This window comes from Aliiglaciecola sp. SL4 (genome assembly GCF_041538045.1).
Lineage (GTDB): Bacteria > Pseudomonadota > Gammaproteobacteria > Enterobacterales > Alteromonadaceae > Aliiglaciecola.
In genome coordinates, this window is the sequence record NZ_JBGOSE010000003.1 from 1 (window position 1) to 57,671 (window position 57,671).

Annotated in this window: 54 protein-coding genes and 2 tRNA genes (1 of these 56 running past the window's edge); 16 read left to right on the plus strand and 40 right to left on the minus strand. The window is 40.1% G+C overall.

Going from position 1 to position 57,671, the window contains the following annotated elements; translation table 11 throughout:
• Nucleotides 1–290 precede the first annotated feature (290 nt).
• From AB6T38_RS05355 to AB6T38_RS05460, 22 genes are all read right to left on the minus strand, one after another.
• Nucleotides 291–366 (minus strand) — tRNA-Lys (locus tag AB6T38_RS05355).
• 96 nt (nucleotides 367–462) lie between these two features.
• A tRNA-Lys gene (locus AB6T38_RS05360) sits at nucleotides 463–538 on the minus strand.
• A 236-nt stretch (nucleotides 539–774) separates the two neighbouring features.
• Nucleotides 775–1,551, minus strand: a complete 777-nt coding sequence (gene ybgF / locus AB6T38_RS05365) for a tol-pal system protein YbgF (protein WP_348493097.1) — start codon at nucleotides 1,549–1,551, stop codon at nucleotides 775–777.
• A 12-nt stretch (nucleotides 1,552–1,563) separates the two neighbouring features.
• Nucleotides 1,564–2,130, minus strand: coding sequence for a peptidoglycan-associated lipoprotein Pal (gene pal / locus AB6T38_RS05370; protein ID WP_372546336.1), 567 nt, complete (start codon nucleotides 2,128–2,130; stop codon nucleotides 1,564–1,566).
• Between the two features lie 49 nt (nucleotides 2,131–2,179).
• On the minus strand, nucleotides 2,180–3,535 hold the full coding sequence (gene tolB / locus AB6T38_RS05375; protein ID WP_348493095.1) for a Tol-Pal system beta propeller repeat protein TolB: 1,356 nt from the start codon (nucleotides 3,533–3,535) through the stop codon (nucleotides 2,180–2,182).
• 3 nt (nucleotides 3,536–3,538) lie between these two features.
• A complete protein-coding gene (gene tolA, locus AB6T38_RS05380; protein ID WP_372546337.1) occupies nucleotides 3,539–4,405 on the minus strand; it encodes a cell envelope integrity protein TolA in 867 nt (288 codons plus the stop codon).
• 7 nt (nucleotides 4,406–4,412) lie between these two features.
• Nucleotides 4,413–4,835 (minus strand): protein TolR, encoded by a 423-nt coding sequence (gene tolR, locus AB6T38_RS05385; protein ID WP_348493107.1) that lies wholly within the window; start codon nucleotides 4,833–4,835, stop codon nucleotides 4,413–4,415.
• A gap of 8 nt (nucleotides 4,836–4,843) precedes the next feature.
• Nucleotides 4,844–5,533 (minus strand): protein TolQ, encoded by a 690-nt coding sequence (gene tolQ, locus AB6T38_RS05390; RefSeq protein WP_348493093.1) that lies wholly within the window; start codon nucleotides 5,531–5,533, stop codon nucleotides 4,844–4,846.
• Nucleotides 5,523–5,933: a tol-pal system-associated acyl-CoA thioesterase gene (gene ybgC, locus AB6T38_RS05395; RefSeq protein WP_372546338.1), complete on the minus strand. Its 411-nt coding sequence runs from the start codon at nucleotides 5,931–5,933 to the stop codon at nucleotides 5,523–5,525. Before ybgC ends, tolQ begins: the two co-directional genes overlap by 11 nt.
• 544 nt (nucleotides 5,934–6,477) lie before the next feature.
• A complete protein-coding gene (gene ruvB, locus AB6T38_RS05400; RefSeq protein WP_348493091.1) occupies nucleotides 6,478–7,488 on the minus strand; it encodes a Holliday junction branch migration DNA helicase RuvB in 1,011 nt (336 codons plus the stop codon).
• 155 nt (nucleotides 7,489–7,643) lie between these two features.
• A complete protein-coding gene (gene ruvA, locus AB6T38_RS05405; RefSeq protein ID WP_348493090.1) occupies nucleotides 7,644–8,267 on the minus strand; it encodes a Holliday junction branch migration protein RuvA in 624 nt (207 codons plus the stop codon).
• Nucleotides 8,268–8,315: 48 nt separating this feature from the next.
• A complete protein-coding gene (gene ruvC, locus AB6T38_RS05410; RefSeq protein ID WP_348493089.1) occupies nucleotides 8,316–8,840 on the minus strand; it encodes a crossover junction endodeoxyribonuclease RuvC in 525 nt (174 codons plus the stop codon).
• Nucleotides 8,831–9,301, minus strand: a complete 471-nt coding sequence (gene nudB / locus AB6T38_RS05415; RefSeq protein ID WP_372546339.1) for a dihydroneopterin triphosphate diphosphatase — start codon at nucleotides 9,299–9,301, stop codon at nucleotides 8,831–8,833. Before nudB ends, ruvC begins: the two co-directional genes overlap by 10 nt.
• A 1-nt stretch (nucleotide 9,302) precedes the next feature.
• Entirely contained in the window at nucleotides 9,303–11,069 is a 1,767-nt protein-coding gene (gene aspS / locus AB6T38_RS05420) for an aspartate--tRNA ligase (RefSeq protein ID WP_372546340.1), read from the minus strand.
• Nucleotides 11,070–11,357: 288 nt separating this feature from the next.
• Nucleotides 11,358–12,713, minus strand: a complete 1,356-nt coding sequence (locus AB6T38_RS05425) for a sigma 54-interacting transcriptional regulator (RefSeq protein ID WP_372546341.1) — start codon at nucleotides 12,711–12,713, stop codon at nucleotides 11,358–11,360.
• Nucleotides 12,710–13,282: a hypothetical protein gene (locus tag AB6T38_RS05430; protein WP_372546342.1), complete on the minus strand. Its 573-nt coding sequence runs from the start codon at nucleotides 13,280–13,282 to the stop codon at nucleotides 12,710–12,712. Before AB6T38_RS05430 ends, AB6T38_RS05425 begins: the two co-directional genes overlap by 4 nt.
• Nucleotides 13,279–14,685 carry a sensor histidine kinase gene (locus tag AB6T38_RS05435; protein WP_372546622.1) on the minus strand — a complete coding sequence of 469 codons (1,407 nt, stop codon included), beginning with the start codon at nucleotides 14,683–14,685 and terminating at the stop codon, nucleotides 13,279–13,281. Before AB6T38_RS05435 ends, AB6T38_RS05430 begins: the two co-directional genes overlap by 4 nt.
• Before the next feature lie 194 nt (nucleotides 14,686–14,879).
• Nucleotides 14,880–15,143 (minus strand): hypothetical protein, encoded by a 264-nt coding sequence (locus AB6T38_RS05440; RefSeq protein ID WP_372546343.1) that lies wholly within the window; start codon nucleotides 15,141–15,143, stop codon nucleotides 14,880–14,882.
• A 400-nt stretch (nucleotides 15,144–15,543) separates the two neighbouring features.
• Nucleotides 15,544–15,996 (minus strand): TerB family tellurite resistance protein, encoded by a 453-nt coding sequence (locus tag AB6T38_RS05445; RefSeq protein ID WP_372546344.1) that lies wholly within the window; start codon nucleotides 15,994–15,996, stop codon nucleotides 15,544–15,546.
• Nucleotides 15,997–16,135: 139 nt separating this feature from the next.
• Nucleotides 16,136–16,588 carry an N-acetyltransferase family protein gene (locus tag AB6T38_RS05450; RefSeq protein ID WP_372546345.1) on the minus strand — a complete coding sequence of 151 codons (453 nt, stop codon included), beginning with the start codon at nucleotides 16,586–16,588 and terminating at the stop codon, nucleotides 16,136–16,138.
• A 3-nt stretch (nucleotides 16,589–16,591) separates the two neighbouring features.
• Nucleotides 16,592–18,235, minus strand: a complete 1,644-nt coding sequence (locus tag AB6T38_RS05455) for a SpoIIE family protein phosphatase (RefSeq protein WP_372546346.1) — start codon at nucleotides 18,233–18,235, stop codon at nucleotides 16,592–16,594.
• A 13-nt stretch (nucleotides 18,236–18,248) separates the two neighbouring features.
• Nucleotides 18,249–18,554, minus strand: a complete 306-nt coding sequence (locus AB6T38_RS05460) for an STAS domain-containing protein (RefSeq protein ID WP_372546347.1) — start codon at nucleotides 18,552–18,554, stop codon at nucleotides 18,249–18,251.
• A 203-nt stretch (nucleotides 18,555–18,757) separates the two neighbouring features.
• Here AB6T38_RS05460 and yciH point away from each other — a divergent pair, with 203 nt between their 5' ends.
• The 3 genes from yciH (at nucleotide 18,758) to pheA (ending at nucleotide 21,399) form a co-directional block, all read left to right on the plus strand.
• Complete coding sequence (gene yciH / locus AB6T38_RS05465; protein WP_372546348.1) at nucleotides 18,758–19,081, plus strand: stress response translation initiation inhibitor YciH; 324 nt, start codon at nucleotides 18,758–18,760, stop codon at nucleotides 19,079–19,081.
• 26 nt (nucleotides 19,082–19,107) lie between these two features.
• Nucleotides 19,108–19,908, plus strand: a complete 801-nt coding sequence (locus AB6T38_RS05470; RefSeq protein WP_372546349.1) for a response regulator — start codon at nucleotides 19,108–19,110, stop codon at nucleotides 19,906–19,908.
• Nucleotides 19,909–20,217: 309 nt separating this feature from the next.
• A complete protein-coding gene (gene pheA / locus AB6T38_RS05475) occupies nucleotides 20,218–21,399 on the plus strand; it encodes a prephenate dehydratase (RefSeq protein WP_372546350.1) in 1,182 nt (393 codons plus the stop codon).
• Nucleotides 21,400–21,482: 83 nt separating this feature from the next.
• Here the strand turns inward: pheA and tyrA are convergent, their stop codons facing one another.
• Nucleotides 21,483–22,628 carry a bifunctional chorismate mutase/prephenate dehydrogenase gene (tyrA, locus tag AB6T38_RS05480; RefSeq protein ID WP_372546351.1) on the minus strand — a complete coding sequence of 382 codons (1,146 nt, stop codon included), beginning with the start codon at nucleotides 22,626–22,628 and terminating at the stop codon, nucleotides 21,483–21,485.
• A 12-nt stretch (nucleotides 22,629–22,640) separates the two neighbouring features.
• Nucleotides 22,641–23,732 (minus strand): 3-deoxy-7-phosphoheptulonate synthase, encoded by a 1,092-nt coding sequence (locus AB6T38_RS05485; protein ID WP_372546352.1) that lies wholly within the window; start codon nucleotides 23,730–23,732, stop codon nucleotides 22,641–22,643.
• Nucleotides 23,733–24,228: 496 nt separating this feature from the next.
• On the opposite strand from AB6T38_RS05485, the gene AB6T38_RS05490 reads away from it, so the two are divergent.
• The 3 genes from AB6T38_RS05490 to AB6T38_RS05500 all read left to right on the plus strand — a co-directional run bounded on the left by AB6T38_RS05490 (nucleotide 24,229) and on the right by AB6T38_RS05500 (nucleotide 27,730).
• Nucleotides 24,229–25,941: a putative bifunctional diguanylate cyclase/phosphodiesterase gene (locus AB6T38_RS05490; protein ID WP_372546353.1), complete on the plus strand. Its 1,713-nt coding sequence runs from the start codon at nucleotides 24,229–24,231 to the stop codon at nucleotides 25,939–25,941.
• Between the two features lie 287 nt (nucleotides 25,942–26,228).
• The gene (locus AB6T38_RS05495) at nucleotides 26,229–27,314 is read left to right on the plus strand and encodes a hypothetical protein (RefSeq protein WP_372546354.1); all 1,086 of its coding nucleotides are present in this window, start codon (nucleotides 26,229–26,231) and stop codon (nucleotides 27,312–27,314) included.
• Nucleotides 27,314–27,730 carry a hypothetical protein gene (locus AB6T38_RS05500; protein ID WP_372546355.1) on the plus strand — a complete coding sequence of 139 codons (417 nt, stop codon included), beginning with the start codon at nucleotides 27,314–27,316 and terminating at the stop codon, nucleotides 27,728–27,730. The genes AB6T38_RS05495 and AB6T38_RS05500 overlap by 1 nt, the downstream gene beginning before the upstream one ends.
• 230 nt (nucleotides 27,731–27,960) lie before the next feature.
• On the opposite strand, the gene AB6T38_RS05505 is transcribed toward AB6T38_RS05500, so the two are convergent.
• The 11 genes from AB6T38_RS05505 to ffh all read right to left on the minus strand — a co-directional run bounded on the left by AB6T38_RS05505 (nucleotide 27,961) and on the right by ffh (nucleotide 38,169).
• Nucleotides 27,961–28,698 carry an enoyl-CoA hydratase-related protein gene (locus tag AB6T38_RS05505; protein ID WP_372546356.1) on the minus strand — a complete coding sequence of 246 codons (738 nt, stop codon included), beginning with the start codon at nucleotides 28,696–28,698 and terminating at the stop codon, nucleotides 27,961–27,963.
• Nucleotides 28,699–28,730: 32 nt separating this feature from the next.
• Nucleotides 28,731–29,306 carry a sugar O-acetyltransferase gene (locus AB6T38_RS05510; RefSeq protein ID WP_372546357.1) on the minus strand — a complete coding sequence of 192 codons (576 nt, stop codon included), beginning with the start codon at nucleotides 29,304–29,306 and terminating at the stop codon, nucleotides 28,731–28,733.
• Nucleotides 29,307–29,409: 103 nt separating this feature from the next.
• Nucleotides 29,410–30,231 carry a Rossmann-like fold-containing protein gene (locus AB6T38_RS05515; protein ID WP_372546358.1) on the minus strand — a complete coding sequence of 274 codons (822 nt, stop codon included), beginning with the start codon at nucleotides 30,229–30,231 and terminating at the stop codon, nucleotides 29,410–29,412.
• A 79-nt stretch (nucleotides 30,232–30,310) separates the two neighbouring features.
• Nucleotides 30,311–30,937 carry an OmpA family protein gene (locus tag AB6T38_RS05520; protein ID WP_348493069.1) on the minus strand — a complete coding sequence of 209 codons (627 nt, stop codon included), beginning with the start codon at nucleotides 30,935–30,937 and terminating at the stop codon, nucleotides 30,311–30,313.
• A gap of 351 nt (nucleotides 30,938–31,288) precedes the next feature.
• Entirely contained in the window at nucleotides 31,289–31,960 is a 672-nt protein-coding gene (locus AB6T38_RS05525; RefSeq protein WP_372546359.1) for a PEP-CTERM sorting domain-containing protein, read from the minus strand.
• Between the two features lie 265 nt (nucleotides 31,961–32,225).
• Complete coding sequence (rplS, locus tag AB6T38_RS05530; RefSeq protein WP_303470829.1) at nucleotides 32,226–32,585, minus strand: 50S ribosomal protein L19; 360 nt, start codon at nucleotides 32,583–32,585, stop codon at nucleotides 32,226–32,228.
• Between the two features lie 19 nt (nucleotides 32,586–32,604).
• The gene (gene trmD / locus AB6T38_RS05535) at nucleotides 32,605–33,402 is read right to left on the minus strand and encodes a tRNA (guanosine(37)-N1)-methyltransferase TrmD (RefSeq protein ID WP_372546360.1); all 798 of its coding nucleotides are present in this window, start codon (nucleotides 33,400–33,402) and stop codon (nucleotides 32,605–32,607) included.
• Complete coding sequence (rimM, locus tag AB6T38_RS05540) at nucleotides 33,403–33,927, minus strand: ribosome maturation factor RimM (RefSeq protein WP_372546361.1); 525 nt, start codon at nucleotides 33,925–33,927, stop codon at nucleotides 33,403–33,405.
• 23 nt (nucleotides 33,928–33,950) lie between these two features.
• Entirely contained in the window at nucleotides 33,951–34,202 is a 252-nt protein-coding gene (gene rpsP, locus AB6T38_RS05545; RefSeq protein WP_303470109.1) for a 30S ribosomal protein S16, read from the minus strand.
• Nucleotides 34,203–34,429: 227 nt separating this feature from the next.
• Nucleotides 34,430–36,523 carry a hypothetical protein gene (locus AB6T38_RS05550; RefSeq protein ID WP_372546362.1) on the minus strand — a complete coding sequence of 698 codons (2,094 nt, stop codon included), beginning with the start codon at nucleotides 36,521–36,523 and terminating at the stop codon, nucleotides 34,430–34,432.
• Nucleotides 36,524–36,762: 239 nt separating this feature from the next.
• Nucleotides 36,763–38,169, minus strand: coding sequence for a signal recognition particle protein (gene ffh, locus AB6T38_RS05555; RefSeq protein WP_372546363.1), 1,407 nt, complete (start codon nucleotides 38,167–38,169; stop codon nucleotides 36,763–36,765).
• 172 nt (nucleotides 38,170–38,341) lie between these two features.
• On the opposite strand from ffh, the gene AB6T38_RS05560 reads away from it, so the two are divergent.
• Nucleotides 38,342–39,133 (plus strand): inner membrane protein YpjD, encoded by a 792-nt coding sequence (locus tag AB6T38_RS05560; RefSeq protein WP_372546364.1) that lies wholly within the window; start codon nucleotides 38,342–38,344, stop codon nucleotides 39,131–39,133.
• A gap of 79 nt (nucleotides 39,134–39,212) precedes the next feature.
• Nucleotides 39,213–40,505, plus strand: coding sequence for an HlyC/CorC family transporter (locus AB6T38_RS05565; RefSeq protein ID WP_372546365.1), 1,293 nt, complete (start codon nucleotides 39,213–39,215; stop codon nucleotides 40,503–40,505).
• Nucleotides 40,506–40,579: 74 nt separating this feature from the next.
• Here AB6T38_RS05565 and AB6T38_RS05570 read toward each other — a convergent pair whose 3' ends face one another.
• Both AB6T38_RS05570 and sixA read right to left on the minus strand, forming a co-directional pair.
• Nucleotides 40,580–40,759 (minus strand): hypothetical protein, encoded by a 180-nt coding sequence (locus tag AB6T38_RS05570; RefSeq protein ID WP_372546366.1) that lies wholly within the window; start codon nucleotides 40,757–40,759, stop codon nucleotides 40,580–40,582.
• Between the two features lie 73 nt (nucleotides 40,760–40,832).
• Nucleotides 40,833–41,312 carry a phosphohistidine phosphatase SixA gene (gene sixA / locus AB6T38_RS05575; protein ID WP_372546367.1) on the minus strand — a complete coding sequence of 160 codons (480 nt, stop codon included), beginning with the start codon at nucleotides 41,310–41,312 and terminating at the stop codon, nucleotides 40,833–40,835.
• A gap of 351 nt (nucleotides 41,313–41,663) precedes the next feature.
• Between sixA and AB6T38_RS05580 the strand changes: the two genes are divergently transcribed.
• The 3 genes from AB6T38_RS05580 to AB6T38_RS05590 all read left to right on the plus strand — a co-directional run bounded on the left by AB6T38_RS05580 (nucleotide 41,664) and on the right by AB6T38_RS05590 (nucleotide 49,825).
• Nucleotides 41,664–44,429, plus strand: a complete 2,766-nt coding sequence (locus tag AB6T38_RS05580; protein ID WP_372546368.1) for an insulinase family protein — start codon at nucleotides 41,664–41,666, stop codon at nucleotides 44,427–44,429.
• A gap of 278 nt (nucleotides 44,430–44,707) precedes the next feature.
• Entirely contained in the window at nucleotides 44,708–49,234 is a 4,527-nt protein-coding gene (locus AB6T38_RS05585; protein ID WP_372546369.1) for an EAL domain-containing protein, read from the plus strand.
• A 360-nt stretch (nucleotides 49,235–49,594) separates the two neighbouring features.
• Entirely contained in the window at nucleotides 49,595–49,825 is a 231-nt protein-coding gene (locus AB6T38_RS05590) for a hypothetical protein (RefSeq protein ID WP_372546370.1), read from the plus strand.
• Between the two features lie 86 nt (nucleotides 49,826–49,911).
• Here AB6T38_RS05590 and AB6T38_RS05595 read toward each other — a convergent pair whose 3' ends face one another.
• The 3 genes from AB6T38_RS05595 to fadI all read right to left on the minus strand — a co-directional run bounded on the left by AB6T38_RS05595 (nucleotide 49,912) and on the right by fadI (nucleotide 53,809).
• Nucleotides 49,912–50,109, minus strand: coding sequence for a hypothetical protein (locus AB6T38_RS05595; RefSeq protein ID WP_372546371.1), 198 nt, complete (start codon nucleotides 50,107–50,109; stop codon nucleotides 49,912–49,914).
• 189 nt (nucleotides 50,110–50,298) lie between these two features.
• The gene (gene fadJ / locus AB6T38_RS05600) at nucleotides 50,299–52,434 is read right to left on the minus strand and encodes a fatty acid oxidation complex subunit alpha FadJ (RefSeq protein ID WP_372546623.1); all 2,136 of its coding nucleotides are present in this window, start codon (nucleotides 52,432–52,434) and stop codon (nucleotides 50,299–50,301) included.
• Between the two features lie 64 nt (nucleotides 52,435–52,498).
• A complete protein-coding gene (fadI, locus tag AB6T38_RS05605; RefSeq protein ID WP_372546372.1) occupies nucleotides 52,499–53,809 on the minus strand; it encodes an acetyl-CoA C-acyltransferase FadI in 1,311 nt (436 codons plus the stop codon).
• Between the two features lie 254 nt (nucleotides 53,810–54,063).
• Here fadI and AB6T38_RS05610 point away from each other — a divergent pair, with 254 nt between their 5' ends.
• The 5 genes in view from AB6T38_RS05610 to AB6T38_RS05630 are tightly spaced (at most 10 nt apart) and all read left to right on the plus strand, a layout consistent with a single transcriptional unit that may run on beyond the window.
• Nucleotides 54,064–55,020, plus strand: a complete 957-nt coding sequence (locus tag AB6T38_RS05610) for an AAA family ATPase (protein WP_372546373.1) — start codon at nucleotides 54,064–54,066, stop codon at nucleotides 55,018–55,020.
• A gap of 10 nt (nucleotides 55,021–55,030) precedes the next feature.
• Nucleotides 55,031–55,978 (plus strand): DUF58 domain-containing protein, encoded by a 948-nt coding sequence (locus AB6T38_RS05615; RefSeq protein ID WP_372546374.1) that lies wholly within the window; start codon nucleotides 55,031–55,033, stop codon nucleotides 55,976–55,978.
• Nucleotides 55,975–56,481, plus strand: coding sequence for a DUF4381 domain-containing protein (locus AB6T38_RS05620; RefSeq protein WP_372546375.1), 507 nt, complete (start codon nucleotides 55,975–55,977; stop codon nucleotides 56,479–56,481). Before AB6T38_RS05615 ends, AB6T38_RS05620 begins: the two co-directional genes overlap by 4 nt.
• Nucleotides 56,474–57,478, plus strand: a complete 1,005-nt coding sequence (locus AB6T38_RS05625; RefSeq protein ID WP_372546376.1) for a VWA domain-containing protein — start codon at nucleotides 56,474–56,476, stop codon at nucleotides 57,476–57,478. Before AB6T38_RS05620 ends, AB6T38_RS05625 begins: the two co-directional genes overlap by 8 nt.
• Nucleotides 57,475–57,671: the 5' end (the start) of a VWA domain-containing protein gene (locus AB6T38_RS05630; protein ID WP_372546377.1), read on the plus strand. It continues 1,702 nt past the right edge of the window; the window shows 197 of its 1,899 coding nt (coding positions 1–197); the start codon lies at nucleotides 57,475–57,477; the stop codon falls past the right edge of the window. The genes AB6T38_RS05625 and AB6T38_RS05630 overlap by 4 nt, the downstream gene beginning before the upstream one ends.

The following is a 57,671-nucleotide window of genomic DNA, read 5'->3' on the forward strand; positions in this document are numbered from 1 at the left end:
AAACAATAAAAATTGTTCCCGACAATTTGTCGAACGGGCTGGTTCTCATCCTGCACGATTTGCATGATGTTTGGAATTTTGGGTTTTGAAATTTGATTACTAGGATTTGGATAAGATGGTGGGTCGTGCTGGATTTATTCCAGGCATCCTGCCTTCCACCCTTCGGGCAGCCTGCGGCTGTACAAATTGTTCCCTACAATTTGTCGAACGGGCTGGTTCTCATCCTGCACGAATTGCATGATGTTTGGAATTTTGGTTTTTGAAATTTGATTACTAGGATTTGGATAAGATGGTGGGTCGTGCTGGATTCGAACCAGCGACCAATTGATTAAAAGTCAACTGCTCTACCAACTGAGCTAACGACCCATCTATTGAAGCTTCTTACTAATTCAGTAAATGTTGTACCGAATTATTTTGGACATCCTGTCCTCCCCGAGGGGATAGTTTAATCTAAACTGAAATTGGTGGGTCGTGCTGGATTCGAACCAGCGACCAATTGATTAAAAGTCAACTGCTCTACCAGCTGAGCTAACGACCCTCTTTCAGTCTTGTTGCATACCTCCTGCAACGGCGGCATATAATACTCAAATATCTGGTGGGTGCAACCTAAATATGAAGTTATTTTTAAACTATTTATCTTTTCGATGAAAAACTAAGCAAGGCAGGCAAAAACGGTATAAATTATGTGCACATATTACTGATTCATACCGTTTTCGACCCTAAAATTATTTCAAAATATTTTTCAAATTAGACTCTAAATTTTATTTTAGAGAATTAATTCATCGCACTTAAACGAGAATTTGCCAGACGACTAGATGCAGAATCTGGATATTCAGACAAAACTTGTTCGAACAATTGTTTTGCTCTAGCCAAATTATCTCTGCGCTGTTCAACCACTCCTAACTTAAATAATGCATCAGCACGTTTCGATGAATCCGGATAGCCGCTCACCAAAATTTGAAATTGTTCTGCTGCACTTTCCCATTGCTGTTTGTTAAACAGTAATTGTCCCAACCAATAATGGGCATTTGCTGAATAGCTGGAATTTGGGTAAGTTTTTATAAATGACTGAAACTCAGGAATCGCTAAATCATATTGCTTATCACGCAATATTAAGTTAACTGCACGGTCATAGGCATCACTTTCACTCACATTAGTAGTGACTGGCATGTCTACTTGAGGTTGTTGTACAGAACTATTGATATTTGAGTTTGAATTCGACTGCGTTTGTTGCTGAGAAGTTTGAGAACTGACAGCGGCAATGCGCTTATCAATTTCTAAATACAGCTCACGTTGTCTTTCTAAAATCTTTTCAAGCTGATGATTATGCAATTCCAAAGTGCCACGCATTTCGCTTACTTCGTTTTGCATTTCATCTAGTTGTTGCTGTATTCGATGCTGCATCTCTGTGCGTGAATCTAAAATACGTTCTAACACTTCGACACGTTTAGCTAGGGATCCATCGTTTAAGTCTGTTACAGGCGCAGGAGCCGCATTAACTGCGGCTCCATATACGAGTAAAAGACTAATCGCTTTCATGCGTTTAATCATAATGACTCTATTCTATTGATATACCAAAACACCACGACGATTTTGTGCAAAAGCAGATTGAGAAGTGCCATTTGCTACAGGTTTTTCTTCGCCGTATGAAACCACAGACATCTGTGATGAACTAACGTTAGCATTTAACAGGTAAGTTTGTATTGATTTAGCACGTCTTTCACCAAGAGCGATATTATACTCTGGTGTACCGCGACGGTCACAGTGACCTTCAATGACAATTGATTGGTCTGGGTTTGATGCCAAAAACTCAGCATGCTTAGACAAAATAGTCCGTGCAGAAGAGGTTAAATTTGAGGTGTCAAAATCGAAGTAGACTACTTGATCTTGCTCAAGTGTAGCGATGTCTTTAGCGCGCTGTTCAGCGGCCATTTTCTCGCGTTGTTGCATAGCCATGATTTCGGCTTTTTCAGCTTCGGCTTCTCTTGCTGCTTGGTCAGCTGCTGCTTGCGCTGCCGCTGCTTCTTTAGCTGCTGCTTCATCTACACCATTATCTGTTGTAGTACACGCCATAACGGTCACCAATGGCAGTGCAATCACAAAACCTTTAAATACTTTCTTAAGTTGCATTTCGTTATTCCTTCTCGTTTTCGAAATTTCTAACAGTTTTTAGTTTATGTTACAAAAATGGTGACCAGCTAGGTGACTTAACCTGCCCTTCTGACACCGGCAGCCTTGCCTTAAATCGTCCATCAAGTGACACTAATGATAATACTTGTCTTCCTTCGTGCAAAGTACTGTAGATTATCATACTGCCATTCGGTGCAAGACTTGGTGATTCATCTAAAAATGTCTTAGTTAACACCAACATATCGCCTGAGTCTACGCCTTGCTTAGCTATATGGTAGTTTCCGCGGGTACGATTCACCATGACCATTTGTGTGCCATCTGGTGTGTAGGTTCCCCCAAGGTTCATATCTCCCTCAAAAGTCACCCTTCGCGTCTTACCTGTAGCTAAATTTACTCGATAAATCTGAGGTTTACCACCCCGTTCTGAACTAAAAATCAAATGTTTACCATCTGGAGACCAACTTGGCTCAGTATCAATTGCACGATTACGGGTAATCTGACGTAGTCGCTTAGAGGCAAGATTCATCACGTAAATTTCTGGATTGCCATCTTTAGACAATACCATCGCTAACTGATTTCCATCTGGTGAAAATGTCGGTGCACCATTTATGCCAGGAAAGTCAGTAATCATTGTTCGACTGCCCGTGTAGATATCTTGAATGAAGATTTGCGGCTTCTTGTTCTCAAAAGAAACATAGGCTAGTTTTCTGCCATCTGGAGACCAAGAGGGTGACATTAGCGGCTCATTGGAGCGCAACAAAATATTTTCATTTTTGCCGTCATAATCGGCCACGATTAACTGAAAGGGTTTAGCTTCTGTTTCTGAATCTCTGACAATTATGTATGCAATTTGCGTCAGAAATGCGCCCTTTTCGCCAGTGAGCTTCTCATACACGATGTCACTAATACGATGAGCATACTGACGAAATTCGTCACCACTGATCACCCAACTCCATTCATCCAATACATGATCACGGTTAGTAACCATTTGACCATTGCTCATCATTTGCGTTTGGCCACCGGTTATTTGCCCGCGTATCACGTCTAATAATTGCAAACTCACTTTAAATTCATCAGCCGCTTGTTGTTGAACGTGGCCGATAAGTACCGCTTCCGCGCCAGCTGCAGCCCATTCACTGTAATCCACTTCGCTATCGGATTTGGGCAACTGTGGCATTTGCTGACGACTTAACGCTAAAAATTTACCACTACGAGTTAAATCTGCGGCAACCACTTCATCAATGCTACTAGGTAGCACAGTTCCGGGGGAAACATGAAAGGGCACAATCCCAACCGGACGGGCATTATTAACCCCTTCGGTAATATATATTTCTAAAGTTGCATGTGACTCCAATGAGAAACAGATAAAAAAGAGCGATAGTAAAATAGTGTTTATTTTATTCATTCATTAAAAACCAAAGTTAATAGTTATATCTTTTAGATTATTGTAAACCTGTGGATCTGAAGACATAGGTAGCTCTCCAGCCCTTCGAATTGCTTGTTCACCTGCCACACAGACAACTTTGTCGCCACCTAAAGTACGGATCTGAATCACAAATCCAGATGAAGACAAGCGAATATTAATTCTGCATGACTTACCTTTCATCGAATCATCTTTGTAGGTGTTTTGATCAATTTTGGCATTAATCAAGGCTGTATATTTCTCAGTTTCTGATAACACCTGACGTTGTCTCTGCTGATTTCGCGAAGCTTGCTCCAACTCTAGCTGCTCTTGCATTAATCGTTCCTGTTCACGCAATTCAGCTTGTTCACGTTTTTTCCGCTCGGCCTCTTGTTTCGCACGCTCTTCTTTTTCGCGTTTTTCTCTGGCCTTTCGTTCTCTTTGTTCTGCGGCTTTACGTTCCAATTCCCGTTGTTTTTTCTGCTCGGCATCTTTACGGGCTTTTTCTTCGGCTAAACGTTTCTTTTTCTTGGCTTCCGCCGCAGCTTGTTTTTGACGCTTCGCATCTTCCTTGCGTTTTTTCTCTTTTGCCGCGAGATCTCGCTTACGTTGTTCAGCTTCTGCTTTGCGTCTTTGCGCATCGCGTATTTTTTGCAATTCTTTTTGTTTTTCAGCTTCTTTTTTCTGCTCAATTCGTTTGAGCTGGTCATTCACCGCTTTTTGATCAATCACAGTGGCTTCAATTGGGGTGAAGTTAGCTGTACTTAAATCAATTTGTTTAGGCGGCGAATGGAAGTCGACACTTATGGCCAGCAATCCGCCTAACAGAATATGTAAAACAATAGAGGTAGCAATAGGACTTAACTTAAACATGCAAAGCCTATGGTTCTGGAGACTCGGTCATTAAACCAACAGATGGCACACCTGCACGCTGCAACAGCACCATTAGCTGTACAACATTGGCATAAGGCACTGCACCGTCACCTTTAACTACAACAGGAGTGGTCGGCTCTTTTTTAATTTGCTGGGCAACAATCACCGCCAAATCTGTGGCAGACATAGGATCTTCTTGGTTGTCTCCAACATTTATGAAGTATTCACCATCAGCATTTACCGATGCAATAATCGGCGGTTTAGAGTCATCTTGTAACGACTCAGCCTCAGCTTTTGGTAAATCAACTTTTACCCCTTGTGTCACCAGCGGTGCGGTCACCATAAAGATTATCAACAGTACCAACATAACGTCGATGTAAGGAACAACGTTTATTTCGGAGACTGGACGTCGTCGTTTACGTTCGTACACAACCATGGTTAAACACTCTCAACGCGTTGCGACAGTGTCTGACGATGGAGGATACTGGAAAACTCTTCCATAAAATTACCATAACTGTTTTCTAATTTTTCTACTTGATTGCTAAAGCGGTTATAGGCAATAACCGAGGGTATCGCGGCAAATAAGCCCATTGCAGTTGCAATTAGTGCTTCTGCAATTCCCGGTGCAACCATCGCTAAAGTAGCTTGTTGAACTTCACCTAGTGCAATAAACGAGTTCATAATTCCCCATACAGTGCCGAATAAACCAATGTAAGGACTGATAGAACCTGCTGTTGCAAGAAATGATAGGTTAGCTTCTAGATGATCAACCTCACGAGATAACGAAACACGCATGGCACGATAAGTTCCTTCCATGGTTGCTTCGGTAGAGCTTCCGCTTGCTTTACGTAAACGCACAAACTCTTTGAAACCGGCACAAAACAAGCTCCCCATACCTTGCACTGATTGGCGAGCAGAAAGCTCTTGGTAAAGTTTATTTAAATCCACACCAGACCAAAACTTATCTTCAAACTTTTTGGTTTCTGTTTTTGCCTGTTTAAGCACTTTAATCCGTTGGAAAATGAATGCCCAAGACACAACAGATGTTGCCAATAATAATAACATGACCAGCTGAACTAAAAGACTTGCCTGTAAAAACAGGTCAAAGAATGACAAATTAGATGACACTTGAGATTTCCCCTACAATGAACGCAGGTATTGCTATGGGTTTCATTTTCTGAAGATCCACACAAGCAACCCTGATTTTCGCACTAACCAAACTTAAGTTGTTTGAATTTGTTATTTGTTGTTGGAACAACATGCTAGCACGTTTCAATTCAATTATTTGCGTATTAACTTGCAATAAATCATCGAATCTTGCAGCTGCAATATTGTCCATTTCCACCCGTTTGACGACAAAACCCACGGATTGTTCCAAAAGACTATGTTGTTCTATACCAAAACTTCTCAACCACTCCGTTCTGGCACGCTCTAAAAACTTTAAATAATTAGCATAATATACGATACCACCTGCGTCTGTATCTTCGTAGTAAACGCGAACCTTAAATTTATGAACGGGAAATGGCATCAAATTTTCTACCTCTGTAAATAGCGCTTATGCTTAGTCCAATCGTCTTGGAAATAATTCCATTTAAACACAACAAATCGCATAATTATGTATTAGTTAAAACCATTTTTATAATGATAAATAGCGAATTTAAGGCTTCAGCCCATTAAAAACAGGTTTGATCTTTTAATAAGCATGCATAAGTTCGGCATAAAACTCAATTTTTACACTAGTTTTGTTAATCCAATTAATTATAATTTATCCAATTATAAATTTAGATAGACCCAACCCCTCACTTATTTAAAGGGCTTAAAAGCTCAGCGTAAAAATAACATAAATTTTATTCATTAGTTTAACTAATCTGAAACTTCAATTTTTTTCAATTGTGGATTATTTTTCGATGTATAGAATACGCGTCGTTCTCTTGACTAACGCAACGAACTTTCGAAGCGGTAGTCAGAAAATGTATCAATTGCTTATTGATAGATGTGTTCCCTGGAATTTTCCTTTCCAAATACTTGTTGCTTTGCCCGCGAATTTCGCGGGCTTTTTTTTTGCCTGTTGTTTAGTTTTGAGGCTGGTAGTCTTTACCAAAATGCAAGAACGCCCGTTGCGACACAATTCTGCCTCTTGGTGTTCTTTGTAAAAAGCCTTGTTGAATTAGAAAAGGTTCAATTACATCTTCAATGGTTTCTTTTTCTTCACCAATTGCAGCGGCTAAATTGTCTAAGCCCACTGGCCCACCCATAAATTTATCAATAATGGTCATCAGCAACTTGCGATCCATGTAATCAAAACCTTCTTTATCCACATCAAGCATATCTAACGCTTCTGCAGCAACAGTTTCAGATATATCACCGTCGGCTTTAACTTCAGCAAAATCTCGAACCCTGCGCAGTAAACGGTTGGAGATACGCGGCGTGCCTCTTGAACGTCTGGCAATTTCCACTGCCCCTTGTTCATTGATGTTCAGGTTTAAATATTTTGCTGAACGGGTAACAATTTGGGTGAGATCTTTTAGGCTATAAAACTCCAGACGTTGGACGATGCCAAATCGGTCACGTAAAGGAGAGGTTAACGAGCCCGCTCGGGTAGTCGCACCAACTAAAGTAAAGGGCGGAAGATCTAACTTAATTGAGCGAGCAGCTGGACCCTCACCAATCATAATATCTAACTGATAATCCTCCATGGCGGGATACAAGACCTCTTCCACCACTGGACTTAAACGATGAATTTCATCGATAAACAGTACATCATTTTCTTCTAAGTTGGTTAGCAAAGCGGCTAGATCACCTGCCTTTTCCAATACCGGCCCTGACGTGGTTTTTATATTTACGCCCATTTCGTTGGCAACAATATTAGCCAGCGTGGTTTTACCTAAACCTGGGGGGCCAAAAATAAGTAAATGATCTAACGCATCACTACGATTTCTGGCCGCCTGAATAAAAATATCCATTTGTTTACAGACATGATCTTGGCCGGTGTAGTCAGCCAGTAATTTGGGGCGTATTGCACGATCCACGGCTTCATCTTCAATATCTGCCGTGGGGTGAATGAGTCGATCAGCTTCAATCATGAATGTGTCTTCTGGTTAATGTCTAACTTAGAGTAAAAAGAGTAATGAGCGCGCAAATAAAACATTTTTTGCAAGCACCTAAACCTCACTATCCAACAGTGTTTTTTTATACAGTAAAACCGTATATCTGTACAGTCTAGTTTGTGACGCTTAGGTTAAACCATTGAACGCAAAGCTTCACGGATAAGCTCTTCACTGCTGATATCCTGGTGATAGACTGAATTGATGGTTTTTGCCGCTTGTGCTGGTTTATACCCTAAAGCCACCATTGCACTTAACGCATCTTCTTTTACATCAGTGGGTTTGACTAATGTGTCCTGCAGGGTTTCTACTTGCATGGGCGGTAAATGATGTTTGCCATCGCCCTGCTCTTCGAGCTTTTTAAGGCGGTCACGCATTTCAACCACAAGCCTTTCCGCAGTCTTTTTACCCACACCTGGTAATTTCACCAAACCGGAATAATCATCATGACTAACACACTGAATAAACTGTGAAGCCGACATTCCAGACAGAATAGTCAGGGCTAATTTAGGACCAACGCCATTAACTTTTATTAATTCTCGAAATAAAGCGCGTTCCGATTTGTCCGCGAAACCAAACAGCAATTGGGCATCTTCACGCACCACAAAATGAATATACACTGTTGCTTCATGACCAATTTCTGGCAACTGATAAAAGCTGGTCATGGGCAATTGCACCTCGTAACCGATGCCACCCGCTTCAATAAGAATCTCAGGGGGTTGCTTTTCTAATAGCTGGCCTCGAATTAAGCCGATCATAAATACATCCTATAATGCTGAAGGTTAAAATTGGGTATACCGGAAAGCTTATTTCCGCAATCTACCACGCACGGTTTTACTCGCCTTACCAGCAAGTTTAATTAACGTTTGGTAACTATGTCCATGACACAATGCCACGGCTAGAGCATCAGCGGCATCAGCCTGCGGAGTTTTACTAAGTTTAAGTAAATAAGTGACCATATGCTGAACTTGCGTTTTTTCAGCGCTACCCTTGCCCACAACACTTTGCTTGATTTGTCTTGCTGAATACTCAGACACAGGTAACTCGGCGTTGGTCGCTGCCACTATGGCCGCGCCACGAGCCTGCCCAAGTTTTAAGGCTGAATCTGGGTTTTTCGCCATGAAAACTTGCTCTATAGCGAAAAACTGCGGTTGAAACTGACAAATAATTTCAGTAACACCTTTGTATATTTGATTCAGTCTTGGGGCGAGTTCGTCACCTTGGACTCGGATACAACCGCTGCCAAGGTAACTAAAAGTATTGCCGGTTTGTTTAATTACCCCATAACCTGTTATCCGCGAACCGGGATCGATTCCAAGGATTATGGACATCTTTGTTCCTCATCGTCAGATAACAGAGTATTAGGTACGAATTTTTCAATGGCAACTTTATTCGTTGGTGACCAGACTTTTTCCATTGCCAACTTTTTCGGCAGCCATTGATATGCTAGGTGTTCGGTGAGAGTAATGGTTTCATTACCTTGTACTTTCAAGGCAAACACATGTTCCGTATTGAAGGGGCAATTAGGTGGATAACGATGCTGCCAAATATCGCGAATAGGATATTGATTGACACTTCGACAATCCACCAGCTCTAGCTTGTTCAGAGCGATGTTAATGCCGGTTTCTTCTTCCACTTCTCGAATAGCGGTTTGTAACGGCAATTCACCGGGTTCAAGGGTACCTGTCACGCTCTGCCAGAAGTTAGGGTCATCTTGACGCTGCATTACAAGTACATTTGCGGCCGCGTCAAAGATGACAACTAACGCTGATTCTGGACGTTTAAACGCCATATTAATCGGCTTTTTTGTCGATAACCGTTGCGATAGATAATTCTTTCAATTGCACAGGGTTAGCTTCAGATGGTGCATCCGTTAGTGGACAAGCAGCTGTGGTTGTTTTCGGGAACGCCATCACGTCTCGAATTGACGTAGCACCTGTCATTAGCATCACTAAGCGGTCTAAACCAAAAGCAAGGCCTGCGTGAGGTGGTGCACCAAATTTAAGGGCTTCCAACAAGAAACCGAATTTTAGCTCCGCTTCTTCTGCTGTGATCCCCAACAAACGGAATACTTCAGACTGCATAGCTTGGTCATGGATACGTACCGAACCACCACCTAGCTCAACACCGTTTAGAACCATATCGTAGGCATTTGAAATGGCATTGGCAGGGTTAGCTGCTAGTTCAGCAGGTGTCATGTCACGGGGAGCTGTGAATGGGTGATGTAACGCATGGAAATCGCCATCAACCTCTTCAAACATGGGGAAGTCAACAACCCACAATGGTTTCCATTCACCTTCTAGAAGGTCAAGGTCTTCACCCAACTTCAAGCGCAACGCGCCTAGGGCTTCAGTGACAACATTGGCACTGTCCGCACCAAACAAAATAATATCACCATCAACAGCACCGCAACGTTTTACGATACCCATAGCTACGTTTTCGCTTAGGAATTTTAAGATAGGTGACTGTAAGCCTTCCATACCTGCAGACAGATCATTGACCTTCATCCAGGCTAAACCTTTAGCACCGTAAATGCCGACAAAACTACCGTAGTTATCGATGTTTTTGCGGGATAACGCTGCGCCACCTGGTACTCGAATTACCGCGACTCTACCTTTGGGATCATTGGCAGGTCCAGCGAAAACTTTAAACTCAACGTCTTTGACTAAATCAGCAACGTCAACCAACTCAAGGGGGTTACGTAAATCTGGCTTATCGCTACCAAAACGACGCATTGCATCAGCAAAGGTCATATGTGGAAACTCACCCAGATCAACATTTAACATTTTTTGGAACAAATCTTTGATCAAGCCTTCAGTAATCGACATTACCCCTGAGGCATCAAGGAAAGTGGTTTCAATATCAATTTGGGTAAATTCGGGCTGACGATCCGCGCGTAAGTCTTCATCTCGGAAACACTTAACGATTTGATAATAACGATCCATACCGGACATCATTAACAATTGTTTAAACAATTGTGGAGATTGCGGCAACGCGAAAAACTCACCTTTGTGAGTCCGACTTGGCACTAGGTAATCACGTGCCCCTTCCGGTGTTGCTTTGGTAAGAATTGGTGTTTCAATATCGAGGAAACCATCGTTTTCTAAGTAGCTTCTTACTGCGCTGGTGACTTTAGCTCGAAACTTCAAACGGTCGCTCATAACCGGACGACGCAAATCTAAGTAACGGTATTTTAAACGTTGCTCTTCAGAGTTTTCTTGATTCCAATCTAACGGCAGAGCAGCAGATTTATTAAGTATGGTGAGTCCCTTACCTAATATTTCAATCTCACCAGTAGACATGTCTTTATTGATTTGACCTTCTGGACGACTGCGAACCAAACCTTTAATTTGGACACAAAATTCATTACGCAGACTATTTGCAGTAGCAAATACATCTTCCAAATCAGGATCATATACAACTTGCACTATGCCTTCGCGATCTCGTAAATCGAGGAAGATAACACCGCCCAAATCACGACGTTTATTTACCCAGCCACATAAAGTAACTTCTTGACCTATAAAACTTGCGTTGATGTTTCCGCAATAATCTGTGCGCATGTAAAGCCTCTGTTGCCAGTACATGACTTATTATTAAATAAAGCCATGTCACTAAAAAATTATCGATAAAATCCGAAAGGATTGAAAAGCCGCCTAGTATAAACAAATCCGCGCCAAAGCACAGTGCTCAGAACAAGATTTATGGGGGATTTTAAGCTAATGGGTGAAAAATAAGTAGCAGTAACCACTATTTTCAGCAATTTGTACTTTTGAGGGGAAAAGAATAGATTAACCAATGGATTCGCTTCCCCAACTCAAGGCTGAGGAAGCAAACTCTTTGCTAAACCATCAGGCTACTTCTGGTTTGAAATCACTTGAATGTAAATCGTGTTTTTTCATTAATTTATGCATATCGGTTCGATTACGACCGGCTAATTCTGCTGCCCGAGTGACATTTCCATCAGTCATTTTTAACAATTTTAGCAAGTAGTTTTGCTCAAAGGCATCCCTTGCTTCGGTTAGGGTTGGCCACTTTTGTTCTGAGGCTGAAAGGGCTTGTTCCACTAGATGGGAAGCAATAACCGAAGTTTGCGTTAAGGCAACACATTGTTCTACCACGTTGACAAGTTGTCTAACATTGCCCGGCCAAGGTGCTGTTGCTAATAACTGCATGGCGTCATCTGAAAAACGACTGACATTCACACCGTGACGTTCGGCACTTTTAGCTAACAGATAGCGTGCCAGTAGTGGAATATCTTCCGAACGCTCGCGTAATGATGGCAAGGTTAAATTCACCACGTTAAGACGGTAGTACAAATCTTCACGGAAGTTTTGCTCTTGCATCTCTTTGGCTAGATTTTTATGAGTGGCGGATATTACTCTAACGTTGATAGGAATTTGTTTGCTGCTGCCCACTGGACGAATTTGCTGTTCTTGCAACGCCCTTAACAACTTGACTTGCAACGGTACAGGCATGTCCCCTATTTCATCTAAGAAAAGTGTTCCGCCATCCGCTTCACGGAAAAGACCTTGGTGTTCATTCACGGCTCCCGTAAAGGCACCTTTTGCATGACCAAATAATTCTGACTCGAGTAAGTTTTCTGGTAACGCGCCGCAGTTGATAGCCACAAAGGGTTTATTTCCTCGGGTACTGGCTTTGTGCAGTGCTTTGGCAAGCAATTCTTTACCTGTACCGCTGGCTCCACTAATCAAAACACTAACGTCACGTTTAGCAACTCTGAAAGCTTGATCTAGCAATTGCTCCATTTGCATGGAACGGGTAATAATTTCTTCACTCCAAGTGCCATTTTGCGCACCTTGGCTTTGACTCACTGCTTTAATTAACAACTCTCGCAAGGCTTCATGATCAATTGGCTTAGTCAAAAAGCCAAAAACGCCGCGCTGGGTAGCTTCAACAGCATCTTGAATAGTACCGTGAGCGGTCATTAAAATAACGGGAATATCACGGCGAAGGGATACAATTTCTTCAAATAAGCTAAGGCCGTCTAAGCCAGGCATACGTAGGTCACTGAGCACCACATCAAAACTTTGAGTATTGAGTAGTTTTAGCGCTTCTTTGCCACCTTCAGCGGTTGCAACTTGATAGCCTTCTCCTTGCAATCTGATCGTCATCAAACGCAACAGATTTTCATCGTCATCCACTAACAAAATACGTGGTAGTGCGTTTGTTTCAGATTTGCTCATTGGTTTATTCCCTCTTTTTTCTCCATCATAGATGCCTCAATTTTTAATAACTGGTCGATTTGTTGTTGTTGCTCAGACAATCTTTGTTGTTGTACATGGAGCTCTTTCGATTGATTGGTATTCATTCGCGTTAAAATAGTTAACGCGGATTCAAATTCCAATAATTCTTGACTAGGTCGATATACCAACACCAAAAACAACTGCTTCATTTGTTCTGTAAGGTTGGGAGTTAACTCATCTGCCCAGCCTTGTGCTCTTAGTCTATTTTGATAAGGGGTTCCCTTACCTTGACTCAATAGCACTTTTTTCATTAACTCTGCCTGTGTCTCGCCAAGCTGATTTATCCGCTCTTTTCGTTCTGTCCAAGACAGTCCGTCATGCTTCACCCAAAAATCCAACCAATAGGTCAAATCACAATTGTGCTCAACAGCTGTATCCATTTTGAATAGGCAAAATTCATTTTCCACGGGAACAAAAACAGGTTCTACCGGTGCAGCTTTCTCGGAAATAACCTCACATCCGGTTAAGCTAACTAAACAGCCTATAATAACAAGTTTTAATTTATTCATGCCGCTACCTCGTTTTGCGGCAGACTTACGCGCATGCAGACATCTGCATAATCGACATCAACTATTTCAACAGTGCCATGCATCATTCGTGCACAATCCGCAACAATGGACAAACCCAAACCCGAACCAACGACCCTATCATTACGTCTATGTTCTCCCCGCTTGAAAGGTTCGAACAAAGGTTTACGTTGTTCTAGAGGGATTTTCCGGCCTCGATTAGCTACATCTAAAACCACTGTATCTTGTTGTTTATAAAGCTTAATATCTATAGGTCGACCTGCCGTTCCATGGGCTAAAGCATTCGATAATAGGTTATCAATAATCCGTCGATACAAATTGGGATCTACATTTATATTTATCATTTTATTTTCAACATTCACTTCATTTTTATGTTGTTGTATTGCCAAAGCGTTATCAATTAATGCTGCTTCTAGCAAACTTTTAGTGTCTGTTTTTTCATACACAGGCTTAGCCTGTTGTAATAGCAAATTGTAGTCAAGTAATTGTTCAATAAGCAAATTCAAACGTTCCGTACTACTGGTTAATAAACTAACCACTTCTTTTTGCTGTTCGTTTAATGGCCCAACCACACTTTCCGAGAGCAAAGAACAGCCTTCTTTGATACTGGCTAACGGGGTTTTTAGTTCATGTGAGGCATGACGCAACAGTGCATGGCGCAAATGCTCTAATTGATTTAGTCTTTCCGCCAACCAGTGCAACTTATGCTCTACCTCAATCAACTCTTTAGGACCTGAGGTTGACACCTTAGGTAAGGATTCTGATTGTTTGGCAATTTCCCCAATAATTCGTTCAATTTTAGTAACCGGAGAGAGTATTAGCTGACTGGCAAAAATGATAAGTAATAATGAAACAGTCACTAAAACAGCAGTTGACCATGCTTGAGTCTGTTGTACCGAATCGACGTAGTCTTGTTGCTGTTTTATTCTTTCATCAAGTAATGAGTCTACTTGCTCATGGAGTTCTTTTAAAGAGCGGCGGAATTCGGCTAATTGCGCATCCAATAAAAGTTTGTCTTCAATCTCTACATTATTTTCAAACCAAGCAATGCGTTTTTGTAAAGCTGAACAAACATATTCACTGGGTAGTTCAGCACAGACGTTAACCAGTTTGCTTTCAAGTCGATTGATGGAGTTGTCCGTAAGGAGTTTTAGTTCAGGCTTTTTTAACACATGGTATTGTCGAATTAACCGTTCAACATCGATGGCAATATTTTCCATATCACCAATTTGTCGCGCCATGGTAACTGAAAACTGCGCTTCGCTGGCTGCTATCTGAGCCATTTTAGTAAGTGTACTTTGGCTGTGCCAAAGCAACACAGCAAGGGGGATCAGCGCAATTAGAAAGCTGATTAACGTGAGTTGTCGTAATGAACCAATTTGCATTTTCATACCTCAAACTACTTCGTACAAATTGGTGTATCCTATCTCAATAGCGTGTAATGAACCAAAGAAATAATGGTTTATTAAAAGAACCTCAACATAAGATTCCGTTAGGGAGTAATAACGTTTCAGAGCCGCAGAAATCAAATGTTGAGGTCATTACTTGAAACCTAATTGTCGTTATACTTGACTGTTAATCAGGCTTTTTTATCAATTTGTTTAATCAGACTTGATTCACTTAATTCTTCAGCACTGATTTTACCGTCACCATTACTGTCAATTTTACCGAAAGCTGCCAATAAATTAGGGTCAGCTACCGCTTCTCGAATACTAATCATGCCATCTTCATCTAAGTCCATCTCGGCGATGAGATCGGATTGAGCATAGGCTTCACTGCTTGCTATGGATTGCAACAATACGATACCTGCAAACATTAGACCCATGAAAACGAATTTTTTCATACTACAATCTCCATTTGAACTGTTTAGCGAAAAGGAAGTGGCATCCATGCCATGCAATGCGGTAAACGCATTCAGAATGACTTAAATTAAGTTGCAAACGCCATCGCAGCCAATAACAAAACCGTTATTTATAAGTCACCTTCGCTGTGTTCTTCCATGAAATAGTCGTAGGAACCAGTACGACTAACACAGTTACACCCAAGTGCTTTAACATGTTTTATGCCACTCTTTATTTTATTAACAAATTTAAATAGTTAGGGGGTTTAATAGGCATTTTAATAGAGAGATAAGGAGCTTATAGTTACCTTTTTGCAACACCAACCATCAAGGTTTAAAAATAACTATAATATTCAGTCAGTTAGTATGTATTCAATTGATGACATCGACGATTTTCAGGGGGTTAATCGGCATTATCAGTGACTTTGAGCTTACTTTGAATGAACTCACTATGAGGTATGTGCAATAGATCTGATATTCGTCTGATTAAGTTTATTTCATGCACATCGAGGTGTTTATCCGCGTACGCAACGCGCCACAATGACTCTAAAATTTGACGTTTTTCCTGCATATTACAGTGTTGATTGATGATACGAGTGAATTGGTGGTAATCGACGGCTTGTTTAGCGCGATCTGAAGACAGCTTCATCAAGCTTTCTAGTTCTGAATCGCTCAGGTTAAAATGGGTACGTAAAATTTGCTGATATGTGCGCTGCTCCGACTCAGCAAATTTGCCATCTGCCCGCATAATTTCAAACAACAAAACAGCTGTGGCAAGCTCAATGGTTTGCTGTTCTGATACCTGACCAGGTTGTTGCAAGTTTTGCTGAAACCAATCACTTAGTGCTTTAAACATAAATACTCCTAATTTTTAAAGCCTACGATCAAAAAGTAATACTTTCTGCCAATGCAAAACAAGTCTATTGGGCTGAATGAACTTAGATTTAAGCCTGCTGACTGGAGGTAAAACCACTGACTTGGTTTTTTATTTAATTTTAATTATCAGTTTCATACATGTAATAGTGACTAGGGTGCATGCCGAGCTTTTTGTATGTTTGCTGTGCAATCACATTATCGTGTTCAACATATAGTCTAAACCCGCAAACACCCTGAGTTTGCTCTGCTAATTCTTTTACTTTTTCGTATAACATTGAGTATATCCCTGTGCGTCTGTTATCTGGACGTACATACACACTTTGAATCCACCAAAATTGACTATTGCGCCAATCACTCCACTCAAAGGTCACCATTAAACTGCCAGCAATAGCGCCATCAGCCTGTTCAGCGACTAAATAAAAGCCTTTTGAGTTATCTTCAACAAGTGCCCTCACTCCAGCACCTATAACCTCATCTTCCAACTTCTTTTGCTCTGTCTCCCAAGCCATTGCTTGATTAAAGTCCACAATAGCTTGGATGTCAGTTTCTACAGCTTGTCTAATTTTTATCACTCTTCAGACCTTAATTTTTGCTAAGACCGAACGTCCATTATCGAAATACTGAACGCTCTGGCACAATGTTTTAATTAGAGAGATCCCTCTGCCATATGTATCCGATTCTTGTTTTGACTGAAGACTTTGATAATCAAAACCATCTCCAGAGTCAGTCAGTGTTATTGATAGTAAATTATCTTTAGGTTGGTAGTTTATGGAGATTTTAATCTCTCCCTGTTTTAATTCTTTCAATCGCTGATTACGAATTTTAAAATACTCAAAGAAGCCTTCGGTAGATTTTTTTATATCTGAGTTTAATTTTAAAATACCGTGGTCTAAGGAATTCATAAACAACTCACTTATTACCGTTGACAGATCAGAACGCACTCGTTGCATCCCTAACTGACTACAGACCATAACGACAATGTCGTAAATTGGCGTAAATTTCACGAGTTGCTCGACTTGCATCTCAACACTAATCTGAAAAGGCAATTGACTGATTTCTATTTTCGATGTGAGACCGGTTAAATTTTGGCAGGTATAACTGATGAGCGTAATGTCATCTAACTGTTCTGCGTTGCCTCTAAATTTTTCAGCACGTTGACTAATTTCTGCAATGGTCATTGCTGGGTTAAGTGCTAACCAACTAAGTATCGCCTCATCACCTAACATGTGTTCTTCAGCATTAGTCAGTTCAATTACCCCATCGGAGTAGCCTATTAATCGGTCACCAATTTGTGCATTGAAGTATTCAATATTGTCTTCAAAATCAGCAACCTCCAGTATACCTAAGGCCATATGCAGGGAAATAAAGCGTTTAGAGATTTGTCCTTCGGGAGTAATAATCGTTAAATCAGGCATTCCGCCATTCCAAACACTGAACTGTTGACCTGAAGCGGATATTTCTACGACTACTGCCGCAAAAAACATATCTTCTGGCAATAAGGACAAGAGGATTTCATTTAGGGTTTGTGATATTTCAGATACTGATAGTCCTTTTCTGGACATGGCTTGAAACGCCCTTGCAATTGGTAGCGCCCCCACTGCCGAGGCCAAACCGTGCCCAGTAAAATCGCCCATTAAAAAATACATACCGCCAGAGGGACTTGGTTCACTTAAAAATACATCACCATTAAAAGTACTAGCAGGTGCCAATCGATACTCAAAAAACTTTTTAGTGGCAGGATTAATAGTCAGAGCGTTGGCAAAAATATGTTCGACAATGGCATGTTCACGCTCAACCCCTCGGCGAAAATAGTTTAACTCCATGTTTTGCTTGTTGGTGCGAATACTGAGTAAACGAGTGCGTGCGTGAGCTCTTATTTTCGCCGTTAAAATATTTCTGTCGAATGGTTTGGTGGCAAAATCATCACCACCAACTTCAAGACATCGCGTAAGGGCTGCCTGATCATCCATTGCAGTGATAAAAATAACCGGTAAATATATGTCACCGGCCATTTTCTTTAATAGTGGCGCTACTTCATAACCGTCCATGTCTGGCATAACCACATCTAGAAGCACGATGTCGGGACGAATCCGTTGTGCTAATTGTAGGGCTTCTCTGCCGGTTTCTGCTTCAAAGCAATCTGCATATCCAGCTTCCTCAAGCATATGCAGAAGCATAAATCGATTCAGAGGCTCATCATCAACGATTAGTATTCGCAAAGTCGTATCTCACTTAGCTCATTTCGAATTTTTTATCAAAACGAGAAATTTTTAAAATTTTGGCGACTTGGGGACGACAATTAGTGATCTTAAAAGTACTGACTTTATCGACCATGGTCTTTTGCATATTCAGCAACATACCGAGTGCAGAACTATCCATATATTCTGTACTTGATAGGTCTACGACTATTGTTTTAACGTCGTTAGAAGCAGATAAGTAGGCGTCTCGAAATTTTTGAACTTTGTCAAAATCGAATCGTTCTGCCATGTATATTATCAGTTCTTTATTACCGTTGACCAAACTGGTATCCAAGCTCATTGTCACTCCATAATCTTTCTAGCGTTGAATTAAATACACTTTCGCACACGCATTGTATTTGGCAACTGTTTTTAATAAAGCCAACTAAAATAGCAAAGCGAATTGCTTTTTGCTTGATTAATACGAAGAACTTTCAGATTTGGTTTTAATGGCTTCATTTTTTGTCTAAACTGACGATATCTTTAGATTAAAGCAACGTAAATATGTCACAAAATAACCTGGTATATAGCACGGGCATCGGCAAATTGAAGCCGCAAGCAGAAAAACCACAAAAACCGAAAAGTTCAGATGGGATAGTCAGAATACGTCGAGAGACCAAAGGTCGAAAAGGCAAAGGTATGACAACCATTGATGGAATAGACCTTCCCGCAGAAGAATTAAAGACCTTATGTTCTGAACTAAAAAAAACCTGTGGGACAGGTGGTGCGGTTAAAAATGGAGTGATTGAAATTCAAGGCGATAACCGTGATAAAATTAAATTGTTATTAGAGAAAAAAGGATTAACTGTCAAGCTTGCCGGCGGTTAACGTTACAACACCACTTCAGGAATTTTATGGACCATCTATCGTTGAGCGATGTCAATATTCTTTTAATAGAGCCCTCAGATACCCAAAGAAAAATTATTTCATCTTTGCTTATTAAAGAGAATGTAGGCTCTATTGATTCAGTTTCTACCCTAGCAGAAGCGAAAAGCGCCCTGCGTTCTCATTGCAGTGATGTTGTTGTAAGTACAATGTATTTTGAGGATGGAACTGGTCTGGATTTGATTAAATACATTAAAAGCAACACAGAAACAGCTTCAATTCCATTCATGTTAGTTAGCAGTGAAAACCATGTCGCTAAATTAGAGGAGTTTAAGCAAGCTGGCGTGGCCGCTATTTTACCTAAACCCTTTACACCAATACATTTAACCAGGGCTTTAAACGCAACCTTAGACTTAATTAACTCCGAAGAACTTGAGCTAGATCTATACGATATTAACGATGTGAGAGTACTGCTAGTTGATGATAGTCGATTGGCAAGAAACCATATTCGCAGAGTATTGGAAGGATCTGGGTTAGTAAAAATTAAAGAAGCGGAAAACGGTGCTTCAGCCCTAACCCTTTTAAAAGACAATGTTTTTGACTTGGTTGTTACCGATTATAATATGCCCGAAATGGACGGCCGTGAGTTGTCGGAATACATTCGTTTTAATCCTGAGACCTCACACATACCTATTATTATGGTGACGTCAGAAGCAATTAATAGTGCTCACATGGCAAATATTCAGCAAACAGGTGTGAATGCACTTTGTGACAAGCCTTTTGAAGCTCAAGAAGTACGCAAAATCTTAGCAACCTTATTAAGCAGCTAGTCTGTATATCAGCAACTTAACAACGCAATTGGCAATATCTAATATCAACTTGCGATTGACAAAATTACGGTGAATTAATAGATTCATATCACCATTATCAAATCTGCTGTATTCACTGGATTTGATAATGATTTTCTTACCCATTTGAGTAGCAAACAATTAAATTCCGAATTTAAAAACAAAGCACTCAAAACATGACTACATTACGTGTGCTCAATTAAGATTGAGTGACTATGGTAGTCCAGTAGTCTTCGACAAAGCCTCCTTAGTTGGAGGTTTTGTATTTATAGTTAAAACTAAGTGAATTATATGTCGACCTCAGAGCTAGTAAAATTACGAGAACAAATTACCGCCCTTGACTCCGAGCTATTGGAAATGCTGGCAAAACGCCAACAGTATACAAATAGTGTTGCGGAAACAAAAATTCGCAATCAAATTCCCGTTCGAGATCATGTCAGAGAAGAAGAACTGTTAATTCGCTTGATTAAAAAAGGCCAAGAGTATGGTCTTGATCCTCACTACGTCACGCAAATATTTCATGTAGTGATTGAAGATTCGGTGCTTAACCAACAAGCTCTTCTCGCTGAGCGCGCCAACCCCGGCAGTCGTTTACCTCTAAGCCGTGTGGCATTTCTAGGTGACAAAGGCTCTTATAGCTATTTAGCGACCCAAAAGTACTTCTCCAGAAGAGCAAACGAATTATTAGAGATTGGTTGCTCTAGTTTTGCTGAAATTATTGAAAAAGTGGAGTCTAACCAAGCGGACTATGCTGTTCTACCCATTGAAAATACCACTTCAGGCAGTATCAACGAAGTATATGACTTGCTACAACACACTAGTTTATCCATTATTGGTGAGCTTACGCATCCTATTAATCATGCTATGTTGGCTGCTAAAAACACCGATATTAGTAAAATTAAAACGCTGTATGCGCACCCTCAAGTGTTTGCACAATGTAGTTATTTCCTTGCAGATTTAGGCAATGTCGAAGTAAAACCCTGTGAAAGTACGTCTGCGGCCATGTTGACGGTAAATCAAATTAACAGTGAATCTGTAGCTGCCATTGGCAGTGAAACAGGTGGCAGTCTATACGGCCTAACAGCAATCAAATCAAATCTCGCTAATCAGCAAGAAAACCATAGTCGGTTTATTGTGGTAGCCAGAAATGCAGCAAAAGTTCCCTTACAAGTCCCTGCTAAAACAACCTTAGTCATGTCTACAGTGCAAAAATCAGGCGCGTTGGTAGATGCACTGCTGATTATTAAAAATAACCAAATTAATATGACCAAACTAGAGTCTCGCCCAATTAATGGCAATCCATGGGAAGAGATGTTTTATATCGATGTAGAAGGAAACGTACAAGACGGTCCTATGCAAAAAGCCTTGGAAGAGTTGGCGGCGACTACTCGATACTTTAAAGTACTTGGTTGTTACCCCAACGAAGAAATCAATGCCACTAAGGTGGCTGCAGTAAATGCTTTAACAGCTTAAACCTCTTCTGCCTTTAAAAATACAAAAAGCCCCTTCTTTAGGGGCTTATTAATATGTTCGTTTTTGCGATAACTCAAAAGTGTTTAAGAATTTACATCCATAACCCTGTCGTCGTCAGCTTTTAACAATAATTTTTTACTGCTAACTAAACACTGTTTAGCATAGGGACCAAACCAATGTCCGATCGTGAAAAACTGTTTTACAAACTCACCTTTATCGCCTTTTTCCAAAAGCGCGAGTGCATCATCAAACCGGTCTCGAAAGCGTTTAAGTAAACCGATACTTTCAGCATTAGTAAAAATTATGTCTGCGTATAACTCGGGGTCTTGTGCAAACAATCGACCCACCATACCTAGCTCAAGTCGATAAATTGGCGAACTAAATGCGACTAACTGATTAAGATCGGGATCTTCACCCGCCAAGTGCGCACCATACACAAAGCTACTAAAGTGGCGCATTACCTGAATAAATGCCATTGCATCATCATGCTCTTTAGCGGTGCTCTCATGAACGATAGCTCCCCAGGTTTTGATTTGTTCAACCAGCCATTGATAAGTTTCAGGCTGTCTGCCGTCACAAACCACCACTACCTGTTTAACTAAACTTTGTACGTCTGGGCCAAACATAGGGTGCAAGCCAACCACTGGCCCTTGATGACACGCCATCATGGTTTTTAAAGGATTGAGCTTAGTACTTGTCACATCTGCCAAAATTGCATTTTGCGGCAATAATGGACCCAGCTTAGTTATGATGGACTCAGTTAACTTAATCGGTACGGCCACTAAGACCAAATCACTGTTGGCTAAAATAGTGGCAGCATTTGGCCAGTCGTTTTGTTCTAAAACAGTGACTTCGTATCCACTGCGAGTAAACATATCAACAAAAATTCTGCCTAATGCCCCTGCACCACCAACAACCACAATCTTTTTAATATCAGGACCTTTGCACAAATATTGATTATTCTGGGTCTGGTATGACTCACGCATAATCCGGCGCAACAAATCTTCAATTAAATTGGGAGGTACCCCTTTTTCCTGCGCTTCATCTCTACGTTTAGCAATGAGCTCAGCTTCTCGGCTAGGAACATAAATAGGCATACCAGTACGACTCTTAAATTCGCCAACTTGAGTTGTTAACTTGGCTCTTTGAGCCAAAATATCGACCAATTGGCTATCCAACTTGTCAATTTTTTCGCGTAATTCATCAAGGGAAATCGGGGTATCTGGCATGCTAGTTTTACCTTAAGCAGAATCTTTAAATTTATTTAATCTCATTGGCAATACCGTAATGAGCTTTTCTCTGGATTGGTTTATCAAATTTTCGGTATCTTCCCAACCAATACAACCATCGGTAATGGAGATGCCATAGTCTAGCTCACTCGGTAGCTTGCCGTCACTTTTTTGATTACCCGCATTTAAATGACTCTCTAGCATAATACCGATAATCGACTGATTACCTTCTAAAATCTGATTCACCACATTTTTTGCAACAAGTGGCTGCCGGCGATAATCTTTGCTTGAATTGGCATGACTACAATCCACCACTAAACCTGCATGTAAATTTGATTTCTGGAGTTCAATTTCACACTCAGATACACACACTGAGTCGTAATTAGGTTGTTTACCGCCACGTAAGATAATGTGACCGTCGGGATTACCTTGGGTTTTAATTACACTCACTTGGCCTTGCTTGTTTATTCCCATAAAGCTATGACCAGAGGCTGCTGATTGCAAAGCGTTAATAGCGATATCTAAACTACCGTCAGTACCATTTTTGAAACCAACAGGCATTGATAAGCCACTTGCCATCTCTCTGTGTGTTTGTGATTCAGACGTTCTGGCTCCAATTGCAGACCAGCTAAAAAGTTCAGCTAAATACTGAGGGCTAATAGGATCTAAAGCTTCTGTAGCAAGTGGGATCTCAAGTTCAGCCAACCAAATTAACAGTTCTCGAGCTTTACGCAGTCCAGCTTCTATATTAAAGGTGCCATCTAATGCAGGGTCATTGATCATGCCTTTCCAACCTACCGTGGTTCTTGGCTTCTCGAAATAAACACGCATAACAATAAACAAGGTGTCTTTACACGACTCATGCAACTCTTTGAGCTTAAGCGCATATTCTTTAGCTGATTCAATGTCATGAATTGAACACGGGCCTGAAATCACTAAAAGGCGGTGATCTTTTCGATGGATAATATCACTTATAATTCCACGAGAATCTTCAATAGCTTTGAGGGCTTTTTCGCTAACTGGTAGCTGCTTAGCCAATTGCTCTGGTGTTACTAATACGTCTTCAGCACTGACGTGTACATTATTTACTAAATCTTTATGCATAACTATCTTTGTTTACCTACATCTAAAAACGCTAAAATTGAACCCCAAAACCAATGTAAACATTTAAATACACCTGTAAATACATCAATTTTCGAAACAGGCTTGACTTTTTACCAGCGTTTAATTGCGAGTGCAACCTGATTTTACCAAAACCAGCAATTTCGGTCGTTTGCTGTACGATAAGCCTGAAATCATCGGTAAATAGTACATTATGGGATAGTGCGACCAATCTAAAGTTCAAAGTCCACTGCTCCGTAATCAACTACCAAGTCCATCACAAAATGTGTGTTGAGGGTTAGTATTTTCTCTTACTCTGGCAGTCTAATTCTGCTATAAACCTCGATCTTTGCCGATCGATGGTTTACCTTTAATACTGAATGGTAAGATTTGCCAATGGAGAACATGGGTTCAACCTGAATTAAAAGGACTTTTAAATGGCTGTTTCACATTTGTTTGGTAATAAACTACCTTCGACTCGTCACCAAGGAAAGAAAACGTGGTAATTAATTTGCTTTTATATGGTTGTTTAAGCATTTTAATTATTGTTGCTATAACTAAGTTGGTTTCTCCTTGGTTTCGCAATTTAAAATTAGCTAAAAGCCTCGCATTATATCCGTTACACTCTGCAAATTTAATCATCATTCTGAACAAACATAAACAGATTAATTTTATTAACTCAGCTGCCATTACATTCCTCCGAAAACATGGATTTTCAGGTGAGGATGGCAAAGTTTTATTGCCTGATAATATAGAGTTTCACCAGCACAATGCCCTCACAGATAAACAATATCATCAATACTTCGAAGTCAATATTCAGCAACACAGGTTTGACTGTGAATTATTGTGGCACCCTAAAGCCAAACAATGGACTATTAGTTTAGTCGCCATCTCTGACTACACACTTAAACGACAAAAAAGTCAGACGCAAATTCGCGTCAATCCAGATACCGATTTAGACAACCATTTCGTTTTCAAGGAGACTATTGAGCAAATGGTTAATGAACGACGAAGTTTCATCGCTGGTCAATTGGAAATTCGCTCCTATTCAAAATTATTAGCCGATGATGATATTGAAACTAGCCGTCGTGTATTAAAAGAACTTTCAAACTTATTCAAAGAAATTTGTTCAAACATTGGTTTAGATATACGGTTATTTCAATTGAGCGAAAAAAGATTTGGCTTAGTTTTACCGAATAATAACCGTCACCAAACAGTTAAAAAATTGGTGACAACAATTAATAATAGATTGGAAAGAACGCAATTTTCAGGTCAGCACTCTTTGCAACTTGATTATGGTTTTACTAACTTCCCTGCGGATGGAAATAGTACTGAAGAGATTATCCGTAATACACGTATCGCTTTAGAAAACTCTGCAAGTCAGGAGTTTACTGATTATATGATGTTTAGTAACGAGCTTGGTCAATCTGTAAGTCGTCAAAATACACTTCAAGATGCTATGCGTGCAGCCTTAATAGACAACCACTTTCAATTATTTTTTCAGCCTCAATACTCCCTGAAAGAAAAGAAAGTCATTGGCGCTGAAGTTCTAATTAGATGGCAATTCGAAGAACAATGGATTTCTCCATCAGAATTCATTCCTTTAGCAGAACATTCTGGGTTAATTTTACCTTTAGGTAATTGGATCCTTACCAACGTTTGCCATAAAGCCAAACATCTAGTGGCAAAGGGTTATGAGGATATAATTATCGCGGTGAATATTTCACCGAAACAATTTTCAGCGCCTAATTTCGTTGAAATGGTAAAACGCGCTTTATTAACCAGTGGTTTAGATGCTAAGAACCTTGAATTAGAAATAACTGAAGGTGTATTGTTTAATAAAGATGCAGATACTATTAATACATTAAACCTACTAAATGAAATGGGTATTAATTTAGCCATTGATGATTTTGGAACTGGATATTCAAGTTTGAGTTATCTTCAAGCATTTCCTGTAAACAAGCTAAAAATAGATCAATCTTTCGTTCGCAATATGCACCTTAATAAAGCGGATAAATCCATTGTAAAAAGTGTTATTGAATTAGGAAGTGAATTAGGTGTAACTCTGATTGCTGAGGGTGTAGAGCAGAGCGAGCAAGTTGAATTGCTAACGCAAATGGGCTGTGACGAAATACAGGGATTTTGGTTGAGTAAACCACTTGATGAAGGTTATTTCAGTCATTTTTTACATTCAAACAAGTCACTGTCCTGACCGCTAAACCTGCGCTAATTCAGTTAAACAATTGTTAACCACAGGTGATTTAGAATTAAAAAAACAAATTTATCGTCTTTATAACTGATTTAGCCCATCCATTTGTTGACTCTTGCTATTTGCATAGTATTTTAAGAGCTAATAAATACCCTGAATAGAAAATCTCCACATTGAAAGTATCTAGCTTACACACGACTTTGCTTTTCGCCCTTTTTTTACTTAGCGTTAGTCCTCCAGCCATTTCAAAAAATAATGAAAAACTACAATTCTCAGGTTTCGCTCGAGTAATGTTAGGTTACTTTGATGACGAAAATGCTGAATACGTGGGTTACGACAATAGTGTAAGCATAGATAAACAGTCGTTAATCGGCCTTCAAGGGGATTATTCATTTAATGATAGCCTCTCCTTTACTGCTCAGGTGGTTGGCCATACTGACGAACAGCGTAATTCTGGTTTAGAGTGGCTGTATATAACCTACGCACCAAGCAATACTTGGCAAGTTAAACTGGGTAGGCAGCGAATTCCATTTTTTAATTATAGCGACAGCCTCGATGTTGGTTTCGCTTATCCCTGGTTGACTCTACCGCAGCAGTTTTACGATACAGCTTTCTTTTCAACTTTTGATGGTGTGTTAGCCAACTATGAATTTAGTTATGGCGATTGGCTGTTAAGTTATGAAGGCTATTGGGGGCGATTCGATGACAAGATTTATTTGAACAGCCAAGAAATAAACACCAAAGTGATTGGTCTTTTTGGGATCAATGCAAGTATCTATTATGACAACCTAACTTTACGCGCCTCATTTAACCAAGGTGACGTGGATATTGAGCAAACACAAGCAGCTGAATTTAGCCAATTATTACGTCAATTAGGCTTCACTAACAGTGCCGATTGGTTGAATGCCAGTGGGGTGATTCAGCTTTATCATTTTAGTGCTGGTTACGAGAACGTGGATTATTTCGTGCGTAGTGAGTTTTCTAGATTCGACGGAAAAAGTGGATTAGTAGCGGATATTGATAGTTTCTATATCTCTGCTGGCTACAATTTTTATCCGTATACGGTGTATCTATCTTACAGTAAAAAGAATCTTCATTTTGATCATCCCGATAACGAAATTCCGTTTGGCATATCCACTGAACTAGATACGCTGGCAGCCACCTACCTTGGCGTTTTAGCCGCTTTTCCTGATGACAAAGCAGCAGGCACGAAAATAGGCATGCGCTGGGACTACTTAGCGAACCTAGCTTTCAAAGCTGAAATAACTTTTGTTGAAGCCAAAGACGAAATTAGCAATGATTATGCGGTTAAAGATCTTGGCGAATTCGATGGTCATGGGGTCTTATATCAGTTGGGGGTAGAGTGGGTATTTTAATGAAATCTTGCTTTATATTTATGCTGATTTTTTTGCTAAATTGTGTACAAAAAGCTGCCGCTGAACATATTATTATCGTTGCTAATGTGGATGACAAATCGATTAAGCTAAATCGTCAGCAAATTAGAAATTTATTTATGGGTGGTGCCGTTCCCCATCAGTTACAGGCCATCGCTTTGTCACCTGATAATGAAAGCAGACTATTATTTAATACGAAAGTGATAGGTCTCACAGAATCAAGAATTCAGTCTTTTTGGGCGCAGATGCGTTTTACTGGGCGTAAAAAAGAACCCAAAGAGATTTCGTCGGAAAGCGAACTTTTAGAGTACCTAAAAAATCACCAAGGGGCTCTGGGATATTGTCGTTCTGGTATAGAAATACCCAGTGAGTTAACAGTGTTGTTAACCATTAATTAGCCAAGCAAGTGACTAAAATAGAAAAGTCTGTTTTTCCCCCTTCCCTAATTTTATATGATTCGAATTCCTGTCGAGAAATGTTTTTAAAATTGTAGAGATACTAATTGACTATATAATTGCTTAAGAGGCTCTATAAGAGCCTCTTAACGGATAATTGTGGACAATTGACATCTAGTACGACTTTAAAGCGGAATAACGTCTCATCTCATACAGTCACAGTAATCCTATAATTACTTATTAAAATAAGGAGCAACGGCTTGCTTAAATTCATCAGACGCCAGTTGGTTGGAGAATTCGATATTTTCTTTCGCCATTTGGGCTGTGATCATTTCACGATCTGAATCGCGAATAAGGGCTTTGCTCTTCATCATGGAGTCAACCGGCAAGCTCGCAATGTGTTGACTTAACTCTGCAGATAGAGACGCTAGCTGATCGTCTGCGGTGACTCTGGATACTAAACCAAAACTCAAGCCTTCTGCACTGGTTAGGCTTCTGCCTGCCAGCAGAACATCGTTAGCTACTGCATGACCAACGATCCTTGGTAGTAATATAGAAGACGCAGCTTCGGGAACCAAGCCCAACTTAGTAAATGGTGCAGTAAATGACGCTGACTCACCGGCTAAGACAATATCACAGTGCAACAACATGGTTAGACCAATACCAATTGCTTTACCATTTACGGCAGCAATCAAAGGTTTATTCATCTTAGCCAGTCCCTGTAAAAATAGTTGTACTGGAGAGACATCGGTCATTTCCATCTCTAAAAAGTCTTTCAGATCATTCCCTGCAGTGAATATATCACCTTTAGCGTTGATCAAAACACAATGTACATCGTCATCAGTTAGACTGCGCTCCAGTCCTTTAGCTAATTCAGCATACATTTGCTGATTTATTGCATTTTTCTGAGCTGGACGATTAAAGGTTAACGTTAATACATTATTATCTAGTGTGGTGATGATTTCTTGCATTTAGACCTCGCTCGTTATTTTGTAACGAATTTTTAGTTAGTAGGGTTATTGTTATTATTGTCAATCACTACAGCTGGTACCCCAGCCACAGTGGTATTCTCTGTTACATCTTTGGTGACAACGGCTCCTGCACCAATAATGGCATTATTACCGATGTTTACCCCGGGTAAAATTTTAGCCCCCATGCCGATCCATACGCCATCACCTATGGTAATCGGGCTGGCCGTTTCTAATCCTTTTTTGCGTTTTTGCGGATCTTTAGGATGGCTGGCAGTTGAAATTAACACCCCTGGTGCGAATAACACGTCATCGCCAATGGTAACTGGTGCTGCATCTAAAATGACAACGCCGTGATTTGCATAGAAGTTTTTACCAAGATGAATGTTGTAGCCGTAGTCGCAATAAAAATGGGGTTCTATCCAGAAGTTATGACAACACCCAAATAGACCTTTGAGTAATTTCATTCCTTGCTTAAATTCATTAGGCGCTAACTGATTAAACAGATGACATTGAATTTTAGCATGCATGCGTTCAGCATGCATTTGTTTGTTGCTGGGAAAATATTCCAAACCAGCAGACCGCTTTTGTTTTTCACTTAAATCGTTCATTACAGGCGACTTCCTTTATACTGACACGCACTCTATATGATGACACCAATTTTTTCGAATCATTATCAATGATAACTAGACACCAAGAACCAACCCAATCCCTTCAGTTGCTATGAAAGAGTTCAAGATTAATTTGCTCATTTTGAGTAAGATAGGCTTGCCAGAGTTGTTCATATCCGGCTAAACGAAGATGAAACGCTGAATGAGTATGGACTTGCCGATCATCTTCGGTGAAAAATGGCCCTTTGCCACATAGATTGCAATAATTGGCTTGGTGTTTATTGCTGGGGGTTAAATTAAGCTCGGCATAATCACAGTGGTTATTTCCCCATACATAGGTTTTACTCGCGGTGGACTTAAGTACTTTATCCCTATCCACGTTACGTAGTTGATAACTTGGGAAGTCTAATTGCTGAAATTCCACCCATCCTTTAAACCCCACTTGTTGTGGATTGGGAGTTAAGTTTTCAATATTCCAATGAGAATAAGGTTTGACATCTTTAGAGGTTACATAAGCTAATTGCTTTCCCTTTGGATCAAGAAAGTAATCAAAGCTATGTTGTAGAAAACGCCAGATAAGTAATCGATTTAAGGTGTTTTTATGTAATTTCCCCTTAGACTCAAACTCAGCTTTACTGCTAAAAGCGGGAATTAAAGGAAATTGAAAGATTACCAGATCAAAAGCGTTGTATAGACTCGCAGGAAAACAATCTTTATCACAAATATCCAACCCATGAAAAACCTTCACACCATTGGCATTTAAGCTGGCCATTTGATTTTGACTATATTTAGCGGCTAACGTGTCTTTGTCATCTAACACAGACGCAGTCAGCTGTGTCACCGCTAAATCCTTAAAAATAGACCAGGAAAACGATAAATCTCCATCGCCAACGGTCAGTACTCGCCAATCTTGGTGTAAATACATTATTTAGTGTTGCAGGTTCCAGTGATATAAGGTCAAGCAAATAAAAGCATAAATCGCCATGACTATGGAGATCCGCTTATTATTGCACAGGTATAATCCGTAATTCCACTCGGCGATTTTGTTGACGACCACTAGCCGTGTCGTTTGTGGCAATGGGTTGAGACTCACCAAAACCTAATGTCTGCAAACGGCTGGTAGCCACACCATTTGATTCTAAATAAGCGGCAACGCTATTGGCTCGTTGTATCGATAATTGCTGATTGTAGGCGGCATCACCCACTGAGTCAGTGTGACCTTCAACACTCAAACGGGTTTTTTCGTAACGATTAATGACTTTAGCAACGTCATTCAATACCGGGTAGAAATCAGTCACTATGGAGGCCTTGCCAGTTTGAAAGGTTATATTTCCTGGGATCGCTAAACGAATACTGTCACCTTCTCGATACACTTCAACTCCGCTTTGTGCCAACTCATCACGGAACTCTTCTTCCTGATTATCCATGTAATTACCAATTGCACCACCAGCTAATGCGCCTAGGGCAGCTCCCCACACGTAACGACTTTTGTCATTATCGCCAGTGCCTTTCCCGGCTAGCGCCCCTAACACAGCACCTATTCCTGCGCCCTTCTGCGCATTATTTGCGTTGGACGCACACCCAGTGATAATCAAACTTGAAAAGGTTATTGCTAAAAGTGTCTTTTTCATTCTTTTCTCCAATGGTGAAAATACTAAATAATTTTTCAACTTAAATGCCAATTTTTTACATTGAGATTGTCGAGGTTAATGTTCTGTTTAAATAGGGCTCTTAATTTAAAGTGAATAAGCAGAATCTATACCAAGGTCATTATAAATTGATTTATTTCATAAATATTGATGTATATCAGATAATTAAAATTTTAAGCGGAAAAAGCTGAAGCTTGCCTGAACAGATTTGAAATTATGACTGGGAACTTGTTACAGTTTAATTTGAAATTATAGGAGAGGCGTTATAGTGAAAAAGCCCTATAAATAGTTTTATCGGGCTTTTGTTTTTTGACTTAGGTTGTTAGTAGATAACTACTTACGATTACGACGCAATAAACCTAAACTCAATAGACCTGTACCAAATAAAAATAAAGTAGCAGGGGCTGGGACTGTAGTTGGATCTCCAGGGTTAGTGGCTGAACGGCCAAAATACAGATCATCAAACCCTAAGATATCACTGGTTGCATTAAAGGTAACACTTGAAATTAGTTGACCAAAATCTACAAAGCCCAGAAACGCACCACCACCTCCAGTTGCCGAAGGCATATCAATAATTTGTTGGATTGAAGAGCCATCAACATATTCTATTGTCTGTTGAGGTACTCGTTCGGTTTGTAGACCATTTACATAAAATCCAAATGCATCTACCGCATCGGCAAAGGTGAAGGTAACTGAACCGCCAACAACTTCGCGCCAGAACGAACCACCAGCCGTAGTATTAAAACCGCATACAGCACCACAACTAGAGCTTACTGTTGAACCGCCGGATATAGTTAAATTTGTAGGAATGGCAGACTCAAAATCAAAGACATCTATAGCGCCGGTAACATCAAAAAAATCAGACGCCGCCGATTGTGCATTAACCATATCGGCAAATGAAGAAACTGCATCATCTGCACCGATATAAGTTATAGGAACGGCAAACGCACTCATACTCGTTGTCAAGGCAGATATCAGAGCTAAACTTTTTAGTTTTTTTAACATTGGGGTCTCCTTAATTAAAATATTGTTAAAAAGTAGCAATCGATACTGCACTGCTACCAAAGTAAACCCAAGCAATTAACAGACCATAATTAAAACACTTATTTTACAATAGGTTACAAATAAAATGTACATTAAAAATACAAAATGTTAAGTATTCCGACACCTGATGAGTATATTTTTTACCTAAGTAGAGCTTTCTTACTGCCATAAAAAAACCCGCTTTCGCGGGTTTTCACAAGTTAACAATAACGCATTAATTAAAATCTTAGTTAAGCTTTTCTCTGATACGTGCAGATTTACCTGAACGCTCACGAAGATAATAAAGCTTAGCTCGACGTACCGCACCACGACGTTTAACTTCAATAGAAGAAACTGCAGGGCTGTGTGTTTGAAAAACACGTTCAACGCCTTCGCCGTTAGAGATCTTACGTACAGTGAATGCAGAGTGTAGGCCACGGTTACGCTTAGCGATTACAACGCCTTCGTAAGCCTGAAGACGCTCTTTGTCGCCTTCTTTAACTCGTACTTTAACAACAACTGTGTCACCCGGCCCGAAGGACGGAAGATCAGTTTTTAACTGTTCTTGTTCAATTTTCTTGATGATATCTTGATTGATTTTGCTCATCATATCCTCTCATCCTAGATTAACTGTCATCTTGCTGCGAAAACGATTTTTGGAATGCTTCCAATAAACGTTTTTGCTCCTCAGTCAGAGCTAGGTCATTTAACAATTCAGGGCGTCGTAGCCAGGTTCTACCTAGCGACTGTTGTAACCGCCACTGCCTGATTTTTTGGTGATTTCCACTTAACAACACTTCAGGAACCTTACGACCATCTAAACTCTCTGGTCGAGTGTAATGAGGACAATCTAATAAACCATCAGTGAACGAATCTTGTTCTGCTGATTGTTCATGCCCTAACACACCCGGCACAAAGCGCGATATCGCATCCATTAGCACCATCGCAGGAAGTTCTCCACCGCTTAACACATAATCACCAATCGACCATTCTTCGTCGACTTGTGACTGTATGACTCGCTCGTCGATACCTTCATAACGACCGGCGACAAATATCAGGCTGTCATTTTCAGACAATGCCTTCACACCGGCTTGGTCTAACTTCTTTCCCTGAGGTGAAAGGTAAATCACCTTAGTTGGTTTACCCGCTGCTTTCTTGGCAGCGTGTATTGCGTCTGTTAATGGCTGAACCATCATCAGCATTCCTGGGCCACCACCATAAGGGCGGTCATCAACAGTACGATGCTTGTCTTGAGTAAAATCCCTTGGATTAAAAAAATCTACTCGCAACAATCGGTTTTTCACCGCTCGTCCTGTTACTCCTTGCTGTGTAAAGCTGTTAAACATTTCTGGAAACAGACTCACCACACCAAACCAACGAAGTTCGCAAGAGTTATCCCCTTGCTCTGTCATTAGTGGGTTCATTTAAAACCCGGGATCCCAATCAACCTTGATTGTTTTCGCCTGCATATCAACCACTTTAATAACCTGCTCCCGCAGGAATGGCAACATGCGTTCTTTTTGACCAAAAGCATCATTCGAATTAGCTTTTACTAACATGACATCGTTAGCGCCGGTTTCGAACAGTTCTTTCACTACACCCAAATCATAACCATTTTCGGTTATCACTTGCATGCCGACTAGGTCCCGCCAGTAAAAGTCATCATCGGCCAGTTCAGGTAGCTGTTCAGCTTTAATGAAAATCTCTAGGTTTTTGATACTTTCAGCATCATCCCGAGATTCCACCCCAACCAGTTTCGCGACAACGCCCTTATTGTGCGTTCGCCAGAGGTCAACGATATATTCTTTTTTACCATCGCCCAAAAGCCATGGTGAATACTCAAATACACCTTGTGTTTCATCAGTATAGGTAGTGATTTTAACCCAACCTTTCACACCGTAAGGTGCCCCGATTTTGCCAATCACTATTGTGTCAGACGCTAGACTCATCTATACCTCAATTTTTGTAGTACTTAAGCAGCTACGACTTTTGCATCTTTAACTAAGCGTGCAACACGCTCAGATAAAGTTGCGCCGTGTCCTACCCAGTGCTCAACACGCTCAAGATCTAAACGCAAACGTTCTGCTCGACCTTGTGCAGTTGGGTTGAAAAAGCCAATGTTCTCAATGAACTTGCCGTTACGTGCACGACGACTGTCTGCAACCACTACTTGATAAAATGGACGCTTTTTAGCGCCACCACGCTGTAAACGAATAGTAACCATATAAATGCCTCAAACTCGTAATAGCGTTACTGTTAACTTGTTTGCCCTGCTCTTCAATATCATAGACACCGAAAATCAAGGCCGCCGAATTATACTGATATAGCTTAGGAATGCAACATAGAAAGGAATGAAAATGCTATTTATTAAGCAATTAGTTGAGAGGTTGGGGTAAAACAGCTGAAAAACACGAAATAACCCTAATAAACACTACCTATTCCGAGTTTAACTTAATTAACTTCGGGCAGTTCATCCAACCCTAGTTCTTGCCAACGCTGTTTAAATTCTGCCCTTTCTACATCAAGTAAATCATTATAATTTTCAATTATTACTTTATAGGCTGGTGTTTCGGTAATAGCGTATCGAGAAGGTAAGTACTTCAAAGTATCCAATATGAAATAATCTGTTATTTTTAGTGATTTCAATAAGGTATTCGCTTCAGTCGCTTTACCCTGCTCTGCTAACCAAATTGATTTGAAGGTATCTCTGATGGTGGGATAAAAATTTAGTTCATCCCAGACGTCGAATATCTGTTCAAGCTGAAGGTCAATTTTCGTAACTTCATCAGCTAATCCGCTGATACGAAAGCTATTTAAAATTCCAATCAAATTCAGCGTTAAATAATAAGAACCGCTTTTAAAATAGACGTCGGCCGCATTTTGCAAATGCAGTTTATTTTTTCGAATAAATTCAACATCTAGTTGAGGCGCTAAAAATATGTAATTGTCGCGAGCAACAGACGTGCCCTGTAAATCGACTTCCCAACGACTTTGCTCATAATATCGTTGCATGTTAAAAGTCGCATTTTGACCAAGTTGTTGCTTAAAATCAATATAAGTTAGGTAAACATCGGGAATTCCTGTTTTAGGAATTTTTTCACTGTACTCCCAGAGCTGCATAGTCGCTAGCCTATCAAGCAGTGAGAAGCGACTACGCATATTGGTGGAGTTGGTTTTCAAATCAATCGCGAGTTGCTCACTTATTCGCCCTAACAAATCTGCATTCACTAGAAAGAACTCGTCAATATCCAAGTAATTATTACCGTTTAGTAACAATTGTTCCGCTTCTCCAAATTTTTCCTGAGCAATCAGTGAGGTAACGAGATTAGCAACCACCACCCAAGAGAGCGGATCTAACCGATAAGCTTTTTGCGCGCGTGCATAGGATGTGTCAACAATTTCGGACGTAAGTTCGGTTAGCGGCATTACCTCAACTGAGTTATACAATCTTGCTAACACTAAGGATGAATTAGGATTTAATGCTAGTGCTTGTTCCAACGCATGCAAGTAGCTTTCATTTTCAGAATATTCCGTAAACGTTGAATAATAAACGCCAATGGCGGAGTGCACATGCCAAGTGGTTTTACCTATTTGCAGGATCTTAACAAAACAGCGTCCCATTTCCTCGGCAACTTGTTGTTTGGTAATTTCTTGCTCCCCATAGATATATAGCATTGCATAAGAATCCGCTAACATTGCCCAGGCTTCCACAAACTGAGGATCGAGTTTTGTGGCTTTTTCAAATAAGGAGATAGCCATTAATAACCCCTTGCTATCCCTTTCATGATAAAGCGGCCAAGCACGCAAATAGGCATCATGGGCGTCAAGGTTTGTCGTGGGTTGATTATTAAGTACTTTAATATCGTCAGCGCCTAATTTTACTTTCAGTGCTTCGACAATATTGCGGGCTATTTCGTCTTGAATTTTAAATACATCAGATAACTCTCTGTCATACGTTTCAGACCACAAATGGTAGCCATTATCTGCTTGTATTAACTGGGCGGTAATACGCAATTTTGTCCCAGACTTACGCACACTGCCTTCGAGAATGTGCTTCACATTTAGCGCATCACCAATTTCCCTTAAGTCTTCATTCTTGTCTTTGAAAGCAAAAGAAGACGTTCGTCCAGCCACCTGCAATTTCGGAATTTGTGCTAGTAAATTAAGTAGTTCTTCGGAAATACCATCTGAAAAGTATTCTTGCTCTGGGTCAGAGGACATATTCACAAAAGGTAAAACGGCGATGGATTGTGTTGATTGTTCTTGGTCATCCTCACCATTAAAAATATAGTTGGCTGCAATCAAATAGATAATGATGATGGACAACAAGCCAATAATTAAAAAATCGAGTTTTCGGCCAGTGCTTTTAGCAATAGATTCGTCTTGTTCCACATTAATTGTAGATTTGACGCCTTCTGGGGTTAATTCAAATGCCCAAGCCAAAAATAACGCAATTGGAAAGCCAATGCTAATTAAGAAAAATACAATACCATTGAGGCTCATCGGAAGGTTTAATGCGGGTACCGCTATGGCCGTAAATTGCACGATCAACCACCCTAAAGTGAGGTATGCAATTGCAACTTTAACAACGTTCCTTCTTTTAAGTTCCTGCCAAAAATCCATCTTCATTGCTCAAAAAGCGTACTCTAAGTAAAGACGCTACCTTGAAACGCTTTTCAGTGCAAACTTTTTACAGGAAACACAACAGTAAGTGGTTAGTTGTTATAGATAAATGGGGAAACAGATGGCTGGAGGCGACTCCTCCAGCCGAGTAGCAATAAGAATTAACGCTTAGGTGGGAACATACCTCCCATACCACCTGGACCTGGGCCACCCATTCCGCCACCTGGAGGCATCATACCTTTCATGCTGCGCATCATTTTTTTCATGCCACCACCGGACATCTTTTTCATCATTTTTTGCATTTGGGTAAACTGCTTTAATAAACGATTCACGTCTTGAATCTGTGTACCTGACCCCTGTGCAATGCGGCGTTTGCGTGAACCTTTAATGATGTCTGGACGTTGTCGTTCACCTGGAGTCATGGAATTGATGATCGCTTCCATTTGGGTAAACTGTTTATCATTGGCTTTTTCTTTCATTTGCGCTGTCATGTTGCCCATTCCAGGCAATTTATCCATCATGCCCATCATGCCGCCCATGTTGCGCATTTGTTCTAACTGCTCTTTAAAGTCTTGCAGATCGAAGCCTTTTCCTTTTTGAACCTTCTTCGCTAGCTTTTGCGCTTTGTCTTTATCAACCTTACGCTCAACTTCTTCGATAAGACTAAGAACATCGCCCATTCCTAATATGCGCGAAGCAATTCGTTCTGGATGGAAAGGTTCTAAAGCGTCTAACTTTTCACCCATACCAATAAACTTGATAGGTTTACCGGTAATATGACGAACTGATAACGCCGCACCACCTCGTGCATCACCATCGGCTTTGGTCAGTATCACACCGGTTAGTGGAAGGGCTTCATTAAAAGCTTTAGCCGTGTTGGCAGCATCTTGCCCCGTCATGGCATCTACCACAAACAAGGTTTCAATTGGCTTCACTGCTTCATGGAGATCTTTAATTTCTCCCATCATTTCGTTATCAACGTGCAAACGACCTGCAGTATCGACAATTAGTACATCAAAAAATTGCTTTTTAGCGTGGTCTATTGCGCCGTTGGCAATATCAATGGGACGTTGAAGGGAGCTGGATGGGAAAAAACCCACATCTAAATCTTCAGCAAGTGTTTGCAGTTGCTTAATTGCCGCAGGACGGTAAACGTCGGCACTGACCACTAACACTTTTTTCTTTTCACGTTCTTTTAAATATTTTGCAAGCTTACCGACACTGGTGGTTTTACCCGCACCTTGTAAGCCCGCCATTAAAATAACCGCTGGAGGCTGCGCCGCTAGATTTAACTTTTCATTAGCCGCGCCCATAACAGATTCAAGTTCAGATTGGACAATTTTGATGAAAACCTGGCCGGGTTTGAGGCTTTTAGTGACCTCAGTGCCCACAGCTCGCTCTTTAACCTGAGCAACAAAATCACGTACCACTGGCAAAGCGACATCGGCTTCCAGCAATGCCATTCTGACTTCACGCAAAGTCTCTTTGATATTATCTTCGGTTAATCGACCTTTACCGCTAATGTCTCTAAGCGTTTTACCTAAACGTTCTGTGAGGTTCTCAAACATAATTCTTTGGTTTCCTATTTCTGATAATTAGGATTATACCTAATGTATTTGAAGATAAGAACCTTACTATTAAGAAGATTTAGTTGGGCTGATTTGATATATACGGTAAACTTAATCAGTTTTCTCACTCTAACTGTTTGAATTACTACTACTTACCATAGGGCGTTTAATAGTGTTAATAGAAATTGTCTGCATCGTTTTTTATCTATTTGCCGCAGGCTGGGTAACCTCTCGTTTATTTCACCACCAAGGTCCTAATCCTAAGCTGATGTTAATTCCAGCGTTTTTAGCCTTAACAACCCACCTGTATTTATTGGTTGAAGGGCTCAATCAAGCTTCTGGGGCAAATATGAGTATGCTCAATGTGGCGTCATTGATTGCTTGGCTAGTTACAGTGACTATGACAATTGCATCCTTTGCCTTAGCAACCGCCATATTAATGCCCGTTGTATTTGGATTTTCCGCACTGATCGTACTGCTGAGCGCATTGATACCTAAAGTACATATCATGCAAATTCAACTGCAACCAGATCTGGTTATCCATATCACTTTAGCCCTGCTTGCCTATGGCTGTTTGATTATAGCGGTTTTGTATGCGCTGCAATTAGCTTATATCAATGAACGATTGAAGCAGAAAAAAACATCCTTATTGCACTCTTCTCTCCCACCTTTGATGACGGTAGAAACCATATTTTTCAAACTGTTATTAGCTGGGACTATATTGCTGACCTTATCTTTAATCAGCGGCTTCCTGTTTTTAGACAATATGTGGGCAAGTGAACAAGCTCACAAAACCATATTGTCGGTTATCGCTTGGTTAATCTTTTCTGTCACTGCCATTGGCCATCATCAATGGGGCTGGCGAGGAAAGCCGGTTATATCTGCAACCTTAGTAGGTGCTTTTTTGTTAACACTGGCCTATTTCGGTAGTCGATTCGTCAAAGAAGTGATACTAAGTTCGTAAAGTAATTAAATATTCAGCTTGAATCCTGATGAAGATAAACATACATTCATACCTGACCCACAATATAGGAACTATCTAGTTGGACGACATCTCGACGAGTACGTTAATAACACTGCTCGGCATTCTGATCTTTCTTTCTGCGTATTTTTCTAGTTCTGAAACAGGAATGATGTCGATTAATCGGTATCGTTTGAAGCACCTTGAAAATGAAAACCATAAAGGCGCGCTTCGTGTAACTAAATTACTCGCTCGTCCCGATAGGCTAATAGGCTTAATCCTAATAGGGAATAATCTAGTTAATATTGCTGCCGCCTCAGTTGCAACCATTTTATGCTTGCGATTATTCGGCGATGTGTGGGGTTTAGCTATTGCAAACTTCGGTTTAACTTTCGTGATCCTAATATTTGCTGAAGTCACCCCCAAAACTGTTGCCGCCCTATACCCTGAAAAAATCGCCTTTCCAAGTTCCATTATTCTGCTACCACTGATGTTCTTGTTATACCCCTTGGTGTATCTAATTAATGGCATTTGTAATGGTTTGTTAATGTTGTTACGAGTTAACCCCGTCAATAATGACGGTAAAAATTTGAGTCGTGAAGAATTACGCACTGTTGTCCATGAAGCTGGCGCTCTCATTCCTCAAAAACACCAAGAAATGCTAGTTGGTATACTCGACTTAGAAAAAGTAACTGCTGAAGATATTATGATCCCACGCAGTGAAATTGTATCCATAGATATCAATGATGAATGGAAAGATATACAGCGACAACTGGTGAATGCTCAACATACCCGTGTACTGTTATACAGAGACAGTATCGATGACGCTGTCGGTTTTGTTCACATGCGTGATGCTCTTCGACTCTTATCTAAAGATCAGTTTACCAAAGCGAGTTTGTTACGGGCGGTTAGAGAAATTTATTTCACACCAGAATCAACTCCTCTGCATACTTTAATGTACCAATTTCAAGCCGCCAAAGAACGAATAGGTTTAGTCGTGGATGAATATGGTGACATACAAGGCTTAGTGACACTTGAGGATATCTTGGAAGAGATCATTGGCGATTTCACCACCAGTATCGTGCCTGACCATTCCAAAGAAGCCAATATTCAACAAGATGGAAGCGTATTAGTTGATGGTAGTGCTAACTTGAGAGAGCTAAATAAAGAAATGGACTGGCACTTCCCTACAGAAGGCCCTAAAACCTTAAATGGGTTGATATTGGAGCATTTAGAAGATATCCCAGATGCGAATATTAGTGTGCGGATTTATGGTTATCCTTTAGAAATCATTGAAATTAAAGATAACATGGTGAAAACCGTGAGAGTCTTGCCAGCCTATTACAGTATCCCACCAGAAGACGAAACAACCTAAAGTGTCTTACCGTAAATAAACTTAAGTCTAAACATAGAGTGAATAATTTGGAAAAACTGCAAGTAATGTGGGTGTTAAGATTTCTTTTGGGCACGCTTAAGTAAGATCGTTTGTTTGATTTTTTCTACATTCTCATTGAGGTTTGCCAAACGCACGTAAATATTTTCCAACTCATCATCATGAGTTAGTTGCGATTGTTCCACGTGCTGTTGTAAAGCCTGCTGTAAATAAGCAGGTAAACTTTTACTAGACATAGGCCTCCCCTCACATTTTTATCGGAATAGAACGTAAAAACTGTAGGAATTTTCAGCAGAAATTAGCAGAAAACTATTCAGGGGTAAATGTTTTTACAATGTGTCCTTTGGACTCTTCAACATTATAATCGATACACACAATTGTGCCGGTAGAAAACATTCTCATCTCTTCTATTTCACACATCTCATCGACTAGGTAACTCACAAAAGGCATATGACTCACCAATAATAATCCAGTAACATTTTGATGTTCTTGCGCAAAATGGTCGATTGAAAAGTGCAGTGCTTGACAATTACCACTGGGCACTAAATCGGAGTTGGAGCGAATATCAGCAATTTTAGTCGCTAGATTCACTTGTTGAAATGTTTGCTGGGCTCTCAAAAATGGGCTCACCATAGCGTGGCTGAGTGATATTTTTGAGTCTTTAGCAAACAAATTTAGCCAGTCGCCACTTTGCTGAGCCTGAGAGATACCATAATCATTTAAAGGTCTTAATTGATCATTTTGCAAAGATGGTTCAGCTTCACCATGGCGCATCACAAAAATGTACATAATTGGTCCATATAACAAAATCTATCCACACTACTTTTGTGCGGATTATTACTGATATTAATATTGCCTGAATTCAATTTTATATAGTAGAGCCGAAAGACAATAAAAACGACCTGTTTTAGAGGATTATTTTGTAATTTAGCGAAAATGAGTTTTAATGGTAAGTTAACTTCTCAAATATGAAGATTTTAATTCAAGTTTAATCTTTAAGCGATGTCATTAAATAAGTTTTGTTTATTTGTGGTGTGTATTTTTACTATTTAATATTTTTAATAAACAAATTCCCCCAGTTTATTTAAAAAACTTTTTAATCAGTTATGCTTGTATCAAATTCCAAAAAAGGTGATTTAGTTGCAGCTAAGTACGAACGACAAAAGGACTTATTTACATATTACCCTTGCCAATGGTTTGCGGGTATTGTTAGTAAATGATATTGAATGTCGAAAATCCGCGGCAGCTGCCTGTATTCAAGCAGGACACTTTGATGATCCTAACCATATTCCTGGATTAGCCCATTTACTTGAACATATGTTATTTAATGGTAGTGAAACGTATCCAGATGCAGATAACTTAGATAAGTACCTTTCACCACACAGTGGCAGTGCAAATGCCTGGACCGGTACAGAGTTTTCCAACTACCATTTTGACGTAGAACACTCTCACTTTGTCGAAGGTCTGCAACGTTTTGCTGATATGCTATTTAAACCTTTGTTTACCCAAGCTGCAATTGAAAAAGAAATAAACGCCATTGATGCAGAGTTTAAACTTAAGATACATGATGATCTTCGACGTCTCTATCAAGTGCATAAAGAGACTTGTAATCCAGATCATCCTTTTAGCAAATTTTCTGTTGGTAACCAACAGACATTTTCGACACATTCGTTACAAACAATCCAAGATGCATTGATTGATTTGCATAACCGGCACTATATTGCCAACAATATGGCCCTGTGTATCGTCAGCAATATGACACTTGATGAACAAAAACGCTGTATTAAAGAGGTATTTTCAGCTTTCCCTTCTGGTGATGAGTTTAAGCGCCCTAATCTTCCCCCTTTGTACTTACCTGAACAGCTAGGCGTAAAAATAAATATTAATCCAATTAAGGATGCTCGCCGTTTAATCGTGAGTTTCGCCTTGCCAGATATGCAACTTTACAATGAATCAAAGCCATTGGAGTTTATCAGTCATTTGCTAGGTGATGAAGGAAACGGTAGCCTACTGAATCATTATAAACGATTGAACTGGGCAACAAATTTAAGTGCCGGCGGCGGGATAAATGGGAATGGCTTCAAAGACTTTAATGTTAATTTGCAGTTAACTAAATTTGGTGAAGATAATATTTCAGGAATACTGAATAGTTTATTTTACTATATTAAGCTAATTGCAGAACAGGGACTAGAAAAGTGGCGTGTTAAAGAAAAGGCTATTTTAGGGAAATTAGCCTTTGAACATATCGAAAATGCAAAACCTTTAGATGACGCAACGCAATTTTCCAATTTAATGTTCCATTATAAAGAAACGGAAATTTTATCAGGAGATTACTTGATTACGGATTATTCTTTTCATCCCATCAAGGCTTGCTTACTCCTTATGAGTCCAGAAAATATGCGTATGAAGTTAATCAGTAAGGATCTGCAAACAGATAAAATTACGCGTTGGTACGAAACCCCTTATGCAATTGAACCCATTGACCAACAATTATTAACTGCGTTGGCATCCCCTAGCGTTGTAGATGATCTTCATTTGCCCCTGCCAAACCCTTATATTACCGAGTCCTGTACGTTAGAAAGTATTAATCAAGAATACCTATTACCTAGCAAAATTTTGCATGATCAAAACTTACAGGTTTGGTTTGCTCAAGATGCGCAATTTAACCAACCAAAAGGTGATTGCTTTATTTCCTTCGATTGTGAAGCAGTCACTCAGGGTATAAAAGTATCGGCTTATAAACGGCTTTGGGTTGCACTTATGGTTGAGCATTTAAATGACCAATTCTATCATGCAGGCGTTGCCGGATTACATTACCATCTGTATGCACATCAAGGTGGCTTTTCTATCCACACTAATGGCTTTTCACACAACCAACTCGAACTTAGTTTAAATATTTTAAAGCAAGTCATGGCGGATGTTGATCTCCAACCTTTGTTCGAGCAGGTCAAACAGAAGCAATTAAAAAACCTGCAAAATTCGTTATTAAACAAGCCTATTAACCGGCTATTTGCAAGGCTGTCCGGTTTGATTCAACGCTTTACTTATGCTCCGTTGGAGTTATTGCCAATTATTGAAAGTGCTACTATAGAGGATATTTATTGGTTAAAAGCGGAGTTATTTAAAAATTACTCGGTGGAAGCCTTTGTTTTTGGCAACTGGACAACAGAACAGTCGATTCAATTTGCTAAAAGACTAAATGAAATGCCTAAACCTCGACTCTCTATGCCTCAAATAAAGAGAGAAGTGGTGGACTTGAAAAATGCTATCCATTATGAAAATCAAGTATCAAGTCAACACCCAGATTCAGCAGTGGTACTGTATCTTCAAACTCCTTCAGCAGAAACAAAAGACGTAGCGTTAACCATTCTAGTGGAGCAATTGCTGGCTTCCCCCTTCTTTCATGAAATACGCAACGAAAAACAAATTGGTTATCTAGTTGGAAGTGGTTATTTACCCCTCAATCAACACCCAGGAATGGTATTTTATGCTCAATCCCCAAACTTTAGTGCGAAACAAATATTGCTTGAAATCAAGCATTTCCTGTTTGAAATAACCTCAAGTATTGATGATTATCAAGAAGTTTGGTCCCACGTTAGAACAAGCGTTTCTAAACAACTAGAAGGCAGTGACACCAACCTTACAGCCAAAGCCCAAAAGTTCTGGCTTGCCATAGGAAACCAAGATCTTGAATTTAATTTACAAAAAGCCATTGCCGATGCACTGTTTGCATTAACTTTCGATGATATTAAAAACTTCTGTCAAAAGCTTATCGCCCCTGCTGATGTAGGTACACTGGTGCTTTTCTGCTGTGGAGATAAAAATGAAGTCGATGATATTCCTGCACAAGGCACAGTGATAAATGATTTAACGGCATTCAAACAACATGCCACCTATGTGGTCTAAATACCCATTCTCTAAAATAGGGAATTGAGTAAGTTAATTGTTTAGAATTTAGGTTTTAGTTCCTTACTTTATAACGCTTGCAATTCGTATTTTTAGAACGGTTTTTGAACGAAAGCGTAAATAATTGTTATTAATACGGTAAAGAAGTCACTCAGAACTTGTACAGTGCCCTTAATTTGGGCATATTACATTTTTAGATTCGTCAAATTGTTACTGCTTTGTATGAAAAAAATATTAATAATAAAACAAAATGCATTTGCGATAAGTGAACCTTCGATTTGAATCGATTATTTCAACCTGCTTGGCTAATTGCATTTACCCTGCTTTTGTCCTTCAGCCACACTAAATCCTATGCCAATGTAGCTGACATTCAGCTTCGTAACTTCTCGGTGCAACAAGGTCTGTCACAAAGCACAGTACTTGATATTATTGAAGACCAAGAAGGCTATATTTGGGTCGCCACAGTTAACGGCCTAAACCGTTTTAATGGTGTCGACTTCAAACAATATACGGTTAAATTACCTGACGGAAAGCAATTTCCAATCGAAATGATCCGTAAATTGTTTATTGATTCAGATAACAACCTTTGGTTTTCAAGTATTGGCGCTATTGCTAAATACTTACCGGAGAAAGACAGCTTTCAAGTTTATACTCAAAGTAACTCCAACCTAAAATCTCATAATTACTGGGCAATCGGTGAAACCACTGACGGTAAACTGCTTTTTTCTGGTGAAAAACAGCTGTATGAATATAACTCAAAAACGGATGATTTCACTGCCATTTCTTTCAGTAACGGGGAACAGTTAAATGACTCGGTACGAACTATCTATACCGAAGAAGATATTATTTGGTTAGGTACGGAAAGAAACGGCATATATGCCGTCGACCCCAAAACCAACAACCTCTACAACTTGGAACAACAAAACCCCTGGAATATTCACCTAGAAGCTAAAAATCTTTACGACATCGTAAAAATTGATGATCAATATTGGTTGGGCACAGCCATAGGCGCAATCGTCTTATCAGAAGATTATCAAGTCGTGTTGGAGCTAAATAGTACGCGAAATGACGATTTAAAAATTATTAACAATTTGGTACGCAGCATAGTACAAAGTGAAGATGGTAAAGTTTGGTTGGGTACTACAGACGGTATTAGTATCTATGATAGTGCCCAGGGAACGGTTTTTTCCATCGACCAAGATAACGGCCGTTATATAGGTTTAATTAATCCCTTTATAATAAAAGCCTATAAAGACAGCAATCATTCTATTTGGTTTGGTACGCACACTTCAGGGCTGTTCCAATATCACAAATTATTCTCTGCGATTAAACATTTCAAAATATTAAATGATGACTTACCTAGTATCAGTAACAGTGTTTGGGCGTTAGCTGATAATGGAAATAATACTATCTGGATTGCCGCATTAACTGGTGGAGTAAGCCTTTATAGTACTCAAACTGGTCAATTTAAGCGTTTTTTAGAAGACTCTACTACCCTTGTTTGGGATATTGAAATTGATGAGAATAAACGTTTATGGCTTGCTACTGACAGTGGTATTCACATCTACGAATATAAGAATGAAAACTTGACCCATGTGAAATCATTATTCTCAGGCACTTCGATAACTGAGTTAGAACCAATGCAGGAACACTTTTGGGTTAAAGATGTTAAGGAGCATTCGTTCTTAGTCGATGCAGTTGATTTGACTGAACCTTCTAGCGAAATTTCCTATAAAGGTTTAAATAGTGGTGTTATTGCACAGCTATTGTCAGATAGTCAAAATAATATTTGGCTAAAAACCGACGCTGGCATCTATGTTACCGACCAAAACTACGAGAGTTCTACACGCATATTATTGCAAAATAATTTAGACGAGTCTCAACCCATAGTTTATAACGTCCATGAAACTGCGGAAGCGTTTTGGGTATCTACAGGTAAACATGGCATTTTTAAACTTGATAAACAAAGCTATGCGCCCATCGAACAAATCCATCCTCGAGGTTATAACGTCAGCGGTATAGTGGTTAATTCAGTAATAGATAGTAAAAATCCGACATCAGTCTGGCAAAGTAATCAATCGGAAATTTGGCAAATATCTTTGGAAAATGGTGAATTACTTCAGTTAATCCCCAGACAAATATTGGATTACAACGACTTAAATCAAGGTGCAACCTTGATGACAGCCGAAGGTATGTTGTTTTATGGTGGTACGGATGGCTTCCATGTGTTCAATCCAGCAAAGTTAACCGACTTAACCTTCGGAAACATAGATAATTTACATAGCTTACCCCGTTTAGCCCCCCCTAAACTTACTGAGTTACGGATCCATAATAAACCAGTTGTTGTCGGTCAAGAAAATTCACCTTTGATTAAACCCTTGAGTTTAACCAACTCAATTTCGTTATCTTATGAAAGTATTCCCTTCGCTGTTTATTTCAATAACATCAATTCTTTGTATCAAGATGAAATAAACTACCGCTACAGGTTATTGGGCTGGCGAGATACGTGGATTGAAACAGGCAGCGATGAAAAGTTTGCATCTTTTTCCATTGAGACCTACGGAAACCATGTTTTTGAAGTACAAGGCCGTATTGGTAAAGGCCCATGGTCCGACTCAGCCAAACTGAACATAGAAATATCACCGCCATTCTGGTTTGATACTCCTGCTATGGCATTATATGGCATGTCTGCCATTTTGTTGCTGCTACTAATGTTAAGACAGTACAGACGCAAGCGCGCAGTGCAGATTGCCATTAAAGAAAGTGAAGAACGGTTAAAGCTTACGCTTTGGAGCAGTGGCGATGAACTTTGGGACTGGGATGTATACCGCGGCCAAGTATATAGAGCAAATACATGGGGTACCATGGACTTTCCTCAAGACGACATCCGCTCTAATAGTTCTTATCAGGCCAACATACACCCCAATGATATGCTGCGGGTACAGGATGCGTTAAAAACCCATATAAACAAAAAGTCAGATTATTTCCAAGTTACCTATCGGGCTCGCACATTCAAAGGGGATTGGGTTTGGATATTGGATAGAGGGATGATTGTAAAACGGGACAATAATGATCAGCCGATTAGGATGACTGGCACACTGAAAAACATCAGTCACCTTAAACAAGCTGAAGAACAATTAAAGCTTTACAAACGTTCTATAGAGACTATCTCCGATGGTGTGTTTATCACCGATACAAGCTTCCATTTTATTTCAGTTAATCAATCTTACTGTCAATACACTGGGGAAACTCGAGAACAAGCGTTGGCAAGTTACCTTAAATTTAACCAATACCCTGAAGCATTTACAGAAGAAGTGAAAAAAGCATTACGTCAAAAAGGCAATTGGAACGGTGAAGTTGAATCGACCAGAGCCAATGGCGAGCGTTATGAAATGGAATTGAATGTAGATGCCATTCATGGTGAAGATGGTAAAACCACTCATTATGTAGGTGTCTTCTCAGATATTACTTCTCGTAAAAGCACCGAAAAAGAGCTTCTCAAGTTAGCGAATACCGATCCTCTTACGGAAATGCCAAATCGTTCATTTTTCCAAGCCAGCCATCACAATTTAGTCCGCAAAGACGTACCCCATGCATTAGTTTGTTTAGACATGGACAACTTCAAAAAGATTAATGATTCGTTAGGCCACCAAACTGGCGATATTTTAATTAAGCAAATTGGTAAAAGACTGCAGAAAATTACTGGCAACAATGCCACATGTTACCGTTTAGGTGGAGATGAGTTCAGTATCCTAGTAGATCGCGAAGAAGATATGCAGCGCATAAACCATTATGCTCAACGTATTCTTGACCAAATGGCCCACCCGTTTCTGATCAACAAACAAGAGTTCGTGCTAGGCGCAAGTGTTGGTATTGCATTCTACCCTGAAGATGGTACTTCTACCCAAGAGCTTTTGAAAAACTCTGATACAGCCATGTATTTTGCTAAAAATGCTGGCGGAAATAAGTACCAATTCTTTAGTGGAGAAATGAATCAAAACGCCGTCCGTCAATTACAAATAGAAAACCTAATACGCTATGGCTTAAAAGATGATCTGTTTACTGTTTTCTATCAACCTAAGGTCGATATAGCCACGGGTAGACTTGTGAGTATGGAAGCCTTAGTACGTTTTGAACACCCCGATAAAGGTATAGTCAGCCCAGCACAATTTATTCCATTAGCGGAAGAAACGGGGCAAATAATTGATATTGGTGAGCAGGTGCTTCGCAAAGCATGTGAAGACACAAAACGTTGGGTTTCACAAGGCTTATTCACTGGCCGCGTTGCCGTGAACATCTCAGCGCGTCAATTTGAATTACCCGATCTTGATGATCGAATTTCGCGTATCTTACAAAAAGTGGGGTTGTCCCCCCTTCATTTGGAATGTGAGATAACGGAAGGTACGTTAATGCAAAATCCTGAACAAGCGCTACAGATGATGCAAAGATTACGTGAGAAAGGCATACACCTCGCTCTAGATGACTTTGGAACAGGCTATTCGTCTCTAGCCTACTTGAAAAAATTTCCCCTCAACACATTGAAAATTGATAAAGCCTTTATTGACGATATAGCCATTAGTAGTGTCGACAAACATATGACGGCAGCAATAATAAATATCGCACACAATTTAGGCTTAAAGGTGGTAGCTGAAGGTGTCGAGCAAGAAAAACAATTAGAAATCCTCAGTCTTTATGATTGTGAAATGCTGCAGGGGTATTTATTCAGTAAGCCCCTCAATGCAACTAAGTTTGAAAGATTATTAACCGAGAACGTCCATATGAGCCAATTTATCAGTAACCAATAAGCTAAAATAATCTTAAATTGGATAACGATAGACCTTTCAAAAGTACACTTCCCCCTGCCCCCCGGCAACTATTCGTCAAAATCTGGACGGCAAAATTTCGACATTTCAAATAAGCCAAACATCAACTACGTCCGAAATCAATATTTAGATCTGTTAAATCTAAAATAATTTAAATTTACACAACCATTTGATTTATATATATTATTTTTATATATAATAAAGAATATCGCGTTTGAGTCGGTAAAATATATCTACAAAAACTAAAGTTGGCATATTCCTCGCAGATATATAAATGATTGACAAAAAATTGTCAGTTAAAAATCTAAAAAAAATATATAAGTATCAAAGAGGAATTAAAAAATGTTAAAAGCTTATGCTGTAGCACTAATGCTAACAACTACCCCTACTAGCGCAAATTTAGATGGCGCTAATATAACTAACCAGCAAAAAACTGTATCAACGGCTTCAAACAAAGCCCTTAAGCCTGGTGGCGGTATTGGATTCGACGACAACAAGGCCCTTAAGCCTGGTGGCGGTATCGGATTCGATTCTCATAAAGCTCTTAAGCCTGGTGGCGGTATTGGTTTTTAAGTGCTAATGCATTGGAATTTATAATATGACATGGACAGTATTTAGAAAAAGAGAGGTTATCCTCTCTTTTTTTTTGCCAGCTTTACTTAAACCTGCAATAGAATATTATTAAAGCCTCGAGATTGACGCAAAGCGACTCGTTGAGAAACCGAAAACATAGGAAGTATCATTGGACCAAACATAAGCCCTGCAACAGCCCACTTTTTTGCAGGTAACGCAGTTTTGAATGCTTGGACATAATAATAGACGCTAAAAACCATAAAGCTTAATATCGCTAAAATCATCTTGCCTCCCGAGTGAAATTTTAATTACGTAAATTATACCCAAGCCAAATAACAAAACCAGACGTTTTAGTAATATCAAATAAAAAAGTCGAGCTAAGCCCGACTTTTAACATTTTAATTACATAAAACAAGCAATTAATTAAACTTTAAATTTATTAATCACTAGAAATTCGCAATGAATTCAATGACTCAATAGAATGTATCTTCATTTTCAGCCATCTCAACCAATTTAGTTGCCGGAGTATACTTATCACCAAGCTTAGTTTTGTAATGCTGTAAACGCTCCACAACCAATTTTGCACCGAGCTTATCCATATAGTGGAAGGGACCACCAAGAAATGGTGGAAACCCGATACCAAATATTGCACCAATATCTCCATCCCTTGGATTGCGGATAACTCCTTCTTGTAAACACATAACAGCTTCATTTAGCATCAACATTACGCAGCGCTCAGATATCTCTGCCCCACTCATGCTTTGCTCAGGTTTTATGCCAAGCAATTCATAAACGCTCTCATCCACTTCTTTACCTGGTTTTTTGCCTGAATAAGCATAGAAACCACGTTTGTTCTTTTTCCCTTTACGATCATCGGCAAGTACTTTATCAAACGCATCTGCTGATTTAAATCGGTCACCAAATTGAGCCATTAAAATAGGAATAATTTTAGTACCTACATCAATGCCAACTTCATCTAGTAACTTAACCGGTCCCACAGGAAAACCAAATTTCACTAGGGAATTATCAATATGCTCAATTGGCTCGCCTGCTAATAAAATATTAGCCGCTTCGTTCATGTAAGGCGCAAGAATACGATTAACGTAAAACCCTGCTCCATCTTTTACCACTATTGGGGTTTTACCCTGTTTGCGGGCCAATTCCACGGTAGTGGAAATGGTTTTATCTGAGGTCTTGTCATGAGCAATCACTTCCGCTAACGGCATTTTATCTACCGGAGAAAAGTAATGCAGACCAATAACTTGTCCAGGGCGAGATGCCTTCTCTGCAATTTGACCAATGGGAATAGAAGATGTGTTAGAAGCAAAAATTGTATTTTCATTACAGTTCTCTTCTACATCTTTCACCATTGCCTGTTTTAAGGCAAGATCTTCAAAAACCGCTTCAATAACCACATCGGTATCTTTAAATCCCGAGTAGTCGACACTTCCAGTTAACAACGACATTTGTTGTTGCATTTCTGACTTGCGCATAAACCTACGTTTGACCTTTTTATTCAAAAGATCAAAAGAGTATTTCATGGCATTGGCCACGCCCTCTGAACGTATATCTTTGATTCTAGCTGGTAAGCCAGCTTTGGTAGCAGTTACAAACGCAATACCACCGCCCATTAGTCCACCGCCTAGAATGCCAACCTTTTTCAACTGACCAGGTTCTACGCCACTCACGCCTGTTTCTTTTTTCATTTCAGTGGTCGCAAAAAAGATATTGCGCAACTGTTCAGATTCAGGGGTCATAACCAAATAAGCAAAATTCTTAGCTTCCACTGACATACCTGTATCTATGCCTTTATTGATGCCTGTTTCGATACAATCAATAATCAGTTCAGGTGCCGGATAATTGCCTTTGGTCTTACTTAAAGTTTGTTTTCTGGCTTGTTTGAAAAGTGTATTTCGACCCACAGGGGTTTTCTCTAAGAACTGACTGGTCAAATTCATTTTGAGCGGCTTACGCGATGGCTTTGACTTCAACGCCATTTCGGTCGCCACCTCCATCAGGATCGAATGTGGCACCATATCATCAACAATACCGTATTTAAGCCCCTGCTTAGCCCTTACAGGTGCACCTGTAAGCATCATTTTCATGGCTTGCTGAATACCTATCAAACGAGGTAAACGTTGAGTGCCACCGCTTCCAGGCAACAAACCTAATTGCACTTCTGGTAAACCCAACTGAGTTTTTTTATCGTCACTGCATACTCTGGAGTGACAAGCTAATGCTAACTCAAGGCCGCCGCCCAGTGCTGGTCCATGAATTGCTGCAACAAAATGAACCCGCATATTTTCAATACGCTGAAATATTTGCTGTCCACCGGTGGCAATCACTTCTACGTCATGAGCAGTTTCACATGACGCCAACATGCTAATGTCAGCTCCGGCAATGAAAGAGTTCTCTTTGCCGCTAACAACCACTACACCTTTAATTTTACTATTACTCTCGATTTCATCTAAGATCACGGAAATTTGCTCGCCAAATTCCATTTTTAGTGTGTTCATCGACTCACCTGGCACATCGATAGTTAAAATCGCTACACCATTATCTTGCACGTCCAGAGTGAAGGCGCTATTTGTTTGAGATGCTTCAGGCACTTGAGATTCTTCGCCTACTTGTGTTTCTTCAGTCTCTATATTCGCTTTTTCCACGGAATTCCCCTTACTCTGTTTCAACAATCATAGCGGCACCTAGTCCGCCAGCAGCACATGCAGTTACCAAACCGGCCCCACCGCCTTTGCGGTTAAGGTCGTTTAACATTTGGGTGATCATTCGCGTACCCGTTGCTGCAAATGGGTGCCCATAAGCAATAGAACTTCCCATTTGATTAAATTTATCCATATCGATTTCACCCGTTGCTTTGCTTCTACCAAGCTTTTGTTGGGCAAACTTGTCGCTGGCAAACATTTTAAGATTCGCCAAGGTTTGTGCTGCGAAGGCTTCGTGCATTTCGATTAAAGTTAGATCGTTTAGGGTCATTCCCGCTCTATCTAGAGCAATAGGTGACGCATACGACGGTCCCATTAGCATATCTTCCCACACGTCTATAGCAGCAAAAGCATAGCTGCGAATGTACCCTAAAGGTTTATAACCTAATTCTTTAGCGCGGCTTTCAGTCATCATAACGATGGCAGATGCTCCGTCAGTCAAAGGCGTAGCATTGGCAGCTGTCACTGTGCCGTGCTTCTTATCAAAAACAGGACGAAGCTTGGCGTAACCTTCTAAGGTTGAATCAAATCTCACGTTGTTATCTTTTTCCAACGCCCCTTTGTAAGGTTCTGCGTAAGCGGTCATCACTTCATCGGCTAAATTCCCATCATTCCAGCTTTTCGCTGCCAAGGAATGAGAACGATGAGCAAGAGCATCTTGATCTTGACGGGAAATATTATGGGTTTTTGCCATTTGCTCTGCAGTTTGTCCCATGGATAACCCCGTGGAATACTCAGCTACAGCAGGTGGAACAGGTAATAAGTCTTTAAAACCAAGCTTTTTAAATACATTCCATTTTTGACCAAGGGTCTTGGTTTTTTGCAAGTCAGTTAGTGCTCTAGCTAAGTTTTTAGAAACCCCAATTGGCGATACCGAAGTAGAATCCGCTCCCCCAGCAATACCAACGGCGATATTGCCTGCCATCATAGATTCAGCGATATTAACTGTGGCTTGAAAACTAGTGGCGCAAGCTCTTGAAACTGAATAGGCATCTGTATGCACATTCATTCCAGTACCTAGTACGACTTCTCGAGCAATGTTAGGCGCTTCAGGCATTTGTACAACTTGACCATATACCAATTGTTCCACTAAATTAGCGTCTAGGTTATTGCGAGTCATCATTTCATTAACGACTAACTTTCCTAAATCAACAGCGGGCACGCCATGAAAATAGGTCGCCATTTTCGCAAAAGGGGTGCGTAGACCCGCCACTATGGCAATCCTATCGCCACTGCGGGTAGTAACTGTTTGTTTTGCTGACATTGTTTGTCCTCATTTTTTTGCTAGCCAGAGTGGTCTGACCTGTAAAGTATAACGCAATTGTACAGAGTGTTAGATAAATTTCAAATTCTAGTTAACAAATTAACTTTTCGCATCGATTCCTGACTATTTATGCGATTTGTAACATTGTATTTCTAAAAGGGAACCTTATATAAAAAGATGTGTCAGTATGTAGCGCAAAATGCAGATAGCAATTATCACGTTTTATCCTTTTTCATCCTAGTTAGGACAAATTAATGGCAGTTGAACAATTCAAACGACTACAGGCGTACCTAGATTCGCAAGTCATCGGACAAAACAACCTAACCCACAATATTATGATTGCCTTATTGGCAAATGGACATTTACTGGTTGAAGGTCCTCCTGGACTAGCTAAAACCCGAGCGGTAAATGCATTAGCCCAAGGAATTGAAGGTGATTTTCATCGTGTTCAATTTACCCCAGATCTTCTTCCTGCCGATTTAACCGGTACTGATATTTATCGTCCTGAGACGGGAGAATTTGTTTTTCAAAAAGGGCCTTTGTTCCACAACCTAGTACTTGCAGATGAGATCAATCGTGCTCCAGCTAAAGTTCAATCGGCTTTGCTAGAAGCTATGGCAGAAAAGCAAATCACAGTAGGCAATAAAACCTATCCACTGTCCGACTTGTTCTTAGTAATGGCCACACAGAATCCAATTGAGCAAGAAGGAACCTACCCATTACCTGAAGCCCAACTTGACCGCTTCTTAATGCATTTAGAAATAGATTATCCCGGTGCAGAAACCGAGTTAGAAATTTTACGTTTAACGCGAGATGAAGCCCTCGGAAGCCAAAAAGCTAACGCAGATATAATGAATCAAGCAGATATTTTTGCCGCGCGCAAAGAGGTGCTGCAAATTCATTTAGATGAAGCCTTAGAAAACTATATTGTGGAATTAATCATAGCTACTCGTACACCGGAGAAATATGATCCGCAACTGGCTAAATGGATTGAGTTTGGGGCTAGTCCAAGGGCTACTATTTCCTTAGACAAGTGTGCTCGAGCACATGCTTGGTTGATGGGTCGAGAATTTGTAGGCCCAGACAATATTCGCGCAGTATTCCATAACGTATTACGCCATAGATTATTGCTCAGTTATGAAGCCGAAGCTGAAGGTATCGACGCAAATCAGCTTTTGGACCGTATTTTAACACTTGTTCCAGTACCATAGATTTTATCCTATGCAAGATGTATCAAACTGGTTGACTCGGTTGCATGCTGATGGTGTTTCCCTAAACATCAAAGAGTTATTGTATTACCAAAAAAAAACTAGCCTGCTTAATTTATCCCCCCGGAAAACGATTCAATCAAAGTTAGCGGGGAGCTATTTGGCAAAAACCAAAGGTCGCGGAATGGAATTTGATGAAGCTCGTCACTACCAACCCGGTGACGACATCAGAGCCATAGATTGGCGAGTTACGGCCCGTTCAGGTAAGACTCACACAAAGTTATACAGAGAAGAAAAAGAGCGACCCATTTTTATTTTGGCAGATCTTTCTCCTTCCATGCACTTTGGTACTCAACTTTTTTATAAATCTGTTCAGGCTGCCCATTTAGCGGCGCTAATTGCATGGTCAGCAACCAATCGTGGTGACAGGATTGGTGGTTTAGTGTTTAACCAACACCAACATCGAGAATTTAAACCACTGACACGAAAAAAAGCGGTTTTAGGCTTGCTGCATGGATTAATTGAGGTGCATCAGCCGAATAACCTGCAACCAGGCAACTTTCAGTTTTCTGATGCCTGTGCACGTATACGCAGACTAGTTCACCCAGGTAGTTTAGTGTTTGTTTTAAGTGATTTTCAAAACCTCAATGAGGGGGCAAAACAACACCTAAGTCGCATTTCAAGGCATAGTGAAGTGATTGCTTATTCGATAACTGATCCCTTTGAACATGCCTTACCTAAGGTAGCTAACGCCCAAACTGTTGAAATCACTGATGGGCTCGATCAGCAAACTTTAGTGTTAGGAGAAAAAAACGTTTCTCTGCAATATCAGCGTTCACATCAACAACAATATGAACAAATATCCCGTACATTGCAGCAATGTAAAACCCAATTATTAAACGTCAGTGCGGCTAGCCCCATTGAACAACAGTTGGTTGGAAATCGTGGAGAGAGCGCATGAATCCACTCGATCAATTAGCCGACATTCAGTTACCTCAAGATGTAAGTATTTGGCCTCTTGCTTGGGGATGGTGGGTGTCTGCAATTTTAGTTTTACTCATCTTAGTCAGTATTATTTATGGCACCCGACTCTACTTATTAAATCGAAAGGCGAAAAAGGCAGCCATTGCGGCGCTTTCGGCCATTGATTTGAGTCAGAAAAATGCGATTTCACAGATTAATATTGTGCTAAAACGTGCAGTGTTAAGTTACTTCCCAGAAGAACAAGTTGCCTCTTTACATGGGCCACAGTGGAGCGCATTTTTAACCAGTCATTTATCGCAAAAGCAACAACAGTATATGCAACAGAAGATTGAAGAATTGGTCGATTCGTTATATCAACAAAAAGCAGAAAAAGATCCTCAACAAGCTGCCCTGACCGCAAAAACATGGTTAACCTCTGCATTGCCACCAAAACGAAAATCAAAGGACGTAACGGCGATGAAGGAGGCTGCAAATGTTTGAGTTTGCTTGGTGGTGGGTACTATTTGCATTACCACTGCCGCTGTTAGCGCTGTTGCTACCTAAAAAGGACTCTCAGCAAGGGGCTGCGTTACGTGTACCTGCTTTGACTGACAATATCCAAACAAGTACTAAAAAAGTGGGTCCCAACCGAATAAATTTGATCCTCGCTATTTTAGCTTGGATAGCCTTAGTTGTTGCCGCAGCTCGTCCACAGTGGTTAGGCGAACCGGTGAATATTCCTTCAGAGGGACGGGATTTAATGCTAGCGGTTGACCTATCTGGCAGTATGAATCAAGAAGATATGGTAGTGAATGGTCGCCGCGTAAACCGTTTAATCATGATTAAAAGCGTATTAAGTGACTTTATTGAAAGACGTGTTGGCGACCGACTTGGTTTAATCTTGTTCGCAGATACAGCTTATTTACAAGCTCCCCTCACCTACGATAGAAAAACCGTCGAACAATTACTGTTAGAAAGTCAAATTGGTTTGGTAGGTGAACAAACCGCAATTGGCGATGCAATAGGACTTTCCATAAAACGTTTCGCTAGTAAGGAAGAGTCTAACAAAGTCATTATTTTATTGACCGATGGACAAAATACCGCCGGTAATATAACCCCTGCGCAAGCTAACGAATTGGCTATCAATAATGACGTCACAGTCTACACCATAGGTGTGGGCGCTGATTCGATGATTACCCAAGGGATTTTTGGCCAACGACAAACTAATCCTTCAAGAGATCTCGACGAGAAAATGCTAACTGAACTGGCAGAGTCCACTGGTGGACAATACTTTAGAGCCAAGGACACCCAATCTTTGCAACAAATTTACAGCATTTTAGATGCCTTAGAGCCCATCGAAAGAGAAAATCGACAGATGCGCCCACTACAAGCGCTTTATTTCTACCCATTAATGTTAGCGCTTATTTTAAGTTTTTTAATTGGTGTTAAAAGTGTTTTGCCATGGATAAAGCAGCGTCTGTTTGGGAGGCTACAATGATTGATTGGAATAGCTTTCATTTTTTAAGACCGGAATGGTTTTTTGCACTAATCCCCTTATTATTGTTGATAATTTTGTTGATGAACATTCATAGACGTCAATCTGGATGGCAATCTGTGGTGGCAAGCCATCTTTATCAGCATCTTATTTCAGAAAAAGGTAATAGCCAAAGACGTCCGCCTTTTACCCTAGT

Bases quoted from the DNA above. Each gene is read 5' to 3' on its own strand.
- ybgF (WP_348493097.1), bottom strand. From the start codon at position 1,551: ATGATTAAACGCATGAAAGCGATTAGTCTTTTACTCGTATATGGAGCC.
- pal (WP_372546336.1), bottom strand. From the start codon at position 2,130: ATGCAACTTAAGAAAGTATTTAAAGGTTTTGTGATTGCACTGCCATTG.
- tolB (WP_348493095.1), bottom strand. From the start codon at position 3,535: ATGAATAAAATAAACACTATTTTACTATCGCTCTTTTTTATCTGTTTC.
- tolA (WP_372546337.1), bottom strand. From the start codon at position 4,405: ATGTTTAAGTTAAGTCCTATTGCTACCTCTATTGTTTTACATATTCTG.
- ybgC (WP_372546338.1), bottom strand. From the start codon at position 5,933: ATGCCATTTCCCGTTCATAAATTTAAGGTTCGCGTTTACTACGAAGAT.
- ruvB (WP_348493091.1), bottom strand. From the start codon at position 7,488: ATGATTGAAGCTGATCGACTCATTCACCCCACGGCAGATATTGAAGAT.
- ruvA (WP_348493090.1), bottom strand. From the start codon at position 8,267: ATGATCGGCTTAATTCGAGGCCAGCTATTAGAAAAGCAACCCCCTGAG.
- ruvC (WP_348493089.1), bottom strand. From the start codon at position 8,840: ATGTCCATAATCCTTGGAATCGATCCCGGTTCGCGGATAACAGGTTAT.
- nudB (WP_372546339.1), bottom strand. From the start codon at position 9,301: ATGGCGTTTAAACGTCCAGAATCAGCGTTAGTTGTCATCTTTGACGCG.
- aspS (WP_372546340.1), bottom strand. From the start codon at position 11,069: ATGCGCACAGATTATTGCGGAAACATCAACGCAAGTTTTATAGGTCAA.
- AB6T38_RS05425 (WP_372546341.1), bottom strand. From the start codon at position 12,713: ATGAGCAAATCTGAAACAAACGCACTACCACGTATTTTGTTAGTGGAT.
- AB6T38_RS05430 (WP_372546342.1), bottom strand. From the start codon at position 13,282: ATGAATAAATTAAAACTTGTTATTATAGGCTGTTTAGTTAGCTTAACC.
- AB6T38_RS05435 (WP_372546622.1), bottom strand. From the start codon at position 14,685: ATGCAAATTGGTTCATTACGACAACTCACGTTAATCAGCTTTCTAATT.
- AB6T38_RS05440 (WP_372546343.1), bottom strand. From the start codon at position 15,143: ATGAAAAAATTCGTTTTCATGGGTCTAATGTTTGCAGGTATCGTATTG.
- AB6T38_RS05445 (WP_372546344.1), bottom strand. From the start codon at position 15,996: ATGTTTAAAGCACTAAGTGATTGGTTTCAGCAAAACTTGCAACAACCT.
- AB6T38_RS05460 (WP_372546347.1), bottom strand. From the start codon at position 18,554: ATGAGCTTGGATACCAGTTTGGTCAACGGTAATAAAGAACTGATAATA.
- yciH (WP_372546348.1), top strand. From the start codon at position 18,758: ATGTCACAAAATAACCTGGTATATAGCACGGGCATCGGCAAATTGAAG.
- AB6T38_RS05470 (WP_372546349.1), top strand. From the start codon at position 19,108: ATGGACCATCTATCGTTGAGCGATGTCAATATTCTTTTAATAGAGCCC.
- pheA (WP_372546350.1), top strand. From the start codon at position 20,218: ATGTCGACCTCAGAGCTAGTAAAATTACGAGAACAAATTACCGCCCTT.
- tyrA (WP_372546351.1), bottom strand. From the start codon at position 22,628: ATGCCAGATACCCCGATTTCCCTTGATGAATTACGCGAAAAAATTGAC.
- AB6T38_RS05485 (WP_372546352.1), bottom strand. From the start codon at position 23,732: ATGCATAAAGATTTAGTAAATAATGTACACGTCAGTGCTGAAGACGTA.
- AB6T38_RS05495 (WP_372546354.1), top strand. From the start codon at position 26,229: ATGTTAGGTTACTTTGATGACGAAAATGCTGAATACGTGGGTTACGAC.
- AB6T38_RS05500 (WP_372546355.1), top strand. From the start codon at position 27,314: ATGAAATCTTGCTTTATATTTATGCTGATTTTTTTGCTAAATTGTGTA.
- AB6T38_RS05505 (WP_372546356.1), bottom strand. From the start codon at position 28,698: ATGCAAGAAATCATCACCACACTAGATAATAATGTATTAACGTTAACC.
- AB6T38_RS05510 (WP_372546357.1), bottom strand. From the start codon at position 29,306: ATGAACGATTTAAGTGAAAAACAAAAGCGGTCTGCTGGTTTGGAATAT.
- AB6T38_RS05515 (WP_372546358.1), bottom strand. From the start codon at position 30,231: ATGTATTTACACCAAGATTGGCGAGTACTGACCGTTGGCGATGGAGAT.
- AB6T38_RS05520 (WP_348493069.1), bottom strand. From the start codon at position 30,937: ATGAAAAAGACACTTTTAGCAATAACCTTTTCAAGTTTGATTATCACT.
- AB6T38_RS05525 (WP_372546359.1), bottom strand. From the start codon at position 31,960: ATGTTAAAAAAACTAAAAAGTTTAGCTCTGATATCTGCCTTGACAACG.
- rplS (WP_303470829.1), bottom strand. From the start codon at position 32,585: ATGAGCAAAATCAATCAAGATATCATCAAGAAAATTGAACAAGAACAG.
- trmD (WP_372546360.1), bottom strand. From the start codon at position 33,402: ATGAACCCACTAATGACAGAGCAAGGGGATAACTCTTGCGAACTTCGT.
- rimM (WP_372546361.1), bottom strand. From the start codon at position 33,927: ATGAGTCTAGCGTCTGACACAATAGTGATTGGCAAAATCGGGGCACCT.
- rpsP (WP_303470109.1), bottom strand. From the start codon at position 34,202: ATGGTTACTATTCGTTTACAGCGTGGTGGCGCTAAAAAGCGTCCATTT.
- ffh (WP_372546363.1), bottom strand. From the start codon at position 38,169: ATGTTTGAGAACCTCACAGAACGTTTAGGTAAAACGCTTAGAGACATT.
- AB6T38_RS05570 (WP_372546366.1), bottom strand. From the start codon at position 40,759: ATGTCTAGTAAAAGTTTACCTGCTTATTTACAGCAGGCTTTACAACAG.
- sixA (WP_372546367.1), bottom strand. From the start codon at position 41,312: ATGTACATTTTTGTGATGCGCCATGGTGAAGCTGAACCATCTTTGCAA.
- AB6T38_RS05590 (WP_372546370.1), top strand. From the start codon at position 49,595: ATGTTAAAAGCTTATGCTGTAGCACTAATGCTAACAACTACCCCTACT.
- AB6T38_RS05595 (WP_372546371.1), bottom strand. From the start codon at position 50,109: ATGATTTTAGCGATATTAAGCTTTATGGTTTTTAGCGTCTATTATTAT.
- fadI (WP_372546372.1), bottom strand. From the start codon at position 53,809: ATGTCAGCAAAACAAACAGTTACTACCCGCAGTGGCGATAGGATTGCC.
- AB6T38_RS05610 (WP_372546373.1), top strand. From the start codon at position 54,064: ATGGCAGTTGAACAATTCAAACGACTACAGGCGTACCTAGATTCGCAA.
- AB6T38_RS05615 (WP_372546374.1), top strand. From the start codon at position 55,031: ATGCAAGATGTATCAAACTGGTTGACTCGGTTGCATGCTGATGGTGTT.
- AB6T38_RS05620 (WP_372546375.1), top strand. From the start codon at position 55,975: ATGAATCCACTCGATCAATTAGCCGACATTCAGTTACCTCAAGATGTA.
- AB6T38_RS05625 (WP_372546376.1), top strand. From the start codon at position 56,474: ATGTTTGAGTTTGCTTGGTGGTGGGTACTATTTGCATTACCACTGCCG.